46 protein-coding genes and 1 pseudogene (1 of these 47 running past the window's edge) are annotated in these 57,671 nt (G+C 72.6%); 22 read left to right on the forward strand and 25 right to left on the reverse strand.

Features of this window, described 5'->3' with window-relative positions; all coding sequences use genetic code 11:
- From AB0J72_RS21955 to AB0J72_RS21985, 7 genes are all read right to left on the reverse strand, one after another.
- Positions 1-835 (reverse strand): family 16 glycoside hydrolase (locus AB0J72_RS21955; RefSeq protein ID WP_363401445.1); only part of this gene is annotated, 835 nt, incomplete at its 3' end.
- A gap of 142 nt (positions 836-977) precedes the next feature.
- Positions 978-1,322, reverse strand: coding sequence for a cupin domain-containing protein (locus tag AB0J72_RS21960; protein ID WP_360571814.1), 345 nt, complete (start codon positions 1,320-1,322; stop codon positions 978-980).
- A complete protein-coding gene (locus tag AB0J72_RS21965) occupies positions 1,310-2,326 on the reverse strand; it encodes a Gfo/Idh/MocA family oxidoreductase (RefSeq protein WP_363401447.1) in 1,017 nt (338 codons plus the stop codon). The genes AB0J72_RS21960 and AB0J72_RS21965 overlap by 13 nt, the downstream gene beginning before the upstream one ends.
- A complete protein-coding gene (locus AB0J72_RS21970) occupies positions 2,323-3,627 on the reverse strand; it encodes a mannitol dehydrogenase family protein (protein ID WP_363401449.1) in 1,305 nt (434 codons plus the stop codon). Before AB0J72_RS21970 ends, AB0J72_RS21965 begins: the two co-directional genes overlap by 4 nt.
- A complete protein-coding gene (locus tag AB0J72_RS21975; RefSeq protein ID WP_363401451.1) occupies positions 3,615-4,907 on the reverse strand; it encodes an enolase C-terminal domain-like protein in 1,293 nt (430 codons plus the stop codon). The genes AB0J72_RS21970 and AB0J72_RS21975 overlap by 13 nt, the downstream gene beginning before the upstream one ends.
- Complete coding sequence (gene uxaC / locus AB0J72_RS21980; RefSeq protein ID WP_363401453.1) at positions 4,904-6,340, reverse strand: glucuronate isomerase; 1,437 nt, start codon at positions 6,338-6,340, stop codon at positions 4,904-4,906. Before uxaC ends, AB0J72_RS21975 begins: the two co-directional genes overlap by 4 nt.
- Positions 6,333-7,538 carry a Gfo/Idh/MocA family oxidoreductase gene (locus tag AB0J72_RS21985; protein ID WP_363401455.1) on the reverse strand — a complete coding sequence of 402 codons (1,206 nt, stop codon included), beginning with the start codon at positions 7,536-7,538 and terminating at the stop codon, positions 6,333-6,335. The genes uxaC and AB0J72_RS21985 overlap by 8 nt, the downstream gene beginning before the upstream one ends.
- A 146-nt stretch (positions 7,539-7,684) precedes the next feature.
- Here AB0J72_RS21985 and AB0J72_RS21990 point away from each other — a divergent pair, with 146 nt between their 5' ends.
- The 5 genes from AB0J72_RS21990 to AB0J72_RS22010 are packed head-to-tail and all read left to right on the forward strand — an operon-like array spanning position 7,685 to position 12,429.
- Positions 7,685-8,665 (forward strand): LacI family DNA-binding transcriptional regulator, encoded by a 981-nt coding sequence (locus AB0J72_RS21990; RefSeq protein ID WP_360571802.1) that lies wholly within the window; start codon positions 7,685-7,687, stop codon positions 8,663-8,665.
- A gap of 24 nt (positions 8,666-8,689) precedes the next feature.
- Positions 8,690-9,985: an extracellular solute-binding protein gene (locus tag AB0J72_RS21995; protein WP_363401457.1), complete on the forward strand. Its 1,296-nt coding sequence runs from the start codon at positions 8,690-8,692 to the stop codon at positions 9,983-9,985.
- Between the two features lie 37 nt (positions 9,986-10,022).
- Positions 10,023-10,955: a sugar ABC transporter permease gene (locus AB0J72_RS22000; protein WP_344504809.1), complete on the forward strand. Its 933-nt coding sequence runs from the start codon at positions 10,023-10,025 to the stop codon at positions 10,953-10,955.
- Positions 10,952-11,782 (forward strand): carbohydrate ABC transporter permease, encoded by an 831-nt coding sequence (locus tag AB0J72_RS22005; protein ID WP_344504632.1) that lies wholly within the window; start codon positions 10,952-10,954, stop codon positions 11,780-11,782. The genes AB0J72_RS22000 and AB0J72_RS22005 overlap by 4 nt, the downstream gene beginning before the upstream one ends.
- A 5-nt stretch (positions 11,783-11,787) precedes the next feature.
- A complete protein-coding gene (locus tag AB0J72_RS22010) occupies positions 11,788-12,429 on the forward strand; it encodes a hypothetical protein (RefSeq protein WP_363401459.1) in 642 nt (213 codons plus the stop codon).
- Positions 12,430-12,577: 148 nt separating this feature from the next.
- Here AB0J72_RS22010 and AB0J72_RS22015 read toward each other — a convergent pair whose 3' ends face one another.
- The 5 genes from AB0J72_RS22015 to AB0J72_RS22035 all read right to left on the reverse strand — a co-directional run bounded on the left by AB0J72_RS22015 (position 12,578) and on the right by AB0J72_RS22035 (position 15,994).
- Complete coding sequence (locus AB0J72_RS22015; protein WP_344504630.1) at positions 12,578-13,156, reverse strand: TerD family protein; 579 nt, start codon at positions 13,154-13,156, stop codon at positions 12,578-12,580.
- A 34-nt stretch (positions 13,157-13,190) separates the two neighbouring features.
- On the reverse strand, positions 13,191-13,826 hold the full coding sequence (locus AB0J72_RS22020) for a hypothetical protein (protein ID WP_363401461.1): 636 nt from the start codon (positions 13,824-13,826) through the stop codon (positions 13,191-13,193).
- Between the two features lie 49 nt (positions 13,827-13,875).
- The gene (locus AB0J72_RS22025; RefSeq protein WP_363401463.1) at positions 13,876-15,036 is read right to left on the reverse strand and encodes a DUF475 domain-containing protein; all 1,161 of its coding nucleotides are present in this window, start codon (positions 15,034-15,036) and stop codon (positions 13,876-13,878) included.
- Positions 15,037-15,086: 50 nt separating this feature from the next.
- The gene (locus AB0J72_RS22030; RefSeq protein WP_360571793.1) at positions 15,087-15,671 is read right to left on the reverse strand and encodes a TerD family protein; all 585 of its coding nucleotides are present in this window, start codon (positions 15,669-15,671) and stop codon (positions 15,087-15,089) included.
- A gap of 188 nt (positions 15,672-15,859) precedes the next feature.
- Positions 15,860-15,994, reverse strand: a complete 135-nt coding sequence (locus AB0J72_RS22035; RefSeq protein WP_344504626.1) for a hypothetical protein — start codon at positions 15,992-15,994, stop codon at positions 15,860-15,862.
- Here AB0J72_RS22035 and AB0J72_RS22040 point away from each other — a divergent pair.
- The 5 genes from AB0J72_RS22040 (at position 15,993) to AB0J72_RS22060 (ending at position 20,158) form a co-directional block, all read left to right on the forward strand.
- Positions 15,993-16,571 (forward strand): TerD family protein, encoded by a 579-nt coding sequence (locus AB0J72_RS22040; protein ID WP_344504625.1) that lies wholly within the window; start codon positions 15,993-15,995, stop codon positions 16,569-16,571. The two genes, AB0J72_RS22035 and AB0J72_RS22040, sit on opposite strands and share 2 nt — an antisense overlap.
- Before the next feature lie 37 nt (positions 16,572-16,608).
- Positions 16,609-17,811, forward strand: coding sequence for a toxic anion resistance protein (locus AB0J72_RS22045; protein ID WP_363401466.1), 1,203 nt, complete (start codon positions 16,609-16,611; stop codon positions 17,809-17,811).
- Positions 17,812-17,818: 7 nt separating this feature from the next.
- Positions 17,819-18,316, forward strand: a complete 498-nt coding sequence (locus AB0J72_RS22050; RefSeq protein ID WP_363401468.1) for a hypothetical protein — start codon at positions 17,819-17,821, stop codon at positions 18,314-18,316.
- Positions 18,317-18,401: 85 nt separating this feature from the next.
- On the forward strand, positions 18,402-18,968 hold the full coding sequence (locus AB0J72_RS22055) for a TerD family protein (protein ID WP_363401471.1): 567 nt from the start codon (positions 18,402-18,404) through the stop codon (positions 18,966-18,968).
- Positions 18,965-20,158, forward strand: a complete 1,194-nt coding sequence (locus AB0J72_RS22060) for a hypothetical protein (RefSeq protein ID WP_363401473.1) — start codon at positions 18,965-18,967, stop codon at positions 20,156-20,158. Before AB0J72_RS22055 ends, AB0J72_RS22060 begins: the two co-directional genes overlap by 4 nt.
- On the opposite strand, the gene AB0J72_RS22065 is transcribed toward AB0J72_RS22060, so the two are convergent.
- Positions 20,104-20,871: a CGNR zinc finger domain-containing protein gene (locus tag AB0J72_RS22065; protein ID WP_363401475.1), complete on the reverse strand. Its 768-nt coding sequence runs from the start codon at positions 20,869-20,871 to the stop codon at positions 20,104-20,106. The two genes, AB0J72_RS22060 and AB0J72_RS22065, sit on opposite strands and share 55 nt — an antisense overlap.
- Before the next feature lie 79 nt (positions 20,872-20,950).
- Here AB0J72_RS22065 and AB0J72_RS22070 point away from each other — a divergent pair, with 79 nt between their 5' ends.
- Together AB0J72_RS22070 and AB0J72_RS22075 are read left to right on the forward strand one after the other, a co-directional pair.
- Entirely contained in the window at positions 20,951-22,558 is a 1,608-nt protein-coding gene (locus AB0J72_RS22070) for an aminotransferase class I/II-fold pyridoxal phosphate-dependent enzyme (RefSeq protein ID WP_363401477.1), read from the forward strand.
- Entirely contained in the window at positions 22,530-23,387 is an 858-nt protein-coding gene (locus AB0J72_RS22075; RefSeq protein WP_363401479.1) for an oxygenase MpaB family protein, read from the forward strand. Before AB0J72_RS22070 ends, AB0J72_RS22075 begins: the two co-directional genes overlap by 29 nt.
- Here the strand turns inward: AB0J72_RS22075 and AB0J72_RS22080 are convergent.
- The 3 genes from AB0J72_RS22080 to AB0J72_RS22090 all read right to left on the reverse strand — a co-directional run bounded on the left by AB0J72_RS22080 (position 23,329) and on the right by AB0J72_RS22090 (position 26,592).
- A complete protein-coding gene (locus AB0J72_RS22080) occupies positions 23,329-23,976 on the reverse strand; it encodes a hypothetical protein (protein ID WP_363401481.1) in 648 nt (215 codons plus the stop codon). The two genes, AB0J72_RS22075 and AB0J72_RS22080, sit on opposite strands and share 59 nt — an antisense overlap.
- A 16-nt stretch (positions 23,977-23,992) precedes the next feature.
- Positions 23,993-25,225 (reverse strand): sugar efflux transporter, encoded by a 1,233-nt coding sequence (locus tag AB0J72_RS22085; protein WP_363401483.1) that lies wholly within the window; start codon positions 25,223-25,225, stop codon positions 23,993-23,995.
- Between the two features lie 158 nt (positions 25,226-25,383).
- Positions 25,384-26,592 (reverse strand): ROK family protein, encoded by a 1,209-nt coding sequence (locus AB0J72_RS22090; protein ID WP_344504613.1) that lies wholly within the window; start codon positions 26,590-26,592, stop codon positions 25,384-25,386.
- A 314-nt stretch (positions 26,593-26,906) separates the two neighbouring features.
- Here AB0J72_RS22090 and AB0J72_RS22095 point away from each other — a divergent pair, with 314 nt between their 5' ends.
- From AB0J72_RS22095 to AB0J72_RS22115, 5 genes are all read left to right on the forward strand, one after another.
- Positions 26,907-27,803 (forward strand): DUF4132 domain-containing protein, encoded by an 897-nt coding sequence (locus AB0J72_RS22095; RefSeq protein ID WP_363401485.1) that lies wholly within the window; start codon positions 26,907-26,909, stop codon positions 27,801-27,803.
- Between the two features lie 85 nt (positions 27,804-27,888).
- Positions 27,889-32,685 (forward strand): hypothetical protein, encoded by a 4,797-nt coding sequence (locus tag AB0J72_RS22100; RefSeq protein ID WP_363401487.1) that lies wholly within the window; start codon positions 27,889-27,891, stop codon positions 32,683-32,685.
- On the forward strand, positions 32,682-33,872 hold the full coding sequence (locus tag AB0J72_RS22105; RefSeq protein WP_363401489.1) for an AAA family ATPase: 1,191 nt from the start codon (positions 32,682-32,684) through the stop codon (positions 33,870-33,872). The genes AB0J72_RS22100 and AB0J72_RS22105 overlap by 4 nt, the downstream gene beginning before the upstream one ends.
- A complete protein-coding gene (locus tag AB0J72_RS22110; protein ID WP_363401491.1) occupies positions 33,856-37,950 on the forward strand; it encodes a DUF5682 family protein in 4,095 nt (1,364 codons plus the stop codon). The genes AB0J72_RS22105 and AB0J72_RS22110 overlap by 17 nt, the downstream gene beginning before the upstream one ends.
- Positions 37,947-40,034 carry a hypothetical protein gene (locus tag AB0J72_RS22115; RefSeq protein ID WP_363401493.1) on the forward strand — a complete coding sequence of 696 codons (2,088 nt, stop codon included), beginning with the start codon at positions 37,947-37,949 and terminating at the stop codon, positions 40,032-40,034. The genes AB0J72_RS22110 and AB0J72_RS22115 overlap by 4 nt, the downstream gene beginning before the upstream one ends.
- A 65-nt stretch (positions 40,035-40,099) precedes the next feature.
- Here AB0J72_RS22115 and AB0J72_RS22120 read toward each other — a convergent pair whose 3' ends face one another.
- Positions 40,100-40,351: a hypothetical protein gene (locus tag AB0J72_RS22120; RefSeq protein ID WP_363401495.1), complete on the reverse strand. Its 252-nt coding sequence runs from the start codon at positions 40,349-40,351 to the stop codon at positions 40,100-40,102.
- Between the two features lie 113 nt (positions 40,352-40,464).
- Here AB0J72_RS22120 and AB0J72_RS22125 point away from each other — a divergent pair.
- Both AB0J72_RS22125 and AB0J72_RS22130 read left to right on the forward strand, forming a co-directional pair.
- Positions 40,465-40,575 (forward strand): annotated as a pseudogene (locus tag AB0J72_RS22125) (sigma factor); the annotation flags it as partial.
- A gap of 253 nt (positions 40,576-40,828) precedes the next feature.
- The gene (locus tag AB0J72_RS22130; RefSeq protein ID WP_363401687.1) at positions 40,829-41,203 is read left to right on the forward strand and encodes a hypothetical protein; all 375 of its coding nucleotides are present in this window, start codon (positions 40,829-40,831) and stop codon (positions 41,201-41,203) included.
- A gap of 48 nt (positions 41,204-41,251) precedes the next feature.
- Here the strand turns inward: AB0J72_RS22130 and AB0J72_RS22135 are convergent, their stop codons facing one another.
- Entirely contained in the window at positions 41,252-44,818 is a 3,567-nt protein-coding gene (locus tag AB0J72_RS22135; RefSeq protein WP_363401497.1) for a choice-of-anchor D domain-containing protein, read from the reverse strand.
- Between the two features lie 410 nt (positions 44,819-45,228).
- Between AB0J72_RS22135 and AB0J72_RS22140 the strand changes: the two genes are divergently transcribed.
- Positions 45,229-46,332, forward strand: coding sequence for a ricin-type beta-trefoil lectin domain protein (locus tag AB0J72_RS22140; RefSeq protein WP_363401499.1), 1,104 nt, complete (start codon positions 45,229-45,231; stop codon positions 46,330-46,332).
- Positions 46,333-46,449: 117 nt separating this feature from the next.
- On the opposite strand, the gene AB0J72_RS22145 is transcribed toward AB0J72_RS22140, so the two are convergent.
- The 4 genes from AB0J72_RS22145 to AB0J72_RS22160 are packed head-to-tail and all read right to left on the reverse strand — an operon-like array spanning position 46,450 to position 52,071.
- Complete coding sequence (locus tag AB0J72_RS22145; protein WP_360572830.1) at positions 46,450-47,121, reverse strand: response regulator transcription factor; 672 nt, start codon at positions 47,119-47,121, stop codon at positions 46,450-46,452.
- Positions 47,118-48,818 (reverse strand): sensor histidine kinase, encoded by a 1,701-nt coding sequence (locus tag AB0J72_RS22150; protein ID WP_363401502.1) that lies wholly within the window; start codon positions 48,816-48,818, stop codon positions 47,118-47,120. Before AB0J72_RS22150 ends, AB0J72_RS22145 begins: the two co-directional genes overlap by 4 nt.
- 9 nt (positions 48,819-48,827) lie before the next feature.
- On the reverse strand, positions 48,828-51,338 hold the full coding sequence (locus AB0J72_RS22155; protein WP_363401504.1) for an ABC transporter permease: 2,511 nt from the start codon (positions 51,336-51,338) through the stop codon (positions 48,828-48,830).
- A gap of 1 nt (position 51,339) precedes the next feature.
- On the reverse strand, positions 51,340-52,071 hold the full coding sequence (locus tag AB0J72_RS22160) for an ABC transporter ATP-binding protein (RefSeq protein WP_363401506.1): 732 nt from the start codon (positions 52,069-52,071) through the stop codon (positions 51,340-51,342).
- Positions 52,072-52,235: 164 nt separating this feature from the next.
- Between AB0J72_RS22160 and AB0J72_RS22165 the strand changes: the two genes are divergently transcribed.
- Positions 52,236-53,480 (forward strand): hydrolase, encoded by a 1,245-nt coding sequence (locus AB0J72_RS22165; protein ID WP_363401508.1) that lies wholly within the window; start codon positions 52,236-52,238, stop codon positions 53,478-53,480.
- Positions 53,477-54,367 (forward strand): hypothetical protein, encoded by an 891-nt coding sequence (locus AB0J72_RS22170; RefSeq protein ID WP_363401510.1) that lies wholly within the window; start codon positions 53,477-53,479, stop codon positions 54,365-54,367. Before AB0J72_RS22165 ends, AB0J72_RS22170 begins: the two co-directional genes overlap by 4 nt.
- Positions 54,368-54,928: 561 nt before the next feature.
- Here AB0J72_RS22170 and AB0J72_RS22175 read toward each other — a convergent pair.
- From AB0J72_RS22175 to AB0J72_RS22185, 3 genes are all read right to left on the reverse strand, one after another.
- The gene (locus tag AB0J72_RS22175; protein ID WP_344504595.1) at positions 54,929-55,834 is read right to left on the reverse strand and encodes a carbohydrate ABC transporter permease; all 906 of its coding nucleotides are present in this window, start codon (positions 55,832-55,834) and stop codon (positions 54,929-54,931) included.
- Positions 55,835-56,160: 326 nt separating this feature from the next.
- A complete protein-coding gene (locus AB0J72_RS22180) occupies positions 56,161-57,129 on the reverse strand; it encodes a sugar ABC transporter permease (RefSeq protein WP_360572842.1) in 969 nt (322 codons plus the stop codon).
- On the reverse strand, positions 57,126-57,671 hold the 3' portion of the coding sequence (locus AB0J72_RS22185; protein ID WP_363401513.1) for an ABC transporter substrate-binding protein. Its footprint extends 717 nt past the window's final position; 546 of the gene's 1,263 nt are visible here — the last part of the coding sequence; the start codon falls outside the window, past its right edge; it ends in the stop codon at positions 57,126-57,128. The genes AB0J72_RS22180 and AB0J72_RS22185 overlap by 4 nt, the downstream gene beginning before the upstream one ends.

The raw sequence follows: 57,671 nt of genomic DNA on the forward strand, positions 1-57,671 counted from the left end.
TGGCCAGCTCGAACATCGGGTCCTGGCTCTCGCTCTGCCCACCGTCGCCGATGCAGCAGTACCGCTTCATCCCGCCGTCGAGCGTGCCCGACACCGAGATGGTGCCGCTGACGCTCGCGTCGCCGGTTTTCGTCGGCCAGCCGCTGGTGGGCGGCGGCGACGACGACGTCGGCGGGGTGTCGGAGACCGTCGGAACGGGGGTGGTGGGTCCGGGTCCGGCGGCGTCGGTCACCGTCACGTCGTCGAAGGACGCCGACGCGTAGCCGGTCTGCACACCGATCCGGCCGGTTGCCGCCACCGAGCTGGTGCCGGTGCCGACGGTGGCGCCGTCGACCTTGCCGGTGATGCTGCTGCCGGAGACGGTGATGCCGAGGGTGTACCAGCTACCGGTGCTGACCGTGCGGCTGGCGGAGCCGAGGACCGTGACCGAGCCGCTGTTGACGGCCTGCAGCTGCACCGAGTTGCCGGGCAGGAGCGCCAGCCGGTAGAAGGTCGTCGAGCCCTTCGCGCGGGCGAGCAGCCCGACGAACCCGTTCGACGGCAGGGACTGCGGCTTCACCCGGGCGGTGACCGTGTAGTTGGTCCACGACGCGCTGCCGGCGAAGTTGCGGGCGTTCTCGCTGCCCGCGTTGCTCTGCTGCATCGCGCCGTCGACGACGGACCAGGTGCCGCCGGACTTCGACCAGTCGTTGGTGTTCCCGTCGGCGAACGTGTCGCTGAACAGTGTCGCGGCGAACGCGACCTGGGTGCTGATCGCGGCGACGGCGGTGAAGGCGGCGACACCGGCGGCCAGGATCGGCCACCGGCGGCGCCGGTGCTTGCGGGGTGGTTCCATGCGATGCCTCCGGAAGGAGATCGGTGGGGGCGTCGCGTGCACGGGGTGTACGGCTCTGTGGGCGGACTGGGCGGGTCAGCCGATGCGCGCTGTACGGAACGGCTCAGGAAAGCGCATTCCTAGTAGCAACGTAGACCGGCACCTATGCCTGGTCAAGCTTCCCGAGGTGCATCCACGTGAAAACCAGGGGGACGTCGCCGTCGCTGACGAGGTGGTGGTCCTCGCCGGGCGGGATGATGAGCAGGTCACCGGCGCGGAACGTGTCCGCCCGCGCGCCGTCGATCTCGACGTGGCCGCTGCCCTGCACGATGGTGAAGATCTCGGGGACGTCGTGGGTGTGCCGGTCGGACTCGGCGTGGGTGCGGTGGCCGGCATCGTCGTAGCGGCTGATGCCGCCGCGGATGACGGGCCCCCAGCCGGCGCCGATCGCGGCGAGGGTGGCGGGGGTCCCGCCGTCGGGCAGGTCGGCGACGGTCAGCTTGCGCATGGCAGGTCTCCTACTTCACTGAGCAGCGCGTGCCGCGCGGCGGCGGCGCGCACGAGGTCGGCGATGCCGGGGAGGGCGACGCCGTCGTCGTGGGCCACGCCGGTGAGCGGCACGGGGTCGGGTGCGGCCATGATCTGTTCGGCGAGGGTCGTGAAGGGCAGGGTCCGCGACAGCGGCGCCAGCAAGGGGTCGCCGGAGAGCAGGTTCTCCAGCAGCGACACCCTGCCCGGCAGGACGACGCCGTCGAGGCGGTCCTCCGGGTACACCACGTGGGCGGCGCCCCGGGTGCCGGTGACGGTGATGTCGCCGGCGATGAACTCGGTCGAGGCGAGGGTGACCGCGACCGTGACGACAGGCCCTTCCGCGGGGGTGAGCCGCAGCGCGGCGGTGTCCTCCACCTCGATGTCCCTGCTGCGGAAGCGTTCCAGCTCCAGGGTCCACGGTGGACGGACGCCGCCGATGGCGAGGGCCTGCATGAGCGCGTGCGCGAACGGGTTCACGAGGGCCCCGTCGACGGCGCGCCGGCCGGACCACGGTGCCCGCGTCCAGTACGACAGCGGCCGCCACCACGCGCCGGCGACCGCGATGTGCGTCAGCTCGCCGAGGTCCAGCGCCGCGAGCGCGGGCAGGGTCGGCGAGCCGAGCGCCTGGAAGCCGACCTGGCAGCGCCGCCCGGTCGCGGCGAGCGCCGCGGACAGCCGCTCGTGCGCGGCGACGTCGAGGACCGGCGGCTTCTCCAGCAGCAGGTCCGCGCCGGCGTGCACGGCGTCCAGCGCGATCCCCAGGTGGGTGTGCGGCGGGGTGCAGATGACGACGTAGTCCGGCTTGTGCTCGGCGAGGAGCAGCCGGTGGTCGTCGTACACGGGAAGCTCCTCGCCGAACATCGGCTGGACCTCGCCGAGGGCGACGAGGCGGACCCGGTCGCCGAGCGCCGCGATGTTCTGCCGGTGCCGCCGCCCGTGGCCGGACGCCCCGATGAGCGCGATCGTCGGGGTGGCGCTCACAGCGCCGCCAGGGTGGCCGCGGCGCCGTGCCGCTCCAGGTCCCGCAGCCATCGGTCGATCTCGGCGCGCAGCGGCGCGTCGTCGGCGAGCCCCGGGGACAGCATGGTGAGCCGCTGTTCCGTGGACGCGCCCCGCAGCCGGTCGGCCAGGGGGTCGTTGAGGGGCAGCTCGGTGCCGTCGTCGGCGCGGCCGCCCACGAACCGGATCCAGGCGGCGAGGACGAGCGCGGCGTACACCGGCACCTCCCCCGCGGCGCGCCGGTCGGCGACGGTGCCGAGCAGGCGTTGCGGGAGCTTCTGGCTGCCGTCCCCGGCGACCTGCAGCGTGCGGTACCGCAGCGCGCTGTTCGCGAAGCGGGCGAGGACCTGCTGCCCGTACTCGTGAACGGGCAGCGACAGCGTCGGCGCGATGTCGGACTCGATGAACGCCTCCATCGCCGCGCGGTAGCCGGGCAGCGCGAGGGCGGCGTCGATGGTCTGCGCGCCGGCAAGGACGCCCAGGTATGCCAGGGCGGAGTGCACGCTGTTGAGCGCCCGGAGCTTGCGCAGCTCGTAGGGTGCGGTGTCGGTGGTGAGGGTGACGCCGGCGAGCTCCAGCGCGGGCCGCCCGCCCGGGAAGTCGTCCTGCACGACCCATTCCCGGAAGGGTTCGGCGGCGATGGCGGCCTCGTCCCTGGCGCCGATGAGGGACTCCACCGTCGCCAGGGTCTCCGGTGTACTGGCCGGCACGATGCGGTCGACCATGGTGCCCGGGAAGCTCAGCAACGCCATGACGTCCGGGTCCTGCAGCGCGTCGCCGACGAGGCCGCGCAGCAGCTCGCCGTTGCCGTTGAGGTTGTCGCAGCTGACCAGCGCGAGCGGAGTCTCGCGCAGCCGCAGGCCCCGCACCAGCAGGTCGAGCACGGCGGAGCCGGGCGCGTATGCCTTCTCGGTGACGGTGAACGTGACGATCTTGATCGCCGGGTCGGCGATGCGGCCGAGGACGGCACCCGGCTCGGACCCGGCGTGCAGCACGTTGTCGAACGCGCCGACGACCCGGGCGCTCGCATCCGGCCCGTCGACGGTGAGCACGCTGTACAGCATGTCCTGCGCGCGCAGCGCCTCCAGGACGTTCCGGGAGCTGGGCGCGACGCCGACGATCCCCCAGTCGCCGCCGCCCTTGGCGATCGCGTCCTCGATGTACACGGCCTGGTGCGCCCGGTGGAACGCGCCGAGCCCGAAGTGGAGGATGCCGGCGCCCACGTCGCCGGGCCGCACGAGCGGCTCGACCTTCAGGGGCGTCGAGAGGCTCAGGCGCGCCATGCCGGGCCGTCCGGGAAGGAGAACTCGGCGATCGACTCGGGGCGCAGCTCGACGCTGTACCCGGGGTTGACCGGCAGCCGGTAGCGGCCGTCGACCACGGTGACCGGATCGGTGAAGTGCTCGTGCAGGTGGTCGACGTACTCCACCATCCGGCCCTCCATGCTGCCGGTGATCCGCAGGTAGTCGAAGAACGCGAGGTGCTGCACGTATTCGCACAGTCCGACGCCGCCGGCGTGCGGGCAGACCGGCACGCCGAACTTCGCCGCCATGAGCAGCTCGGCGAGGACCTCGCCGACGCCGGCGACCCGGCACGCGTCGATCTGCATGACGCGGATCGCGTCGGCCTGCAGCAGCTGCTTGAAGATGACCCGGTTGGCGGCGACCTCGCCGGTCGCGACGCGGCACCGGCCGCCGGTGATCCCGTCGAGGGCCCGCTGGATGCGGGCGTGGCCGAGGACGTCGTCGGCGTGGGTCGGCTCCTCCATCCAGTACGGGTCGACCTCGGCGAGCCGGCCGAGGTTGGCGATCGCCTCGTCGACGTCCCACACCTGGTTGGCGTCGAGCATGAGCAGCGCGTCGGGGCCGATCTCGGACCGGATGATCCGGGCGCGGCGCACGTCGTCGTCGATGGCGCCGCCGACCTTCATCTTCACCGCGGTCCAGCCGTCGGCGACGGCCTGCCGGGTCAGCGCGCGGACCTTGTCGTCCGGGTAGCCGAGCCAGCCGACCGACGTCGTGTAGGAGGGCAGGCCGGCGGCGCGCGCGTGGGCGAGGCGCTCCTCGTACTCCGGCAGCCCCTTGTCGAGGATGGCGGCGGCCTCGTCGCGGGTGAGGGCGTCGGTGATGTGCTGGAAGTCCACGGCGGCGAGGAGGTCCGCGGTCGGCAGCTCGGCCAGCAGCTGCCACAGGGGCTTGCCGGCGAGCCGGGCCCGCAGGTCCCACACGGCGTTGAGGACGGCGCCGGCGGCGAGGGCGATGACGCCCTTCTCCGGGCCGAGCCAGCGCAGCTGCACGTCGGCGGTGAGGGTGCGGGACCCTTCGGCGGTGCACAGCTCCTCGACGGTGTGGCCGACGACGTGGTGCTCGAGGGCCTCGACGGCGGCGCAGGTGATCTCGTTGCCGCGGCCGTTGGTGAACGTGAGGCCGGTGCCGGTGACGCCTTCGGCGGTGGTGAGCTCGACGTAGGTGGCGGAGTAGTCGCCCCGGTTGATCGCGTCGGACCCGTCGCCCGCCGCGGCGGTGGGGAACCTGACGTCGTGGACGGTCAACCCGGTGATCATTGTGCTCCTTCAGCGACACGGGCGCCGACGGTGCGCGCGTAGACGCGCTTCGGCAGGTGGTAGGCGAGGTCGGCGATGGTCTCGGCGGCCTCGTCCAGGGGCAGGCGGTGCTCGGCGACGAGCCGGGCGAGGAACCCGGCGTCGACGCGGCGGGCGACGTCGTGCCGGACGGGGATGGAGCAGAACGCGCGGGTGTCGTCGACGAACCCGGCGGTGTTGGCGAAGCCGGCCGTCTCGGTGACCGTCTCCCGGAAGCGGCGCAGCCCCTCGGGGCTGTCCAGGAACCACCAGGGCGCGCCGAGGAACACCGCGGGGTAGCCGCCGGCGAGCGGCGCCAGCTCCCGGGTGAACGTGGTCTCGTCGAGCGTGTAGAGCACGACGCGGAAGCGCGGGTCGGTGCCGAACGCGTCGAGCAGCGGCTTCAGCGAGCGCACGTACTCCGTCGGCGAGGGGATGTCGCCGCCGACGTCGCGGCCGTGCCGGGCGAAGAGCGCGGTGTTGTGGTTGCGGGCCGCGCCCGGGTGCAGCTGCATGACCAGGCCGTCCTCGACCGACATGCGGGCGAACTCGACCAGCATGTGCGCGCGGAAGCGCTCGGCGTCGCGGCTGTCGGCCTTGCCGGTGAGTGCCTTGTTGAACAGCGCGGCGGCGTGCGCGGCCGGCAGCGCGAGGGTCGCCGCGGTCGGGTGGCCGTGGTCGCTGGAGGTGGCGCCGGCCGCGATGAACGCCTGCCGCCGCTCCCGCAGCCGCTCCAGGAACTGCGGGAACGTGGTCACGCCGAGCTGCTCGATCCGGCCGGCCCAGCCGGGCCACTCGAAGTCGACGACGTCGTCGGGGCGGAACGTGGTGATGACCCGCCCGCCCTGCCCGCCCCAGCCGTCGGCCTCGAGCTTGGCGTGCGCGGTGAGGTCCGACAGCGGCGACTCGGTGGTGGCGAGGACCTCGAGGTTGAACCGCTCGAACAGCGCCCGCGGCCGGAACGCGGGGTCGGCGAGGCGCTCGGACAGCAGGTCGTAGACGAGGTCGGCGGTGTCGACGCGCAGCGGCACGGTGACGCCGAAGACGTCGCAGAGGACCCGTTCGGTCCACAGCCGCGACGGGGTGCCGCGGAACAGGTGCCAGTTGGCGGCGAGGAGCCGCCAGATGGTGCGCCCGTCGGTCTGGGTGGGGCTGCCGTCGACGGTCGGCACGCCGAGCTCGTGCGGGGCGATGCCCTGGCTGGCGAGCATCCGGGTCACGTAGTGGTCGGGCACGACGATGAGCCTGGCCGGGTCGGGGAACGGCCGGTCGTCGGCGATGATCGCCGGGTCGACGTGGCCGTGCGGGCTGATGAGCGGGAGGTCCTTCGCGTGCCGGTACAGCTCCCGCGCGATCGACCGGAGGCCGGGCTCGGCGGGCAGCAGCTGGTCGTCGTGCAGCAGCGTCTTAGTCATTGCGAATCCTGACGGGCAGTCCGAGGGCGATGGACTCGTTGGCGGCCAGGCCGATGCGCAGCGCGCGGGCGCCGTCCTCGGCCTCGGCGGCGGCGACGCCGCTCGGTGGGCCCGCACCGAGCAGGTCGGCGAGCATGCGGGCGTCGCCGCCGCCGTGGCCCTCCCGCTCGTAAGGGATCGGGATCTCGCGCGGCTCGCTCCAATGTGGATGGACGCGCAGCGTGGCCCGGCCCGGCTCGGCGCCCTTGATGAGCCCGGTGGCCCCGGCCGCGACGTGGTCGCTCTCGACCACCTCCAGCTCGAGGCGGCCCTTGCTGCCGTTGAACATCACCCGGTAGCCCTCCCAGGGGGCGTAGGCGGTCAGGTGATAGGTCATCGTGGCGCCGCGCGCGTAGCGGACGAGGACGGCGAGGTCGTCCTCGATGGTGACGCCCGGCGCGAAGACGTCCTGGTCGCGCTGGTACCCGTCGCTGGTGCCGGTGTAGAGCTCGTCGCGGCGCGGGTCGCTGCCGAGCGCGAACCGGTCCCGGGGCGCCACGGCGCCGGCGCCGGCCTCGCCGTAGAAGAACAGCCGGCCCTGCGCGTAGACCTCGGCGGGCTCGTCGTCGAGCCACCAGTTGACCAGGTCGAAGTGGTGCCCGGACTTGTGCACGAGCAGACCGCCGGAGTTGGCCTTGTCGCGGTGCCAGCGGCGGAAGTAGTCGGCGCCGTGCCGCACGTCGAGCAGCCACTCGAAGTGCACGGATCCGACCTCGCCGATCTCGCCCGACGCGATCAGTCGCTTGAAAGTTTCATGGAGTGGGTTGTACCGGTAGTTGAAGGTCACCCGGACGCGGCGGCCCGTTCGCCGCACCGCGTCGAGGATTCTGGCGCAGCGCTGCGCGTCGACCGTCATCGGCTTCTCGGTGAGCACGTCGCAGCCGGACTCGAGAGCGGCCACGATGTACTCGTCGTGGACCCGGTCCACGGTGGTGACGATCGCGACGTCGACATTCTCCTCGTGCAGCATGCGGCGGAACTCGGTGGCTGGGTAGGTGGGGACCGGCGCCGGCAGCCGCGCGTTGTGCACGGCGAGGCGGTGCGGCTCCGGATCGGCGAGCGCGACGAGCGCGCAGGTGTCGCGATGCGGCCCGGTGAGTGCGCGCGTGAACATCTCAGCGCGCGATCCGGTGCCGACGATCGCGTAGCGGGTGTGCATCGGTTGTCGCTCCCTGGAACTGCTGCAGGCGACTGCAAAGGGTTGCAGCGATACTGTGCTCCACCGCCACACGTCGGGTCAATACCCCTGGATTTTCTGCATTCACAGGCGTTGACATGGCAGCAACCGTTTGCATTAATGACTCCGTGCCCGCCACTATTCGAGATGTAGCCCGCGCCTCCGGCGTCCATGTCTCCACCGTGTCGCGCACGTTCTCAGCACCGCATCTGGTCAACCCCGACACCCGGAGCAGGGTGCTGTCCACCGCGGAGAGCCTCGGCTACCGGCCCAACCGTGCGGCCCGCGCGCTCATCACCGGGCGGACGCACAACATCGGCCTGATCGTCGCCGACATCGCCAACCCGTTCTTCCCACCACTGATCAAGGCGGCGGAGTCGCAGGCCCGGCAGCGGGACTACCACCTCTTCGTCGCCGACACCAACGAGGACCCGGTCATGGAGGAGCAGCTCGTCCAGGCCCTCGCCAAGCAGGTCGACGGCGTGCTGCTGTGCAGCCCGCGCATGAGCAACGACCTGATCGAGAAGCTGCGCCGCGAGGTGCCGCTGGTCGTGGTGAACCGGGCCGTCGAGGGGCTCCCCGCGGTGGTGATGGACGTGTCGAACGGCGCGAAGGCCGCGATCGAGCACCTCGTCGGTCTCGGCCACACCGACCTCGCCCTGCTCGGCGGGCCGCGTGGCTCATGGACCAACCGGGAGATCCGGCGCTCTGCGACGGCCGCGGCGAAGGCCGCCGGGGCCAACCTGAACGTGCTCGGACCGCACCAACCGACCGAGGCCGCCGGCGCCGCCGCGTGCGACGCCGTGCTGGCCACCGGAGCGACCGCCGTGCTGGCCTACAACGACCTCATGGCGATCGGACTGCTCGAAGCCCTCCACGACCGGGGCGTCAGCGTCCCGGGTGAGCTCAGCGTCGTCGGCATCGACGACATCTCGCTCAGCCGTCTGATCCGCCCCAAGCTGACCACGGTCTCCACCCCGACCGCGGCCGCCGGGCGGGCGGCCGTCGACATGCTCCTGCAGCACGACGACGAACGCCGCACGAACGCGCTGGTGACGCTCCAGACGGAGCTCATCGTGCGCGACTCGACCGGGCCCAACCCACATTGATCCCCTGCCAGGGAGTGACACGCCATGTCCGGAACACCCCGCCGTAGACTTCTGGCAACCGCCGTCGCAGCAGTGTTGCTCGCTCCGCTCGCCGCCTGCGGCGACGACGGCGGCGAGGCACCAGCGGTCGACTCGACCAAGCCCGTCGAGCTGAGCATCTTCTGGTGGGGCGGCGACGCCCGTGCCAAGCTCACCGAAGAGGCGCTCGCGCTCTACACGAAGAAGCACCCCAACGTCACGTTCAAGAAGACGTGGCAGGCCAACCAGGGGTACTTCGACAAGCTCGCCACCCTCACCGCGGGCAACGACGCACCCGACATCTTCCAGATCGACGACAACTTCCTCACCGAGTACGCGTCGCGCAACGTCACGCTGGACCTGACGTCGTACCAGAAGTCGAACAAGCTCGACACGTCGAAGTTCCCCGAGAGCCTGTGGAAGTACGGCGTCGTGGACGGCAAGCTCGCCGGCGTCGCGTTCGGCGAGAACACGCAGGGCCTGGTGTTCAACAAGACCAAGCTCGCCGCGGCGAACCAGCCGCTGCCGACCACGGGCATGACGTGGGAGGCGTTCGTCGACTGGGCCGCGACGGCGACCACGGCCACGAAGGTCCCCGGCACGCAGGACCCGAGCGCGGACTACAAGGCGTTCTGGATCTGGCTGCGCCAGCAGAACAAGGACCTGTACAAGGACAAGGAGCTCGGCTTCACGGCGCAGGACGTGACCGCCTGGTTCGACCTGTGGAAGGGCGCCCGGGACCGCAAGGCCACCCCGACCGCCGACGTGATCCGCGAGGGCAACGCCACAGACATCACCAAGCAACTCGTCGTGACCGGGAAAGCGCTTACCTCGTGGGTCTGGGTGAACCAGCTGCCCGAGCTGCAGAAGAACACGAAGGACGAGCTCGGCGTCGTGGCGTACCCGGGCGACCCCAAGGCACAGTGGGCCCGCGCGGCGCTCTACTTCTCCGTCTACCGGGGCAGTGACAAGAAGGACGTGGCGGTCGACGTCATCAACTTCCTCGCCAACGACCCGGAGGTCGGCAAGGTCCTCGGCACCGACCGCGGCCTGCCGCCGAACCTCGACATCCGCGCCTCGGTGCTGGGCACCGTCACCGACGCGGCGATGAAGACCTCCATCGAGGTGGAGAACACGCTCGGCAAGACGTTCGGGCCCTCGCCGCAGGTCCCGCTGAAGGGGCACAGCACGCTGCGCTCCGAGCTGATCAAGGCCGCCGAGTCGGTGCAGGCCGGCAAGGCCACCCCCGCGCAGGCCGCCGAGGCCTTCATCACGGCCGCGAAGTCCGCAATCTCGAAGTGAGGCTCTTCCAGTGGCGCTGACCACCGCGCCGGCACCTTTGCACCGAGCGGCGAAGGGGCCCCGCATCGAACCGCGGGGCCCCCGTCGTGAAGGGCTCGCCGGCTATCTCTTCCTGACACCGTGGCTCGTCGGGCTGGCCACCATCACGGCCATCCCGATGCTGATGTCGCTGGTGCTGAGCTTCACCGACTACGACATCCTGTCGGACTGGTCCGAGCTCAACTGGGTCGGGTTCGACAACTACCAGCGGATGTTCACCGAGGATCCGACGTTCTGGCACGCCGTGCAGGTCACGGTGCTGTTCGCGGTCATCGCGACACCGCTGAAGCTCGGCGCCGCGCTCGGCGTCGCGCTGCTGCTCAACAAGGCGGTCCGCGGCGTCGGGCTGTACCGCAGCCTGTTCTACCTGCCGTCGCTGCTCGGCGGCAGCGTCGCCCTCGCGATCGTCTGGGTCTCGATGTTCAGCCGGGACGGCTCGTTCAACGAGCTGCTGTCCGTGTTCGGCATCGCCGGCCCCGGCTGGGTCAACGACCCCGACTACGCGCTCGGCACGCTGATCCTGCTGGCGATCTGGCAGTTCGGCGCGCCGATGGTCATCTTCCTGGCCGGCCTGAAGCAGGTCCCGGTGGAGCTGTACGAGGCGGCGTCGGTCGACGGCGCGGGCGCGTTCCGCAAGTTCCGGTCGATCACGCTGCCGATCCTGTCGCCGGTCATCTTCTTCAACCTCGTGCTGGAGACGATCCACGGCTTCCAGGGCTTCACGTCCGCGTTCGTCATCAGCGGCGGCACCGGTGGGCCCGTCGACTCGACCCTGATGTACACGCTCTACCTGTACATCAAGGGCTTCACCGACTACGAGATGGGCTACGCCTCCGCGCTCGCGTGGGTGTTCCTGCTCGCCGTCGGCCTGCTCACCGTCGTGCTGTTCAGCACGGGCCGGTTCTGGGTGCACTACGGGGATGAGCGATGAAGTCGATCCTGCGTACGGTGGTGATCCTCGCGCTGCTCGGGGTCATCCTCTACCCGCTGTTCTGGGTGCTCGGCAGCTCGCTCAAGAGCCAGCCGGAGATGCTGAGCAACGCCGGGGTCATCCCGGAGTCGTTCACCCCCGGCAACTACCCGAAGGGCTGGTCGCACCTCGACACCAGCTTCGGCCGGTTCTTCCTCAACAGCACGATCGTGTCGCTGCTGGTGGTGGTCGGCAACGCGCTGTCCTGCCTGCTCGCCGCCTTCGCCTTCGCCCGGCTGCGCTTCCGCGGGCGGGCCACCTGGTTCGCGGTCATGGTCGGCACGCTGCTGCTGCCCGGCCACGTGCTGATCGTCCCGCAGTTCATCGTGTTCCGGCAGCTCGACCTGGTCGGCGGCGAGTTCCCGTACCTGCCGCTGATCCTGCCGCACTTCCTGGCCACCGAGGCGTTCTTCGTCTTCCTGATGGTCCAGTTCATGCGCGGCATCCCCCGCGAGCTCGACGAGGCCGCGAAGATCGACGGCTGCACCACGTTCGGGGTGTTCCGCAACGTGATCCTGCCGCTGAGCCGCCCGGCCCTCGTGACCACGGCGATCTTCTCGTTCATCTGGACCTGGAACGACTTCTTCCGCCAGCTGGTGTACGTGTCGGACCTGCCGAAGTACACGGTGCCGGTCGCGCTGCGGCTCTTCATCGACTCGCAGGGCCAGTCGGAGATCGGGCCGATGTTCGCGATGTCGGTCCTGTCGCTGCTGCCGGTCTTCCTGTTCTTCCTCGCCTTCCAGAAGATGCTCGTCGAGGGCATCAACACCTCCGGCCTGAAGGGGTGAGCGCCGTGGCGCGTCGCGGGTTCACGGAGACGGTCACGGTGGCGGCCGACCTCGCCCTGGTCGGCATCGCCGTCACGGTGTGCAGCCTGCCGGTGCTCACCGCCGGCGCGGCCGTGCACGCGGGCTCGGTCGCCGTGCGCGACGTCATCGAGGGCTCCGCCGTGCGGCCGTCGCGGCTGTGGCGGGTGTTCGTGCGCTCGCTGCTGCCCGGCGCCGTCTGCACGGTCGCGGCCGCCACCCTCGCGTGGCTCCTGCTGTTCAATCTCGGCGCCGTCGCCTCAGGCCGGGTCCCGGGCGGGTTGCCCGTGCTCGTGGCGACCGGCGCCGTCGCCGCCGCACTGCTCGCCGCCGGCGCTCTCGGCGTCGTGCACCTGGCCCACCACGGTTCGTGGTCAGGTGCGCTGCGTTGGGCGGCGGGCACCGTGTGGCGGCAACCGCTCACGGCGGCGATGGTGGCCGGGGTGTCATCCATCGCCGCCGTGATCGGCGCGATGATCCCCGTGACGGCCCCGCTGCTCGTCGGGTACCTGTTGTTCGCGGTGCACGTGATCGCCGCCCGCCGCCTTTCCGAGCCGGCCCCGGATTCCGAGCCGGCTCCGGATTCCGCGGCGGTGACGGTTTCCGGGCCGTCTCCGGTGCGGGGCTGAATCGCTTTCCCTATCGCATTTCCGCCGCCGCCCGTGTACGGATTCCGCCGTGCACGGGCGGCGCCGTTTCCGGGCTCCGGCGGGGTATCCAGAAAATGCACGACGCCCGCCCCGCGGTCTCGCGGGACGGGCGTCGTGACGGTTTCGATCAGAGGTGGCCGGCGACCGCGGGGAGCAGGTCGCGGAACGTGCGCCCCGAGGCCTGGGTGCCGAGGGCGGTCATCGTCCAGCCCTGCTGGTCGCGGGTGACCTTGGCCATGACCTGCGCGGTGTGCGGGCCCGAGCCGCTGAGGTCGAAGCGGGCCAGCTCGGCGCCGTTCGTCTCGTCGACCAGCCGGCAGTACGCGTTCTCGATCTGGGCGAAGCTCTGCCCGGTGAACGAGTTGACCACGAACACCAGCGTGCGGACGTTCAGCGACAGCGCGACCAGGTCGACGATGATGCTCTCGTCGTCGCCCTCGCCCGCGCCGGTGACGTTGTCGCCGGTGTGCTGGACGGCGCCGTCGTTGCTGCGCAGCTGGCGGAACCACACCTGGTCGACGAGCTGGTTGGCGCTGTCGAACAGCAGGCAGGACGCGTCCAGGTCGATCGACTGGGTCTTCAACCCGCCGAACAGGCCCTTCTTCTTCATCGCGTCCCAGCCCAGGCCCATGCGGACCTTGGTGAGCGTGCCGCCGCCACCCTTCACGAGGGAGACGGACTGGCCCTTGCTCAGACTCACACCCATACGTATGCCTTCCCGATTGCTGTCGGCGAAGCTGTCATTTCCGTCCGGCCGCCCAGCGCATGCCCCAGCCGTAGGTCTCGTCGAGCAGGCGCTGGCCGCCGCGGACGTAGCGGACCTCACGGCGCACCGACACGTCGGCGCCGTTGCCCTCGATCATGGCGATCGCGCACATCATGGCGGCCGGGTCCGGCTCGTCGAGGTGGATCTCCAGCTGGGGGCCGGCGACCGGGAACAAGGTCACCACGGCCTGGGCCGCGGCCCAGTTGGGGGTGCCCTCGTAGATGAACGCGAACACCAGGATGCGGCGGATGTTCGCCGCATACCGCAGGTCGACGAAGAGGTTCTCCCCGCCGGTGCTGGTGCCGCTCCGGTCGTCGCCGTCGAGGCGGCAGATCGGGTCGCGGCCCAGGGTGTGCACGTCACGCAGCGAGTCGCCGAGGGCCTGGACCACGCCCTTGGAGCCGTCGCTGTACTCGTAGAGGCAGCCGAGGTCGAGGTCGACGCCCTTCGGCTTGCGGCTGAACAGCCCGCCCTTGGCGGCGGGCTGCGCCCAGTTGAGGTTGACCCGGAGGATGCCCGCTGCCCCGCCCTGCTTGGCAAGCGAGACAGCCGGCGCGGCCTTGGTCAGCGTGACCTTGGACAGCGAGACCGGGTTGTTCGGATTCGTCACGGCGTTGCCTGCCTTCCCGGACGGGGTACGCGGGTTTGAGTTGCGGGGGTTACGAACGGCCGGCGAGGCTCTCGGTCCGCTCCTCGGCCGCCTCGGCGGCGCTGTTGCGCCGGTTGAGGACCACCGAGGACAGGAACGCGGCGAGGATGAAGCCGACACCGATCAGGCCGGTGACGACCTCGGGCACCTCGAACTTGATCCCGACCAGCAGGATCGCGGCGAGGGCACCGATCGCCCAGTGCGCGCCGTGCTCGAGGAACACGTACTCGCTCAGGGTGCCCTTGCGGACCAGGTAGACCGTCAGCGACCGGATGTACATCGCACCGACGCCGAGGCCGGCGGCGATGACGAAGATGTTCTGGCTGATGGCGAAGGCGCCGATGACACCGTCGAACGAGAACGACGCGTCGAGCACCTCGAGGTAGAGGAACAGGAAGAACGCGGCCTTGCCGGCCACCTGCACGACGGCGTTCGGGCCGCCGGACTTACCCTTGTCGATGTCGCCGGCGTCGCCGTGGATCCCGGCGGCGGACTTCTCGTCCTCGTCCTCTTCCTCGTCGTCACCGAGGCCACCGGCGTTCTCGAAGAGCTCACCGAGGCTGTTGACGAGGATGTACACCGCGATGCCGAGCACACCGGAGACCATGACGGTGCCGACGTCCTTGGCGAGGGTCTCCGCCGCGATGACGAGGACGGCCAGGGAGATGACCACGGACAGCTGGTCGAGCTTGCCGATCTTCGCGAGCGGCTTCTCCAGCCAGGTCAGCCAGGTGTGCTCGCGGGTCTCGAAGATGAAGTCGAGGAAGAGCACGAGCAGGAACATGCCGCCGAAGGCGGCGATGCTCGGGTGCGCCTCGTGCAGCAGCGCGGCATAGGTGCCGGGCTCGTCGACCGACCCGCCCTCGAGGGCGAGCCGGACGACGTCGACCGGGTTGAGCTGGGCGGTGATGCCGACCAGCAGCAGCGGGAAGACCAGGCGCATGCCGAACACGGCGATGAGCACACCCACGGTGAGGAACAGCCGTTGCCACCAGGCGTTCATCCGCCCGAGCACGGTCGCGTTGACCACGGCGTTGTCGAACGACACCGAGATCTCCAGCACGCACAGGATTGCGACGATCAGGAACGCGGAGGGCCCGCCGAGGAAGAAGGCGGCTATGAGTGTCGCCACGGTGACCGCCAGCGACCAGCCGAATGTCTTCAGGAACATCTGTCACACCGTTTCGGGCTCATCAGGGAAGTTGCGGTGCGCCGACCTTACTATCCGACGTTGACGCCGAAGTCCCCGGCGATGCCCCGCAGGCCGGATGCGTATCCCTGACCGACGGCGCGGAACTTCCATTCGGCGCCATTCCGGTACAATTCGCCGAACACCATGGCGGTCTCGGTGGAAGCGTCCTCGCTGAGATCGTACCGCGCGAGCTCGACGCCGTCGGCGCTGTTGAACACGCGGATGAAGGCGTTGCGGACCTGGCCGAAGGACTGCGAGCGGGTGTCGGCGTCGTAGATGGACACCGGGAAGACGATCTTGTCGACATCGGCGGGCAGGCCGGCCAGGTTGACCTTGATCTGCTCGTCGTCGCCGCTGCCCTCACCGGTCAGGCTGTCGCCGGTGTGCTGGATGTGACCGTCCGGGGTGGCGAGGTTGCCGTAGAAGACGAAGTGCTTGTCGGAGTAGACCCGGCCCTCGGCGTTCGTGGCGATCGCGGAGGCGTCGAGGTCGAACTCGGTGCCGGTCGTCGTGCGGACATCCCAACCGAGGCCGACGGTCACCGCCGTCAGACCGGCGGGACCCGCCTGCTTGGTCAGTGAGACGTTGCCACCTTTGGTCAGGCTGATGCCCATACCGATCTCCCAGTCATTCAGTGTTGACTACAGGTTTGCCTGCGGTTCCCCCGGCGTCAGGCGGCGCCAGGGGCTGCTCATGATGTTGCCCGCCCGACAGTATCGTCCGCCCGCCAGCAAGGGCCGGCGTTCACCGTTCCTACGGGCGCGTCCGCTTGAAGGGTTGGGGTAGGCTCCGGCTTGTTCGATCAATGTTCGACAGTAGCCGGAAGCGCGTTAGCTTTGAAGGCGGCTCCGGTGTCGTCGATCAGCCGGATGAATATATCCGACAGGCCGATCGGACATGGTTGACGACCATAACGAGAGCGCGAGGAGAGTTCCATGTCCGTCACCCTCACCAAGGGCGGCAATGTCTCGCTCACCAAGCAGGCGCCGAATCTCCGCGCGGTGATGATCGGCCTCGGCTGGGACGAGCGGGCCACCACCGGCGCCGAGTTCGACCTGGATGCCAGCGCCCTGATGCTCGGTGAGAACGGCAAGATCCTGTCCGACCAGCACTTCGTCTTCTTCAACAACCTGAAGAGCCCCGAGGGTTCGGTCGAGCACACCGGCGACAACCTCACCGGCGGTGGCGACGGCGACGACGAGAAGATCCTCGTGGACCTCGCGGCGGTGCCCGCCCAGTGCCACAAGATCGTGTTCCCGGTCTCCATCTACGAGGCCCCGCAGCGCGGCCAGTCGTTCGGCCAGGTCCGCAACGCCTTCATCCGGGTGGTCAACCAGGACGGCGGCGCCGAGCTGACCCGCTACGACCTGACCGAGGACGCCTCCTCCGAGACCGCGATGATCTTCGGCGAGCTGTACCGGCACGGCGGCGAGTGGAAGTTCCGGGCCGTCGGCCAGGGGTATGCCTCGGGCCTCGCGGGGATCGCCCGCGACTTCGGCGTCAACGTCGGCTGAGCTGCTCCAACGCGAGTTGATGGGAAGGGTTCCTGCGATGTCCGAACTCGATCTCGGTGGCGCCCCGCAACAGGGCGCGCTGGTGCTGACGCCCCCCGCGCCCGTCGTGGTGGTGGAGCCGCAGCAGGCGGCCGGTGCCGTGCCCGTCCAGACGGAGAAGCAGCTCGAGCTTCGGCAGAAGGCGGCCGCCTTCGTCGAGGAGCTCGCCGCGATCGACACCAACTCGCCCGCCTTCCAGCAGAAGGTGGCCTCGATCACCTCGATGGGCGAGCAGGACATGCGCGCGGCGGCCGGGATGTCCAACCGCATGTTGGAGCGTCCCGCCGCCGCGATGGGCCGCGGCCGCGGCCGCGCCGCCACCGACGACGCCCAGGTCAGGGTCGCCAACACCCTCGTCGACCTGCGCACCACGATCACCGAGCTGGACCCCAACCGGGCCGACCTGACCGGGGTGCAGAAGGTCCTGAAGTGGCTGCCGGGTGGCGACAAGATCGACCGGTACTTCGCCAAGTACAAGTCGGCCCAGTCGCACCTCAACGCGATCATCGTCGCGCTGGAGTCCGGTCAGAACGACCTTCGCAAGGACAACGCGGCCATCGAGACCGAAAAGGTCAACATGTGGACCACGATGGGCCGCCTCGCGGAGTACAACGAGCTCGCCGCGGCCCTCGACGAGGCGATCGCGGCGAAGGTGTCGGCCCTGGAGTCCTCGGGTCAGACCGAGGCCGCGGCGACGCTGCGCTCCGACGCGCTGTTCCCGGTCCGGCAGCGCCGGCAGGACATCATGACCCAGATGGCGGTCAACGTGCAGGGCTACATGGCCCTCGACCTGGTCCGGCGCAACAACCTGGAGCTCATCCGGGGCGTCGACCGGGCGCAGACGACCACCGTCGCGGCGCTGCGCATCGCGGTGATCGTGTCGCAGGCCCTGGCCCGGCAGAAGCTCGTGCTGGACCAGATCACCCAGCTCAACACGGTGACCTCGAACCTCATCGAGGCGACGTCCCAGCAGCTCAAGACGCAGGGTGCGGCGATCAACCAGCAGGCCGCGTCGGCCACCATCGACATCAACAAGCTCCAGGCGGCGTTCGACAACGTCTTCGCCACCATGGACGCGGTCGACACCTTCCGCGCGCAGGCGGTCGACTCGATGGCGCAGACGGTCCACGCCCTGGAGGGCCAGATCGAGCGGGCCAAGCCGTATCTCGAGCGCACGCTGCGCGGCCAGCAGACCGGCTGAGCCCACCGTGCGCTGGCTACGTTGGTGGGGGGACGACGACGAGACGCCGCCCCCTGCCGCCGCCCCGACCGCGGACTCCTCCGGGGACCCGGTCGGCGACACCACCCAGATCCTCAAGCGGATCACCGACGCCGAGCACTTCGTCAACCAGCAGGCGGCCAGGCTGCCGGCGGCCGCCGTGGTGAGGTCGCGCTGGCTCACCGACACGCTCCGGGAGATCCTGGACACGTCGGCGACCCGGCCGCTCGACATCCACGCGGTGCTGCTGGTCCGCAACACCGTCGAGGACTTCCTGCCGACCACCCTTCGCAGCTACCTGACCCTGGAGGCGTCGATGCGCGACCGGCCCGCCCCGGTCCCCGAGCTGCTCGCGCAGCTCGACCTGCTGCAGGAGGCCACGTCCAACATCCTGGTCGCCGTGCGCGCCCAGGACCGCGACGCGCTCACCACCCAGGGCAACTTCCTGCGCACCAAGTTCTCCGGCTCCGACCTGGACCTGCCGTGAGCGGGCCGGAGCGCAGCGGAGCGACCGCTCACCATGGGCGCAGTGTTGGGTCAGGCCGGCGCCGGAGCGCAGCGGAGGTGACGGCATGACCAAGGAGATGAAGCGGGGGGCGAACGTCACGCTCACCCGGGAGATCCCCGACCTGCGCGGGGTGGTGCTGGGCGTGCAGTTCTCCGCGGGCCTCGAGCACGTCCTCACGGACAACATCGTGGTTGCGGCGATCCTGTGCCGGGGTGACGGGGACGCCGTCTCCGAGCGGCACTTCGTGTACTTCAACCAGCTCTCCTCGCCGGACCTGTCGGTGCAGCAGCTGCGCGAGGTCGTCGGCGAGGACCACGACCAGATCGAGGTCGACCTCATGGCCGCGCCGGCCGAGGTCACGCGGATCGTCATCGTCATGTACGTCAACGAGGGCACCGCGGTCCGCCGCACCCTCGGCCGGCTGAAGACCTGCGTCATCAGGGTCCTCAACCTCGACGGCAACGCGGAGCTGATCCGGTCGGAGAACCTCGCCCCCGCGCTGGACCTGGAGATGGGCCTGGCGCTCGGCGAGCTGTACCGGCACAGCGGCGGCTGGAAGTTCAAGGTCCTCGGCGACGGCTACGCCAACGGCGTCACCGCGCTCGCGGCCGACTACGGGATCCGGTTGTGACCGGCGCGGACGACCTGTCCTGGATCCGCCACCGCGCCGTTCCCGCCCGGACCGGCGCCACCGAAGACCTGTCCTGGATCCGCCACCGCCGCCTCCCCGCGACCGCCGCCTCGTCCGCGGACCTGGCCGCTCCCGCCCCGTCGGGCGACACGCCCCTGGACCTCTCCGGCCCGGCGGGCAGCACCTCCCTGGACCTCTCCGCCCCGGCCACGCCTCCCCCGGCGCCCGCCCGGGCCGGCGGCAGCACCTCGCTGGACCTGTCCGGTCCCGCCGCGCCGCCGCAGTCCGGCAGCACGTCGCTGGACCTCTCCGGGCCGGCCGCCCCGCCCGCGCGGCCCGGGAACACGTCGCTGGACCTGTCCGCTCCCGCCGCGCCGCCGCCCCCGCCGTCCGGCAGCACGTCGCTGGACCTGTCCGGGCCGACGCCGCCCCCGGCCGCGCAGTCCGGCGGCACGTCGCTGGACCTGTCCGGACCCACGCCACCCCCGGCCGCGCGCTCCGGTGGCACCTCCCTCGACCTGTCCGGTGGCGGCCCGCCGCCGCCGGCCGTCCAGCACGGCGGGACGTCGCTGGACCTGTCCGGCCCCGCCGCGCCGCGGACGCCCGTGCCGGCCGCTCCCCCGCCCGCGACGGCGTTCACCCCGCCGCGGACGAACCCGTCGGCGCCGACGGTGCTGGGGCCGCGGCACCCGTCGGTCATGCTGAGCCGGCTCCAGTCCGGGATCGGCGCGCTGACCTTCGAGGCAGCGTGGTCGCCGGACGAGGGGTTCGCGCTGGGCTGCGCGTTTCAGCTGGACTCCGGCACGTCGTCGGTCCTCAGGCCGGGCGAGACCTTCGGCCCGCTCACCATGGACCGCCGGGCCGGGCACCAGCGGCTCCGCTTGGACCTGCTGCACGGCCGGCAGCTGCGGCGGCTCATCATCTTCGGCATCCCCACCGCCGACCCCGGCCCCTACTGGGCCGGCACCCTGCTGATCAGCACCCACGGCCACGCCCGCGTCGAGGTGCCGGTCCAGCCCCCGCCGCCGGGCCCGACGGTCCTGCTGTCCCTCTACAACGTCGACGGCGAGATCGTCCTCCGCGCCGAAGCCCAGACGGTGCCGGGCCGCACCCGGGACGCCTGCCTCGCCTTCGGCTACGACCGCATCGCCTGGCGCGACGCCGACACCGCCATCCCACCGGCCGCCTGACCCCCACCGGCGCCATCACGGACGCCACCACCAACGCCACCACGGGCGCCACCCGCGCCACCGCCGACGCCACCTGCAACGCCATCAGCGGCACCACGGGCCCCACCCCGGCCCCGGCCACCGCCACCGCCACCGCCACCGCCACCGCCAGCAGTGTCGGCGCCGGCGGTCCGGCGGGCGCGGTACGAGGCCGCCTTGACCCTGTTGCCGCACTCCTCCATGCCGCACCAGGTGCGGTTGCCGGCCCTGGACCGGTCCACGAACAACCTCGTGCACTCGTCGAGGGCGCACTCCCGGACGGTGAGGGACCCGAGGGAGCCGAGCAGCTCGACCGCGGCGACCGCGACGGCGGCCCCGATCGACGCGCCCGCCGCCGACGGCGGCCCCGCCCGCCGGACCCCGCCCGCGGTGAGCGTCACCCTCGGCGCCGGCGCCACGGCCGCGGCATTCAGCGCGCGCAGGTCCGCCGGCGGCCACGGCTGCCCCGCCAGCCCCGCCACGGCGAGCCGGTAGACCGCTTCCCGCAGCTCCAGCAGTCCCGTGAACTCCACAGTGGACAGTCGGGGCGCGGTGGACAGTACACCGGCCGCCACCGCCCATCGAGCCGCCTCGGCCGGCCCGGTGAGGAGCTCCTCCGGGGCGGCCGAACGGCGCCACTTCAGCGTGCCGGCGAAGTCGAGCGCGAGGTCACCGCTGACGAACACGAACGTCACGTCACCACCTTGACAGGTGACGCGCCCCCGGCGCAAGGTTGGCGTCACCGGTCAAGCAGGTGACGCGAGAGGGACGGGCATGATCAGCGCCGAGGAGTACCTGTACTACACCGACCGCGCGCTGGACGGCATGGTCCGCATCGTCACCGAGCTCGGCGACGAGCGGGCCGGCCGCCGGCCGCTGCCCGGGGCCAACTCGCCGTTCGCGCTGCTGACGCACTGCCTGGGCGTGGCCGAGTTCTGGGCCGGGACGCTCGTCGCGGGCCGCCCCTCGGATCGCGACAGGGACGCCGAGTTCACCGCCGAGGGCCGCGTCGAGGACCTCCTCCAGAGGGTCGAGGCGGTCCGCGGACAGTTCGCCGAGGACGTGCGCGCCGCCGCGCCGGACGAGCCGATCCGCGGCACGCCGCCCGCCGGGTTCCAGGGGCCGGACCGGGTCGGCACCCAGGGCGCCGCGCTCCAGCACGTCTTCGAGGAGCTCGCCCAGCACCACGGCCAGATGGAGATCCTGCGCGACTGCATCGCGCCGCGACGCCCGGACGCCATCAGGGGCAGCGGCGTGAAGTGGGGCTCCACCGCGCCGGACACGATCGCCGCGTGGGTCGCCGACATGGACCTCGGCGTCGCCCCCGCGATCCGCGACGGCCTGCTGGACCTCGTGCACCGCGAGGACTTCGGCTACCCGTTCTGGCGCGGCGAGGACCCGGTCGTCGCCGCGTTCGAGGACTGGATGCGGCAGCGGCACGGCTGGAGCCCGCGCCCCGGCCGGACCCGGGTCTTCACCGACGTGCTGCAGATCCTGCAGGTGATGGTCGAGCACACGACCGCGCCCGGCGACGGGGTGGCGATCCACGTCCCGGCGTACCCGCCGTTCCTCGCCAGCATCCAGCGGGCCGGGCGGCGGATCGTGCCGCTGCCGATGCTCGACGACGGCGCGCGGTGGACGTTCGACACCGGGCGGCTCGCCGAACGGCTCGCCGGCTGCCGGCTGCTGGTGCTCGTCAACCCGCACAACCCGACCGGCCGGGTGTTCGACCGGGCCGAGCTGGCGGCCGTCGCGGCGGTCGCGGAGCGCCTGGATCTCGTCGTGCTCACCGACGAGATCCACGCCGACCTGGCGTACGAGCCGCACCGCCACACCCCGTTCGCGTCGCTGAGCGAGGAGACCGCCGCCCGCACGGTGACCGCGACGTCGGCGACGAAGGCGTTCAACCTGGCCGCGCTGCGGCTCGCCGTCGCGCACGTCGGCCCGCCGGCGGTGTGGCGGTCGCTCGACGCGCAGCCGATCGACCTCTACGGCACGCCCAGCATCGCGGGGAGGGTCGCGACGGTCGCGGCGTGGCGGGAGTCGTACACCTGGCTGAACCGCACCAGGGAGCTGCTGCGGCGCAACCGTGACGCCGTCGCCGCCCGCCTCCCGCACCGCGCGCCCGAGGCCACCTACCTGAGCTGGATCCCCTGGGGCGGCACGGATCCGGCCGGGCACCTGGAGCGGGCCGCGAAGGTCAGGCTGAGCCCGGGCGCCGACTTCTCCGCGGGCACGGCCGTGGACACCGCCGGGTTCGTCCGGCTCAACTTCGCCACCGGTCCCGGCGTGCTCGCCGAGATGCTGGACCGGCTCGAACCCGCGGCGGCGGAGTCTCCTAGACTGCTCGACCATGCGGGGGATCAGGAGAGGTCGATATGACAACCTGCGGCGCATCGAAGGCAGCGATCCGGAGGCCGACTACCTGCTGATCCACCAGCTCACGCTCCGCGAGGAGTTCCCCTGGGACATGCGGATGGCGTTCAACCTGGCCTTCAACCGGTCGTTCGCCCTCCCCCGCGTCGCCGCGGAGCTGGTGCGGACCGGGCGGGTCCTGACCGAGCCGCGCCGGCGCGCCGACGACACCGGCATCATCATGTACGAGATCCTCATGCACGGCTTCGAGCACCCCCGCGGCCGGCTGGCGCTGCGGCTGCTCAACGAGGCGCACCGGCAGGTCCCCGCCAGCAACGACGACAGCGTCTACGTCCTGGCCGCGCTGGTGGTCGTCCCGATGCGGTGGCTGCGGCGGTACGGCTGGCGCGCCCCCGCCGGGCAGGAGCGCGAGGCGGCCGCCCGGTACTACCGCGAGGTCGGCCTGCGGATGGGGATCCGCGACATCCCGGCCGGCTACGCGGCGTTCGAGGCGTGGTTCGACGCGTACGAGGCGGCCCACCTGCGGCACACCCCGGAGGCGGAGCGGATCGAGCGCGTCACCCGGGAGCTGCTGCGCGGCCGCATCCCGAAGCCGTTGCGGGGGGTGGCGGACGCGCTGATCGCGAGCCTCTACGATCCGCCGTTGCGCCGCGCGTACGCGGTGCCGGACCCGCCGGCGTGGGCGCGGATCGGGCTGCACGCGGTGCTGCGGTCGCGGGCGCTGCTGCTGCGGCTGGCGGGGCCGCGCACGACGCCGCTCTTCGCGGACGGGATCGTCACGAAGTCCTACCCCGACGGCTACGACCTGGCGAAGCTGGGCCGACCGTCGTCGTGACCGTCGTCGTCACTCTGGCCAGCGACGGGGTCCTGGGTGTGGAGCCGAAGCCGAAGCGCACCGGCGGGTCGACGGCCGTCAGGGGGCCCAGGTCGGCGCCGTCCCAGGTGGCGGTGGCGGCGACGATGCGGTGGAGGTCCTGGACGCCGTACCACTCGTGCCGGTTGTTGCCGGCGCTGCCGTGGGTCCGCACGCCCGGCTGGAGCAGGCGCGCGGGGCGGTCGATCGCGGCGATCCAGCGCGGGTGCCGGGCGAGGGCCGGCGGGACGCAGCGCAGGAGCGTGCCGAGCCACCCGCGTGCGCCGGTCGTGAACCGGAGGCTGAGCGGTCCGGCGTCGGCGGCCCAGGTCGTACCGACGCGGAGAACGGCGACGCGAACGACCTGGACGTCGTCGAACCGGTAGGTTCCGGCGACGAACTCGGCGAGGTCCGCGGTGCCGGCCAGCAGGACCCGTTGACCGTCGGGGCGCTCTACCATGACGTCGCTGACCGGGCCGAACGGGGAGCGGGGCCAGTGCCCCAGGACGAGCCGGGTGCCACCGCCGGTGCCGACGCCGGCGATCCAGCCGTCGAACCGCATGGTGGTCATCACGTCCAGTGTGCCGTCAGGCTTGTCCGGGTGTCGGCAGTGGTTCGGCGGGTTTCGGTCTGCGGTCGGCGTGCGGCTTGCGGTGGGCCGTCAGGAGCAGCACGGCGCCGGTGAGGCAGAGGGTCGCGGCGGCGGCGTAGGCGTAGCGGTAGCCGAAGTGCTGGGCGAGGCCGAACAGGGGGCCGACGAGGATCGCGGCGACCGGGTAGGCGTTGCCGGCGAGGGTCGCGGCGCGGCCGGGCTCGCCGGGCAGCATCTCCTGCACGTACGAGATGCCGAGGCCCTGCACGGCGGCGATGAAGCTGGCGTTGACCAGCTGGGCGGCGGCGACCTGCCAGGTGTGCACGGACGCCGTGACGAGCACGTAGTAGAGCACGCCGAGGCCGGCGCCGATGACGACCAGGCGGCGCAGCGGCCACCTCGTCGACAGCGCGCCGAACCCGAGCATCAGCGGGATCTCCAGCGCCGCGCACAGCCCGAGGACGAGGCCGGCGTCGCGCACCGAGCCGCGCAGGTCGTGGCTGAGGAACAGCGGCAGCGCCTGGACCCCGAGCACGCCGGCGGCCTGCACCAGGGTGAGCGCGGCGACGACCTGCAGCACCCTGGACGGCGCGTGCTCCGGCGCCTCGCGTTGCGGTTTCGGCGTCGGCGCGACGTCGCCCAGCACGAACACGGCGACGAGGACGGCGGCGGCGTACATGGTGGCCGCGCTCAGGTACAGGACGCGGAAGCCGCCGAGCTCGACGAGGAACGCGGCGGCGGGCGGGCCGGCGACCCACGCGATCGAGAACAGCATCCGCAGCGTGCTGATCGTCATCGCGGCACGGGTGGAGCCGCGCTGCTCCAGGGCCTCCCGGGCGTAGGCGAACGCCTGCGGGAAGAGCGAGCCGCTGATCGCGGTCACCGTCAACGTCAGCGCGAGCAGCACCCAGTAGTCGCGGACGAACGCGGTGGCGGTGGCGCTGACCCCGCCGGCGGCGGCCGCGACGGCGAGGACCTGCCGCCGCACGGCCTTCCTGTCCGAGAGGCGGCCGATGACCGTCGAGGACACGACCATCGACACCGGGCCGGCGACGAGGAAGGCTGCGACGTGCACCGGGTCGGCCTTGACGGCGGTGCTGAGGAACAGCGACACGAACGGGCCGACGATCGACGTGGACAGGCCCACGAACAGGAACATCACGCCGAGCGGCACCAGGACCTTGGGGGCCTTGCTGACAGGGGCGTCGGCCAGTGTGCTCGTTACCACGAGCTTGGACGTTACCGCTAAAGAAGGTTTCCGGAGGCGGCTTCGTGCTTTGGATCACTTGCCTTCGGCTGCGACGGTTTCCTGCTTGACGGCGCGGCGTTGTCGGCTTTCGTCAGCCGCGTCGGGCTTGTCGGACTTTTCAGAGGGCGTCGGACTTTTCAGAGGGCGGGGGCTGCCGCGGCGAAGGGGACGGTGTCGACGCCCAGGGCGAGCGCGACCCCGCCGAGGGCGGCGGCCCGCAACGACAGCGCACTCTGGGCGACCTCGACCGACGCCGCGGCGGCCGTGAACGCGGTCTCGGCCAGGCCGCGCTGGAGCGGCTCGCGCAGGATGTCGGTCGCCGCGCCGAGCTCGTCGCCGAGCAGGACCCGCTGCGGGTTGATGAGGTTGACGAGGTTGCCCAGCGCGTACCCGAGCTGGGTGCCGGCGTCGGCGAGGAGCCTGCGGCAACCGGGGTCGCCGGCCTGTGCGAGCGCGATGAGCCCGGCGAGGTCGGTCAGCTCGGGGTGCGACAGCCGGGCGTGGCTGAGCAGCGCCCGCCCGCCGACGGACAGCTCGACGCAGCCGCGGTTGCCGCACCGGCAGACCGGCCCGCGGGCGTCGAGGGTCACGTGGCCGAGCTCCCCGGCGGTCCCGGCGGCGCCCCGGTAGAGCCGGCCGTCCAGCACGATGCCCGCGCCGATGCCGGTGGCGAGCTTGACGTAGACGAGGTCGGCGCAGCCACGGCCGGCGCCCCAGACGTATTCGCCGAGCGCGGCGAGATTGGCGTCGTTGTCCACCCGTACCGGCAGCGAAAGGCGATCGGTGAGCTCGTCGGCGGGCAGCACGTCCGCCCATCCCGGCAGCATGCCGGGGGACCCTATACGCCAGTCGCGGGTGATCGGCGCCGGCACCCCGAGCCCGACGCCCACCACGTCGGCCCGGGTGGCGCCGATGCCGTCGAGGGCCGCGTCGACGAGCGTGGTGCCGAGGTCGAGCGCCTCGCGGGGCCGGTCGTCGATGTCGAAGTCGGTGCGGGACTGCCGCTCGGTGAGCACGGCGTGGCCGAGGTCGGCGAGCGCGACCCGGACGTGCCGGCGGCCGACGTCGACGCCGACCGCGATCCCGGCCCGGCGGGTCAGCCGCACCACGGAGGCCGGCCGGCCGCCGACGGGCTTGGCCGCGGCACCCACCTGCTCGCTGACGAGGTCGGCGCCGCCGAGGTCGGCGAGGGCCGAGGAGACCGTCGGGCGGGACAGGCCGCTGAGGTGGACGAGCTCCGCGCGGGTGCGTGGCCCGTACAGGCGCAGCGTCTCGGCCACCCTCCGGCCGGCGCCGCCGGTGTCGGGGTGCCAGAGGGTGTGAGGGTCGATGCGCTGGGCCACCACGGCGGAATCCTCATAGGACTCGCGTGTTCTGTCAAGGACTTACTGAAACTATCGCCCCAAACCGGTATGCAGCTTCGGTATTTGTCAGCTCTTGACAGAACTTGTTCGGCCGGTGGCTCCCGGCGAAATCTACACGCTTTTCGTTCGTCCACTGTGGACCTTTGGGAGGAACTTTCAGGTATCTATCCGGACGTCCCGGTCATTCCCGGTCACCGGCCGGTCCCACGGACGCAAAAAATGTCGCACCCGGTGACTAACGTGCCGGGGGTCAAGATGACGCAGGGACATTCGGACCCCGATGAGGCAGGGATCGCATGACGTGGCTGACCGCCGGCGGTGGCTATGAGGTCACCCTCGATGGCGGGCGCATAGCGTGCCGCAATGCCAAGGGCAAGCTGCTCAAATCCGTTCCGCCGGCGCTGAAGGACGACGCCGTCGTGTTCGGGCTCAAGCAGCTGCAGGAGTGGCTCGGCCGGCACGAGGCGCAGGTGCGCGAGCAGGTCGACCGGTGGATGGTCCGGTCACTGCCTGTGCCCGCCGAGGTGCTGGCGCGGGTCTGGGCCGACGAGGTGTGGCGGGCCGCGCTGACCGACCTCGTCGTCGCCGTCCTCGACGACGACGGCGCCTTCGACCCCGATGAGGTCGGCTTCCTGCGCGACGCGTCCGGCGGCGCGTCAGGTGGCGACGGCACGATCGGCATCGTCAACCTCGACGGTGAGACGGTGCGCCTGCCCGCGACGCGGGTCGCGATCCCCCACCCGGTGACCCTCGCCGACCTCGACGACCTGCGCGAGTTCGCCGCCGACCTGGGCGTGAAGCAGTCGGTCGACCAGCTGTTCCGCCAGACGTGGCAGCGCGGCGCCGACGTCGAGCCGACCGCGACCCGGGTCTCCGACTATGCCGGCGGGAAGTTCGCCGAGCTGCGGCACCTGACGGCGCGGTCCTCCTCGCTGGGCTATCCGGTGAAGGGCGGCTCCGCGATCTGCCGCGTGTTCGAGGGCGGGCGCACGGTGGAGGCGCGCAGCTGGGTCGGCTCCGACGACCCCTACTACGAGACCGAGACCGGCGACCTGGTGTTCGTCCGGGAGGACGGCACGTCGGTGCCGCTCGGTGAGGTCGGGCCGGTCGCCTGGTCCGAGGGCATGCGCATGGCCGCGGCGCTGTACGCGGGCCGGGTCGTCGAGGAGACCAAGGAAGAGGAGCAGGCATGAGCGGGCCGGAGCGCAGCGGAGGAGCCGCGAATCATGGACGCAGTGTTGGGTCAGGCCGGCGCCGGAGCGAAGCGGAGGTGACGGCATGACCGACGAGGCTCTGCTGGACGCCGGCGCGGTGCTGCCCTCCGCGGCGGGCGCGGCGCAGGACACGATCGACACGCTCACCACCCGGGCCTACCGGCACCCCGTGCTCGGCGACCGGACCGTGGTGCGGCTGGTCCCGGGCACGCTCGGCGCGGCCGAGGACCTGACCATGGAGTTCCTCGGGTTCGCCGCGCCCGAGTCCGTCGCCGAGGTCGGCGTCGTGCGCCAGCAGGCGCTCGGGTTCCCCGCGTGGGCGCTCGTCAACGACCCCGCCAACGGGCACCACGCCCTGGCCCTCGTGAAGGACATCGAGCGGCTCGTGCGGATCGCGAAGTCGCGGATCGGCCCGGCCCGCGACGGCTTCGTCGAGCTCGGCGACCGTCTCGCCCGCTCGGTGCCGCACTTCCTGCCGACGTTCTACGAGGAGGCCGCGCGGGCGTTCCTCGCCGCCGACAGCCCCACCTATGCGGCGTCGATGTTCGGCAAGGCCCGCGACGCCGAGCGGGCGTTCGCGCTGAAGATCGACGAGGACCGGCAGCACACGGTCTTCCTGGAGTTCGCGCTCGCCGGCGCGCTGACCGCGAAGGCCCTGTCGGCCTATGCCCGCGACCTCGCGGCGCGCGCCGACGCGGCGACGGCGTATGAGCGCTTCCGCCGCCTGTGCGTGGAGCGGACCCTCGGCGGCATGCCGCCCTACGCGTCGATGCACACCGACCTGCGGCGCCTCGCGAAGGCGGCGAAGCTCGGCCAGGACGAGGAGGAGGCGCTGCTACGGATCCTGCTCACCGCCACGTCGATCGTCCGCGCGCCCGGCGGCTTCTGGACGGCGTACCGCGCGACGCTCGTCTCCATCGCCCGGCAGGACCCCGCGGTCCGCGGCCAGCTGCTGACGATGTTCCCCGGCAACTGCCCCGACGAGACCTGGCTGGAGATCCTCGACGAGTCCGGCGCGACCGAGGCGCTCACCGGCCCCGCCGGCAGCGCGCCGGCCGAGGCCGAGCCCGCCGACGGTCCGGCCGGCTGGCTGACCCGGCTCGACCGGCACCGCTCCGGCTGGCGGCGCAAGCGGCTGGCGGCGCAGGCCGCGCTCGTGACCCGGATGGCGGAGCGGCTCAAGGCCGACGGCGCGCCGGTCGACCTGCTCTCCTCGCACTATGTCGACCTCGACGTCGCCGACCTGTGCCTGGAGCTCGGGGTGCCGCTCGGCGAGGTCACCGCCAACGCCCGCTGCGCCGTCGAGCAGTGGCTCAAGGACGACGCCGCGGGCCGCCGCGACCTCACCCACGTCGTCGCGCACCCCGACCTGCTGCCGAAGGTCGCGGCCAGCATCGAGGACCACCTGCGCCCGAGCTGGCGCAGCAGCGCCACGCAGCCCGAGGAGGTCGCGGCGGTCGTGGCGGTGCCGGGGCTGCGCACCGCGCTGCACTGGTGGATGGACGGGCTCGCCGACAGCGTCGTCGAGCAGGGCCTGCCCGGCATCGACGACCAGCTCAAGCGGCTCTCGCTCGTCGCCTGCCCGGAAGGTCTCGCGGTCAACCCGGAGGCGGTGCGCCGCATCACCGAGCACGACCTCGGCCCCGTCCTCGCCGCCACGCTGCGCGCCGGGGTCTTCGACGAGTACGGCTGGCCCGCCCTGGAGGCCGCCGTCGAGTCGCTGATCGGCGACAGCGCGATCGAGTCCGACGACGACACGTACGACGCGAAGGTGCGCCTGCTGCGCCAGTGGCCGCAGCTGGTGGTCCGCGCCGGTGACCAGGTCGCCGTCGTCGGCCCCGACGGCGTCGAGCTGGAGCACACGCTGCGCATCCCCACCGACCAGCGGCACTACGACTGGAGCACGGTCCTGCGCTTCGTCGACGGTCAGCTGCTGGTCAGCTGGGACAAGGGCGAGGAGCGCGCCGGCTACTGGAGCGGCACCGCCGACGACGTGTTCACCACGCCCGACGAGGCGTTCAACGCCAACACGTACCTGTCGCTCGCCCTGCCCGGCGGCGGCCGCACCGCCGGTGGCCGGCCGTTGCGCGTCGGCGACCGGTCCGCGCAGGAGCGGTCGGGTATCTGCGGCGACGGCCAGCACTACTGGACGCTCGCCCAGGTCGCCGACGAGAGCTGGCGCTGGCACGAGTTCGACCCGGCCACCGGCGCCGTCGGCCGGCCGTCGCTGCCGGCGTTCTTCGAGGCCGGCGCCGTCGACGGCCAGTCGCTCCAGCACGGCCGGTCCCGGCTGATGCCGGCGCCGCCGCAGGCCGCGTCCAGCCCGCTCGGGCAGCGCGACGGCCTCGTCGGCTGGCGCGTGCGCACCACCGATTCCGGCACGGAGGTCGGCACGGGCGTCGACGGCCGCACGTTCACGCTGCCCGAGAAGTTCGAGCGGGGCAACCGGCGGCACGGCCGGCAGATCGGCGCGATCCGGTTCCCGGGCTCCGACACCGTCTACGGCATGGTGTACCAGGAGTCGTGGCGGGACAACAGGATCGTGCTCTGCACCCAGGACGGCGCGGAGATCGCCACCCTGAAGACCAACCTGAAGCAGGACCCGTTCCGGGAGGGCACCCGCCTGATGCCCCCGCCGACCTACTGGCACTACCTGCGGGTCCGCGACGAGGCCGGCTCGGCGGCGCTGCGTGCCGTCACCGACGAGCAGGCGGCGCGGCTCCTCGCCGCCGTCGTAGACCTCGTCGGTCCCGACGCGAAGGTCGACGCCGACGCGGCGCGCAAGCTCGTCGGTGAGGCCTTCCCCGAGGTGGGCGCGGCGCAGCTCGTCGCCGGGATCGCCGGGATCGTCAAGCAGGCGGCCCGCTCCACGGCACGGCTCGTCGAGCTGACGACCGCGACCGCGGCGATCGCCGGCCAGGTGGTGCAGGAGGACCCCGACGCCCACCTGCCCGACGACCGCACGCTCAACTCGGCGCTGCATGGCCTGATCCCCAGCTGCTACGACTACAGCCACGTCGCGGCCAACCTGTACAGCAACGTCGGCGCCGTGCTCGTCGGCCGGGAGCCGCAGCGGCCGATCGCACCGATCGCGCAGCAGGCCGACCTCGACTGGTTCTACGTCGTCGGGGCACTGCCGGCCGTGCTGTACCGTGCCGTGGCGCCGCTGATCTCCGCCGAGCGCCACACCCACCTGCTCGGCCTGCTCGACGTGATCGCCGAGTCGGGGCTGCTCGCACCCGGCGGGCGGCTGCGACGGCTCTGGCTGAAGGCCGACGACCGGGCCGCGATGCCGAAGGTCGGCGACGTCATCGACGCCGGCGACCGGCGGCTGGTCGTGCTGCGCACCGACACCTCCGACGGCGAGGTCCAGGCGGTCGAGTACTCCCCCGGCGGCCGGTTCGGCGCGGTCGCCGGCCACGCCATCACCGCCGAGCACGTGCTCGACCCGGGCGGCTGGGACACCGAGCGGCTCACCGCGTTCGTCGCGACGGCCCGGGAGCGCGGCCGGCTGCCGTGGCGTCCCGAGCTCGTCCCGGCGGTGTCCGCGGCGGCCGGCATCACCCTCGCCGACGCGGCGGTCCTGCTCGCCGACCCGATCTCGGCCAAGTACTGGCAGGAGGACCAGCCGGCCGAGTGGGAGATCGACCCGGCCCTGACCGACGACGCGATGGAGGGTGCCGTCAGCGACCGCGACGCCCTCTCCCGCGCCGAGCGCCGCACGCTCGCCATGGCGATGCTGCCCTCGGACCCGTCCCTGCTGTGGACCGACGGGCCGTCGGTCGAGTCGATCGGCGCATGGCACGTGGCCCGGCACGGCACCCGGACCCCGCTCGACGACGCGCTCATCGTCGAGGTGCGCAAGGCCCGGATCACCTCCGGCGTCCGCGCGTCGGCGTTCGTGCACGGGCTCGCCAACCCCGAGACGTGCCGCTGGCTGCAGGGCACCGCCGACGAGGTCAGCCTCGACGACCTGCTCAAGGCCGTCACCCGCAGCATCCCGTGGCTGGTGCGGCGGCTCCCCGCCGGGCACGCCCTGCGCGTCAACCTGCCCCGGGTGCTCGACCTCGTCAAGCAACGCCTCGCCGACCCGGCCCTGGAGGTGCCGCTCGGCACCGTCTACGAGGACGACCTGACCGAGTTCATCGCCAAGATCGGACTGCCGGTCACCACCGACGGCACGGTCCGCGACGCCGGCCTCTACACGATCGTCCAGGACCGGCACTGGCCGCGGATCCTGCTGCGGCCGGCCCGGCTCGCCGGCCCCGACGACCCGCGGCTCGCCGCCCTGCTCGCCGAGCTCGGCAGCTCGCCGCGCTTCATCGTCGCGATGCGCGCGATCCTCAAGGGGCAGCTCGACGCGTGGGCCACGGCGGCGGCGTCGACCGTCACCGAAGGCGCCGAGGCGGACCACGACCCGTCCCGCTCCGCGCCCGACCTGGTCGCCGAGGTCGCCGCGAAGCACGGGCTCGGCGCCGACGCGGCCACGCTCTACCTGCAGCTGCTCGCCCTGCCCGACCCGACCGACCGCAACGCCGCGGCCTGGACGGGCTGGAAGCCGGCCCGCCTGAAGAAGGCCCGCGCCGAGCTCGCCGCGACCGACCTGGTCGTGGAGGCCAAGCGGGCGCGGGCCGGGCGGTCGCTGTTCCTGCCGGGCGGCTGGGTCGCGTTGTCCAGCCCGCACCTGCCGTTCGAGCTGTGGAAGCTGCCGCTCTTCATCCGCGACGGCGACGACGTCACCGGCCTGGGCGCCATCATCCCCGTCGCCCCGGCGCCGGACCTGTTCACCGTCGCCTGGTCCAGGGTCACCGGCGGCGACCACCCCCGCTTCGAAGAACTCACCACGAGAGGGCGTCGATGAGCACCACGTTGGAGACCGGGGCCCCCGCGGGGCTCGGTGCAGGTCCCGTCCGGCAGGTCGACCCGGCCGAGCACGCGCACGCGGGCGAGCTGGCGTTCCTGGCGGCACACGACGACGGCGCCCGGCCGCCCGGCTGGCGGCTGACGCCGCGGGCCGTGGTCACGTTCATCGTCGGCAGCGACGGCAAAGAGCTCACGCTGCCCAAGGGCGCCCGCGGCGACGGGCTGCCCGCGAAGCTGGCGATCACCCGGAAGTTCGTCGGCGACCGGGCGCTCGTCGAGCGCTGCGTCGTCACCCTCGCCGGCGAGCGCGGGCTGCTGCTCGTCGGCGAGCCCGGCACGGCCAAGTCGATGCTGTCGGAGCTGCTGTCCGCGGCGGTCTGCGGCACCAGCGAGCTGGTCGTGCAGGGCACCGCGGGCACCACCGAGGACCAGCTCCGCTACGGATGGAACTACGCGCTGCTCCTCGCCGGCGGCCCCACCCCCGAGGCGCTCGTGCCGTCGCCGATCCTCACCGCGATGCGGGCCGGCGCCGTCGCCCGCGTCGAGGAGATCACCCGCTGCCTGCCCGAGGTCCAGGACGCGATGGTGTCGATCCTGTCGGACCGGCGGATCGCGGTGCCCGAGCTGTCCGGCACCGCGGGGGCCACCATCCACGCCGCGCCCGGCTTCACCCTCATCGCGACCGCGAACCTCCGCGACCGCGGCGTGTCGGAGATGTCCGCCGCGCTCAAGCGCCGCTTCAACTTCGAGACGGTCGGCCCGATCCCCGACCTGGCCGCGGAGACCGCGCTCGTCGGCCGCCAGGCGAGGGCCGCCCTCGACCGGGTGCGCACGCCGTTCGCCGTCGACGAGGCGGTCCTCGAGGCGCTGGTCACCGCGTTCCGCGACCTGCGGGCCGGGCGGTCGGTGGAGGGCTGGGAGGTCGAGCGCCCCTCCACCGTCATGAGCACCGCCGAGGCGGTCGCCGTCGCCACGTCCCTGGGCCTCGCCGCCGCCTACTTCCCGGGCGACCGCGACGTCCTGTCCCTGCTCCCCGCCCACCTGCAGGGCGTCGTGTGCAAGGACGACCCGGCCGACGGCGCGAAGCTCCTCGGGTACTGGGACGGCGCCGTCCGCCGCCGCGCCGAGGAGGGGTCCCGGCTGTGGACCCAGCTCTGGGAGCTCCGCGATGTCCTCCAGTCCTGACCTTCATCCCGACGACGCTGACCTTCCGAGCAGCGGCGGGCTTCCGGGCGAGGGCGGGCTTCCGGGCGAGGGCGGGCTTCCGGTCGAGGGCGGGCTTCCGGTCGAGGGCGGGCTTCCGGTCGAGGGCGTCGCGGCCGGGATTCCGGAGCACGGGCTTTCGGACGGTGACGCTCCGGACGGGGCGTTGCGGGCGCTTGCCGAGTCGACGGCGCCGTACCTCATCGGGGTGCGGCACCACTCGCCGGCACTGTCCGCCGTGATGGACGACCTCCTGGACGCGGCCCGGCCGGAGGTGCTGCTGCTGGAGCTGCCGGCGGAGTTCGCGGACTGGCTGCCGTGGCTGGCCGACCCGGCCACCACGGCGCCGGTCGCCCTGGCCGGGGTCGCGGGCCCGAGCGGGTCGGCGGCGTTCTACCCGTTCGCGGACTTCTCGCCGGAGCTGGTCGCGGTGCGCTGGGCGGCCCGCAACGGCGTCGAGGTCATCCCCTGCGACCTGCCCCTCGCCGACCGCGCCTGGCACGAGGACCTCCCGGGCGACGACCCTGCCCCCGAGGTCCCCGGCCTGGACGCTCCCGCCTCGGACGGCCCACCTTCGCCCGGGTCCGCTCCACCTGCGACTGCTCCGAGCGGGACGGCTCCTGACGGGGCGGCGCTCGACGGGGCGGCGCTCGACGAGGCCGCTCCAGGCGGGGCGGCGCTCGACGGAGCCGCTTCAGGCGGGGCGCCCCTCGGCGGGGCTGCTCCGGACGGAACGACCGCCGACGGGTCGACCGTCGATGGGGTGGCTCCGAGCGGGGCGGCCGCTGGTGGACGGCCGGTGGTCGCCGCTGTCGCGCCCGAAGGGATGCGGTTCCTCGGTGATGCCCTTCGGCGGGCCGCGACGGGGCGGCCCGACGAGGACATGTGGGACCGGGTCGTCGAGGCCCGGTCCCCCGGCGCGGCGCCCGAGGCGGTGCGGCGGGCCGCGCTGCTCGTCGGGTGGGCGATGCGGCACGACACCGGCAACGACGTCACGGCACTCGACCTGCGGCGCGAAGCGTGGATGCGCCGGCACCTCGTGGCGCTCGAAGGACGCCGGGTCGCCGCGGTGGTCGGGTCGTTCCACGCGTGGGCGCTGCTCGACGTCGACAAGGCGGTCGACGATCCGGCGCCGCACCGGGCCGCCGCGAGCGCCCGCGTCGCCGCCGCCGGCACCGGCGTGTCCCGGGCGGCGAAGCGGGGTGACGTGGTCACGTCGCTGGTGCCGTACGCGTTCTCGTTGCTGGACGCCAGATCCGGCTACCCGGCCGGGATCCGGGACCCCCGGTGGCAGCAGGCGGTCGTCGCGGCGGGCGGGCGGCCCGAGGCGGTGGAGCACGCGGCGTTGAGCGCGATCGTCGAGGTCTGCGCCAGGGTACGGGCGGCGGGGCACCCGAGCGGGCCGGCGGAGGCGCGGGAGGCGTTCCGGCTCGCGACGGACCTCGCGCGGCTGCGGGCGCTGCCGGCGCCGGGCCGGGGCGAGATCGTCGAGGCGCTGCAGAGCGTCATCGCGCACGGGGAGGTGCTCGGGCGGGGACGGGTCGTCGCGACGGCGATGGAGCAGGTGCTCGTCGGCGACGACCAGGGGGTGCTCGCGCCCGGAACGCCGCGGTCGGGGCTGCGGCCGGCGGTGGAGGCGCTCGTCAAGGAGCTGCGGCTGCCGGTCGCGGGTGAGAAGGCGCGGGACATGCGGCTCGACTCGCTGCGGTCCGACCTCGACCGGCGGCGGGAGGTGACGCTGCGGCAGCTCGAGGTGTGCCGGGTGCCGTACGGGGAACGGGTCGCCGTCGAAGGGGCCGGCGGCGCCGACGCGCTGACGACCCGGTGGACGGTGCAGTGGGTGCCCGGGACCGAGGCGATGCTGGAGCTCGCCGGCATGCGGGGCGTCACCCTCGCGCAGGCGGCCGAGGGCACGCTGCGGCACCGGCGCCGCACCGAGCAGGACGACAACGGGCCCACGTCGGCGCAGCTGATCGACGGGCTGGCGGTCGCGGCCGGGTGCGGGCTGGTCGCGCTCGCGCGGGAGCGGGTGGCCGAGGTCGCGGCGGAGGTCCCGGCCGCGGCGAGCCTGGACGAGCTGATGGCGGCGCTCGCGCTCGTCGACCGGCTCGACCGGGGGCACGTCCCGGGCCTGCCCGCCGGCGTGCTCGACGGGCTCGGGCAGGTGATCGAGTCGCTGGAGTCCGCCGCGGTACGCCAGGTCGACGGCCTCACCGGCTCGGAGTCCGTCGACGACGTGCGGGCACTCGTGGCACTGGCCCAGCGGGCCGACGCGGCCGGGGTCGGGCTGCGGCTCGCCGGCGCGGTCGAGCGCCTCGTCGCTGACGGCAGCCCGGTCATGTCGGCCGCGGCGGGTGCGGTACAGGTGATGCTCGGCCTCGAGGAGCCATCGGCGCTGGGGGTCCGGCTGGCCTCGTGGGTCGACGCCGCTCGTGCCGACGAAGGACGCCGCAAGCTGCTCGGCCACCTCCGCGGGCTGCTCACCGCGGCCGAGCCGCTGCTGCAAGCGGGTGAGGAGATCCTCGGCGGGCTGCTCGACCGGGTGGAGACCCTGCCCGACGACGACTTCCTGTCCCGGCTGCCGGCGTTGCGCGGCGGTTTCCAGGCGGTCAGCCCCGCGGGGCGGGACCGGCTCCTGGCCGTCGTCGAGCAGCGCCTCGGCGACGCCGGGACGGCCCGCGACATCGGCGACGCGTCGGCCGAGGATCTGCTGGTACGGCTGCTCGCCGACCGGGCCGGAGCGGCAGCGCTCGCCGCGTACGGGCTGACGGTCCCCACCGCGGCACCGGCCACGGAGCCCGCGAAGTCCGGCAGCGCCGAACTGGGGCAGCCCGCGGAGACCGGCGGCCTCGAAACGGGGCAGCCCGGGGAGACCGGCAGCGCCGAAACGGGGCAGGGCACGGAGTCCGCGGACTCGGGCAGCACCGAGACGGGGCAGGCCGCGGAGCACAGCGGGCGCACGTTGTCCACAGTGGACCGGTGGCGGTTGTTGCTGGGACGGCGGTCGGAGGCGCTCGGGCCCGGGGCCGCGCGGTACGCCACCGCGCTCGACGAGCTCTACGGTGCCGGTACCGGCGAAGGGGCGCGGGCCGATGCCGCCGGGCGGGCGGGGCGGGAGGCGCCGTTCCCCGGTGTGCGGGAGTGGGCGGAGGAGCTGACAGCGTTGTTCGGGCCGGGCATCCGTGAGGAGGTCCTCGCCCGTGCCGCGGAGTCAGGGCGGCGGGAGGCGGCGATGCTGCTCGACCCCGATGCGGTGACGCCGTCGGTCGAGCTGCTGCAGACCGTGCTGTCGCTGGTCGGCGCGATGCCCGAGGCGTCGGTGGCGCGGCTGCGGCCGCTGGTCGCGCGGATCGTCGAGGAGCTCACGCGCCAGCTGGCGACGCGGCTGCGGCCGGCGCTGGCGGGGATCACGACGCCGCGGCCGACCCGCCGGCCGGGCGGGCCGCTCGACCTGCCGCGGACCCTGCGGGCCAACCTGGCCACGACCCGCCGGGACGAAGACGGCCGGGTGCAGGTCATCCCGGAGCGGCCGGTGTTCCGCACCAAGGCGCGCCGCGGCGTCGACTGGCGGCTCGTCCTCGTCGTCGACGTGTCCGGGTCGATGGAGGCGTCGGTCATCTGGTCGGCGCTGACCGGGGCGATCCTCGCCGGGGTGCCGGCGTTGACGACGCACTTCGTGGCGTTCTCGACCGAGGTCGTCGACCTCACGGACCGGGTCACCGACCCGCTGGGGCTGCTGCTCGAGGTCCAGGTCGGCGGCGGGACCCACATCGCGGCCGGGCTGCGGCACGCGCGGTCCCTGGTGACCGTGCCGTCGCGCACGCTGGTCGTGGTCGTCAGCGACTTCGAGGAGGGGTACCCGCTCGGCGGGCTGCTCGCGGAGACGCGTTCGCTGGTCGAGTCGGGGGCGACCGTGCTGGGCTGCGCGAGCCTCGACGACGCGGGCCGGCCCCGGTACTCGGTGTCGGTGACGTCGCAGCTGGTCGCGTGCGGCATGCCGGTCGCCGCGTTGAGCCCCCTGGAGCTGGCCCGCTGGGTCGGGGAGAAGGTGCGCGCATGACCACGGCGAGCGGCGGACTGCCGCCGGTGGCGGAGGCGGTGCTGGTGGCGGCGGTCGACGCGCTGCCGGCCAGGCTGCGCAAGAAGGTCGACGAGGCGGTGACCCGCTTCGCGGCGCTGCCGGTGACCGAGGCGGACGGGACGTTCACCGTCGCCGTCGACGACTCGACCGCCGTCACCCTGGTCACCGACGGCGGGGTCGTCCGGTCGGCGGACGGGGCGACGTGCAGCTGCCTGCTCGCCCCCAACTGCCTGCACCGGGCGGCCGTGCTGGCGCTGGCTCCCGCCCACGTGGAAGGAGATCCGGCCCCGGCCGGCGTATCACCGCCCGACGCCGATGCGGAACAGCCCGTCACGGCGCAGGCTGCCGGGGAACAGCCCGTCACGGAGCGGGCGGTCGCGGAGCAGACTGATCCGGAACAGCCCGTCGCGGCGCAGACGGTCGCGGGGCAGGCAGTCTCGGCGCAGGCAGTCTCGGCGCAGGTGGTCTCGGCGCAGGCAGTCTCGGCGCAGGTGGTCTCGGCGCAGGCGGCCGTCGTGCCGGAGGTGGAGGAGCCGGGTGAGGCGTTGACGGTGCAGCAGCGGGCGGCGGTCGAGCACCTGTGGCGGGCCGCCGTCGACGTGCTCGCCGCCGGGCTCACCGGGTCGGGGACGGTCGCGCGGACCGCGTTGCTGCGGGCGGCGCACGAGGGGCAGGCGTGCAAGGTGTACCGGCCGGCGGCCGCCGCGCGGGTCGTCGCCACGCTGCTCCAGGCGGCGCGGACCGGCGACCCCGACTTCCGGCTGGGTGACCTGACGGCCGCGTTGCAGGAGCTGATCGGGGTCCTGCAACGCCTGCGGTCGGAGGGCGCACCGTCGGGAGGGCTGCTCGGGGCGGCGCGGCGCGCGTACGACCTGCAGGGCAGCCTCAGGTTGCACGGGCTGTGCACGACGGCGGTGCTCGCCGACTCGGGGTATGCGGGGGTCGTGACGTACGTCGTGGACCGCGACGGCGGGCTCTGGATGATCGCCGACCTGATGCCCGGTGACGCCAAACGGGCCGCGAAGGCGGGCAACGCGACCGTCGCGCTCGGGGAGACCGCGCTGAGCCACCGGGCGCTGACCCGGGCGGGTCTCGTGGTGTCGGGGGCGACGGCGTCGGCGACCAGGCAGCTGGGTGCGGGCAGGTCGGTGCGGGCGGTGACGGCGACCGGGTGCGGCTGGCACGAGGAGCCCCTCGCGGGGCTGTGGGCGGTGCCGCTCGCCGAGCAGGTGCACCGCGCGTTCGCGGCGCTCGGACAGCCGGTGACGGACCGCCGGGCCGGTGACGACCTGGTGTTCCTGACGGTCCGCATCGAGGGCACCGACGGCGACGCCGTGCACGCCACGACCACGGCCGGCACGGCGGCCTCCGGCGGCACGACGACCTCCGGCGCAGCGGCCTCCGACGGCGCAGCGGCCTCCGACGGCGCGGCGGCATCCGGCGGCACGGCGTTGACGTTGCGGGTCGCGGACGACTCGCCTGCGCTCGGGTACCGCGACAACCTGCGGCTGCTCGGCCGCGCCGCCGGTCTCGAGCTGCTCGTGGTGGCGCGGCCCGACCCGTCGCGGCCGGGGACGGTGCTGCCGCTCGCGGTCGCCCCGGTCGACGGCACCGGCTGGAACCTGCCCGCGGGCCAGGGCGGGCACGTGGACCTGGCGTTCGACCGGCTCCACAGCAGTCACCTTCCCCAGTCCCACCCGCTGCTGCCGGAGGCGGGCGCCGGTCGTACACCTGCCGCGAACACCAACAGTGATCCGGTGCTCCGGCTGTTGGCCGCGCAGGTGGAGCGGACGGTGTCGGGCGGGCGGACCGTGCACACGTTCGCGGCGGGGCGGGGACCGTCCGACGCGACGAGGCTGCGGCGGGCCAGGTTCGACGCCGGGGCGGTGCTGCTCGACCGGTTGACGGAGGCGGCGTGCACCCGGCCCCGGGACGCGTTCGGCCGGCTGTCGGGCGACGACGGCAGCGCGTTCGCCCAGGCGTGGCTGGCGACGGCGGTCTACACCGACGCCGCGACCCGCGCCGTCGCCGAGGCGACCTGGTTACCGGCCGGCACCGGGTAGCGGCGTTGCCGGGCGGCGCCGGTTAGCTGCGGTGCCGCCCGGCAACCGGTGGCCGCGGCGCCGGCTCAGCGCACGACATCGGTCACGGCGGCGATCCACGCGAGCGCGTCCTGTTCGGCAGCGAACGAACGGCGCGTCGCGTAGACCGTCGCCGTGTCTCCGATCGTGACCACGAAGGTGACCGCCCAGGTCTCCTGGTCGCGGCGGAGCATGCGGGCCTTCGTGTCGAGGTGCACGGGCGCGACCAGGGTCGCGTGGTCCAGGTTGAGATACGTGGCCTGCGACGTCGCCATCTCCACGACCGGGACGAGCCTCATCACCGCACTGTAGGCGATGCAACCTTCCCGCAGGCCCGGCCGTGTTCACTGGCATGAGCAGCGACGCCCGGCAGGCGTACGACGACTTCTACCGCGGGACCTCGCGCCGCACGATGCGCTACGCGTTCGGCCTGACGGGCGACCTCGGCGACGCCCAGGACCTGACCCAGGAGGCGTACGTGCGCGCCTGGCAGCGGTGGCACCGCCTGCGCGAGTACGACTCGGCGGAGGCCTGGCTGCGCTCGGTGATCTACCGGCTGGCCACGGACCGGTGGCGGCGGCTGGCGGTGCGGCGGCTGTTCGCGGCGAAGGTGCCGCCGGCCGGGGTGGCGCCGGCGCCGAGCGAGGACACGCTGCTCGTCGTCGCGATGCTGCGGGAGCTGCCGCCGGCCCAGCGGCGGACGGCTGCCCGCGCCGTGCCCCGAGACGCGGCACCCCAGCGAGGCGAAGCTGATCGGCCGCAGCAGCGGGCTGCAGGTGTTCACGTTGTACGTCCCGCCGCCGCCCACGACCACCCGGGCCGGCATGACGGAGTCGGCGTACCGCCCCGGCGGGGCAAGCGAGTACCTCGCCGAGGTCCGGGCGATGCTGGCCCGCTGCCCGTCGGTCGAGCGCGCCGGTCCGGGCTCCGCGCCGCTGACGCTGCGGTACCGGCTGGTCTCGACCGGCGAGCTCGGCGGCGACGAGTCGGTGCTGCTGAGCCGCACGTACCAAACGGACCTCGGCGAGCAGACGTTCCTCATAGCGCTGGTCCGGCGTGGCGACACGGTCCTGGCGGTCATGGACTACGGCTGGCAGGGCGCTCCGGCGTCGCGTTCCGACCTCGACCGTTTCCTGAGCGAGCGCAAATAGCAGGGGGTGCCGCCGGACCGGCGGCACCCCCCTTGAACTACTGGCGGATCAGATGTTCCAGACCTGGAAGGTCGAGATCTGCCCCGCCGGCCAGCCGGAGTTGGCGGTGATGTTCAGCCGGACGTAGCGCTGGGTCTGCGCCGGGAACGTGATCGTGACGGTGTTGCCCGCGCCGCCGGTGAAGGCGTAGGACGCGGTGTCCTTCAGCGTCGAGAAGCTCGAGCCGTTGGTGCTGCCGACGACCTGGATGGTCTGGTTGCGGGCGCCCCACGAGGTGGGCAGCTGCAGGACCACCTTGCTGATGCTCTGCGCGGAGCCGAGGTCGACCTGGACCCACTGCGGGAAGGCGTTGTTGGCGCTCTCCCAGTAGGAGTTCTGGTCGCCGTCGGTGACGTTGCCGGAGCCGTACACCTGGACGTGGCTGGACTCGCTGGTCGGCTTGCCCGCGGCGAGGTTGGTCGGGGTGGTGCCCCCGGCGCCGGTGCCGGTCAGCGAGACCGTGGTCGGGCTGTTCTGCGCGTTGCTGGTGACCGTGAGCGTGCCGGTCCGGGTGCCGGACGCGGTGGGCCGGAAGGTCACGTTGACGACGCAGGACGCGCCGACCGCGATCGAGCTGCAGTTGTTCGTCTGCTGGTAATCACCTGTGGCGGTCACGCCCGAAACGGTGGCCGCCGCGGTGCCCGTATTGCTGATCGTGACCGCCTGCGAGCCGCTGGTGGTGTTCAGCGCCTGCGACGCGAAGGTCAGGCCGGTCGGGTTGGCGCTGAGGACCGGCGCGGTCGGCGTGGTGCCCCCGCTCGGGTAGACCTCGAGCTCCGCGACCTGGCCGGCGGGCCAGCCGGTGTTCGCGCTGATGTTGACGCGGACGTACCGGGTGTTCGTCGCCCCGAAGGTCAGGTTGACCGTGTTGCCGCTGGCCGGGTTGAACGTCTGCGCGGCGGAACCGACGATCGTGCTGAAGCTGGAGCCGTCGGTGCTGCCCTGGACCGACAGCGTCTGCTGGCGGGTCGCCCACGCGGCGTCCGGCGGGAGCTTCAGCGTGACCTTGCCGATGCTGGTGGTCGCGCCCAGGTCCACCTGGACCCACTGCGGGAACGCGTTGTTGGTGCTCTCCCAGTAGGTGGCGGCGTTGCCGTCGGTGACCGTGGTCGCCGCCTGCGTGCCGTTGACCTGGCTGCTGGCGGTGGCGGGCCGGTTGAGGGCGATGTTCGTGTTGGTGCCGATGCCCGTGCCGGACAGGCCGACCGTCGCCGGGCTGTTGTTGGCGTTGCTGTTGACCGTCAGCGCGCCGGAGCGGGCACCCGAAGCGGTCGGGGTGAACGTCACGGTGGCCGTGCAGGAGGCGCCGACCGCGAGGGAGCCGCAGTTGTTGGTCTGGCTGTAGTCACCGCTGGTGGTGACCCCGGAGACGGTGGCCGCCGTGGTACCGGAGTTGGTGAAGGTCACCGTCTGCGTCGGGGCGGACGCGCCCACCACCGTACCGGCGAAGGACAGCGAGGCCGGGTTGGCGTTGATGACCGGTCCTGGTGCAACACCCGTGCCGGACAGCGGGACGGTGCTGGTGACGCCTGCGGCGGTCACGCTCAGGTTGCCGGTGCGGGTGCCCGCCGCCGACGGCCGGAACGTCACGCTCACGGTGCAGGACGAGCCGGCGGCGATGCTGGTGCCGCAGGTGTTCGTCTGGGTGAAGTCGCCGCTGACGGCGATCGTGCCGACCGGGGCCGACGCGGTGCCGCTGTTGGTGACCGTGACGGCCTGGGCCGCGCTGGCACCGCCGGTCGCGACCGAGCCGAAGCCGAGCGCGTTCGGGCTGACGGTGATGTTGGAGCCGTTGTCGGGCAGGTACGGCGGGAACGTCGGCGTCGGCATCGTGCAGGCGGTCGAGCCGAAGATGCCGGAGTTGCCGCCGCCGTCGGTGAGGTTGAACCCGACGCCGCAGCTGTAGATCGGCGCGGGGCCCTGCGTGCCGGTGGCGGTGCTGTTCGTGATCGTCGCCGCGCCGGCGACCTGGAGCTGCGCCACGAACGTGCCGGTGTTCTGGATCGTCGCGTTGTTGATCTTCACGTTGTTGATCTGTGAGCCCGAGACGAACTGGATCGCCTCGTACGGGCTCTGCTGGATCAGGATGTTGTCGACGTTGGTCAGGCCGTTCATCACGCCGTCGCGGGCGTCGAACCACAGCGCGCCGACGCCGAACTGCCAGTTCGGGTCGAGGTTGCCGGACCGGATGATGGTGTTGCGCAGCACGTCGGTGCGGCCGATCGGGGTGGACGCGAAGCGCTGCCCGACGTGGATGCCGCCGCCCTGGCTGAGGCCGGCGTCGATGACCCTGTTGTCGGTCACGAAGTTGTCGTGGCCGCCGTAGATCGCGATGCCGTTGGCGAGGATGGGCAGCTCGACCGTGTTGTGGTCGAACGAGTTGTTCACGTCGGCGTTCTGCTCGGCCCACATGGCCAGGCCGTCGTCGCCGGGGTTGCGGACGTGGCTGTTGGTGACCTTCGAGTTCGTCACGCCGTTGTGGAAGTTGATCGCGTCGGCGTTGTAGTTGCGCAGCCGCATCTGGTCGAACACCAGGTTGGTGAACGGCCCGTCCATCCAGGCGCCGACCTTGGTGTGCTCGATCCACACCCGGGTGACGGTGGAGTTGCTCAGCGAACCGCCGATGCCGTTGACCTGGTCGGCGTCGTTGCGCTCCTGCACGTTGCCGAAGATCGAGAAGTCCGACAGGTGCACGTTGGAGCTGGGCGTCGGCGCGTAGTTGCCGTAGAACCCGATCCGGTCACCGGTCGTCTTCGAGTGCCACATGCCGGCACCCTTGATCGTGATGTTGTTGACCGCGATGTGGCCCTGGATCTTGAACGTGCCCGGCGGGATCCACACCGTGCCGCCCGCACCAGCGGACGCGATCGCCTGGTTCATCGCGGACGTGGAGTCGTTGACGCCGTTCGGGTCGGCACCCTTGCTCGTGATCGACACCGAGCCGGCCGGCTGCGACAGCGGACCGGCGACGTTCTCGAAGTCCGCGAGGTCGATGGTGTACGACGAGGCGGTCGAGTCGGCGTCGACCTGCAGGCGGAACTTCGTCCCCTGCGGGTAGACCTGCGGGAAGAGGCGGTTGACCTCGTCGTAGTAGTGGTGGTGGTTGCTGCCCGGCTGGTTGCTGAACGGGTAGCTGCTGTAGTAGTGGCTGTACGCGTTGGTCAGCGTGAAGTTGTTGGACCGGACCCCGTTGATGTACAGCGAGATCGGCGCCGTGTACACCGAGCCGTTGCTGCTGTCCGGGATGCTGTAGCGGAACACCATCGAGTTCGTCGCGACCGGCGTGGTGAACTCGACGTACTTGCCGCTGCCCTGCAGCGTGACGGCTTTGCGGTAGGACGCCTCACCGGCGAGGGTGTTGTAGGCGGCGCTCGGGCCGATGACGGTGCCGTTGGTGGTGGCGTTCTCCGCCTGCACCTCGACAAAGGGCAGCGTCGCACCGACGCCGCCGGTCGCGGCCGCCGCGGCCGGCGACATCGTCAGACCGACGACGACGCCCGCGGCAGCGAGGGTGGTGCCCGCGGTCAGGGCGACGAGACGCCCCTTCCGCCTGGCACCTCGAGTGGACCGGAACATGTGTTGCTCGCTTTCGACGGGGCCGTGCCGCGCAAGCATCAGCCGGCCGGCCGCGAGTTGGCGGTGTCGGGCTGGTCGGCGCTGGTGGTGACGATCGAACGGCGGGGTGGGTTTTTGTACACCGGCTGGCGGGGCGTTGCAAGAGGGACCGTAACTCCACCGACACCGCTGCGCAATATCCAGACACATCTTTGCTGTTTTCGAACGTGTTCTTGCAAGGCTTGAGCACCCATCCGCTCACGTTCCGCTTGGCTTTGCCGCGCGACCGCTCGGCGCTCCACCGCGCCACTGGGCTCCCCTGACCGTCACCACATCGCCAACACTCGATGCGACCGTCCGCTGCCGCAGCTCGGCCCGGTTCATCCCGTGCTGTGGACCGCCCTCGGACGGCAGACGAGAGGAACCAGTACATGCGACGCAAACTCGCTCTTGCCGCCGGCCTCGCGCTCGGCCTGTTCGCGAGCCTCGTCCTGTCCCCCGCGGCCCCGGCCCAGGCCGAGTCGAACGGCGGCGTCCGCGTCATGCCGCTCGGCGACTCGATCACCGACGGGTTCAACGTGCCCGGCGGCTACCGGATCAACCTGTGGCAGCGGCTCGCCGCCGGCGGGTACACCGTCGACTTCGTCGGGTCAGGCTTCAACGGCCCGGCGTCCCTCGGCGACCACGACCACGAGGGCCACTCAGGCTGGCGGATCGACCAGCTCGACGCCAACATCGTCGGCTGGCTGCAGGCGACCTCGCCGCGCACCATCCTCCTGCACATCGGCACCAACGACATGAACCAGAACTACGACGTCGCCAACGCCCCGGCCCGGCTTTCCGCGCTCATCGACAAGATCCGTGCGAACGCGCCGTCGGTCGAGCTCTTCGTCGCCCAGATCACCCCCGAGACCAACGCGACGCAGGAGGCCCGCGTCCAGGCCTACAACGCCGCGATCCCCGGCATCGTCGCCGGCAAGGGTCCGATGACGCACCTGGTCGACATGCACTCCGCCATCACCACCGCCGACCTCGCCGATGGCGTGCACCCGAACGCCACCGGTTACGACAAGATGGGGGCGCGCTGGTTCTCCGCCCTCCAGTCCGTCCCCGGCAGCCTCACCCCGACCATCCCACCGGTCGGCACCGCCGTCTCCCTGGTCAACCCGCAGTCGAACCGCTGCATGGACGTCGCCGGCGCCAGCACCACCGCCGGCGCCCAGATCCACATCTGGGACTGCCACGGCGGCACCAACCAGAAGTGGACCCGCACCGCCGCCGGCGAGATCCGCGTGTACGGCAACCGCTGCCTCGACGTCAACGGCAACGGCACCGCCGACGGGACGAAGATCCAGATCTGGGACTGCAACGGCACCACCGCCCAGAAGTTCACCTTCAACGCCAACGGCTCCATCACCGGCACAGGCTCCGGCAAGTGCGTCGACGTGAACGCCTCAGGCACCGCCAACGGCACCAAGGTCCAGCTCTGGACCTGCAACGGCACCGGCGCCCAACGCTGGGCCGCCCGCCCCTAGCCTGCCGGCCTGCTCCCCGCTCCGACCGGGTGCGTCCACCTCGGACGCACCCGGCCCTTCCCTGCTCGGTCAGGGCGGCGGGGCCGACCTCGGACGCACCCGGCCCTGCCCGCCCGATCAGGGTGGCCGGACCAACCCGACCTCGTACGCGAACACGACCGCCTGCACCCGGTCACGCACCTCCAGTTTCAGCAGGACCCGGCCCACGTGCGTCTTCACGGTCGTCTCCGCCACGTTGAGCCGCTCCCCGATCTCCGGGTTGGACAGCCCTTCGGCCACGAGCAGCAGCACCTGCCGCTCCCGGTCCGTCAGGCTCGCCAGCCGCCGCAACGCCTCGGGGTCCTCAACCGCCGGCGGCGCCGTCACGAACTTCCCCGCGAACCGGTCCAGCAGGCTCCGCGTCGCCCTGGGCGCCACCATCGCCTCACCACCCGCGACGGCCCTGATCGCCGCCAGCAGATCCCCCGGCGGCGCGTTCTTCAGCTGAAACCCGCTCGCCCCCGCCTGCAACGCCGCGAACGCGTCCTCATCCGTGTCGAACGTCGTCAAAATCAGCACCCGCGGCCCACCCGGCCGCGCACACAGCGCCTCGGTCGCCGCGATCCCGTCCATCACCGGCATGCGGATGTCCATCACCACGACATCCGCCTCCACCCGCCGCAGCAACCGCAACGCCTCGGCCCCGTCACCCGCCTCCCCCACCACCACCATGTCGTCCTGCGCCGACAGCACCATCCTGAACCCGGCAACGATCAGCTCCTGATCGTCGACGATCACCACCCGGATCACCGGCCCCACCCGCCCCCTGCCACCATCCCGGCCCTGTCCGCGCGCACCGCGCCCGGCCCGGCTCCATCCGCACGCCCTGCGTTTGCCGCAACGCCACCCGCTCGCACCACATCCGCCCCGACCCCGCCCGCGCGCCCCGCACCAGCTCCGTCCACGCGGGCCACGTCCACCGCAACGCCTTCCGCCCGCACTACGTCCATCCCGGCCTCATCCGCGCGGGCAGCGTCCACTACAACGCCATCCGCACGCGCTACGTCCATCCCGGCCTCATCCGCGCGGGCAGCGTCCACTACAACGCCATCCGCACGCGCTACGTCCATCCCGGCCTCATCCGCGCGGGCCACGTCCACCGCAACGCCTTCCGCCCGCACTACGTCCATCCCGGCCTCATCCGCGCGCGCCGCATCCGCCTGACGTCCATCGGCGCCGGCCGTGTCCCTCGCGGCTCCGGCCGCTCGTCCTGCGGTCGCTGGGGCGTCGGCTGCCAAAGTGCTGTCGCCGTCGGCCGCCGGAGGTGTTGGCGGCTCGCCCAGCGGAACAACCGGCGGCGGTGTCCTGGGAATCGTGGCGGTGACGGTCCACCCTCCGTCGAACCGCGGACCGGCGCTCACCGTCCCGCCGTGCAGAGCGACCCGCTCCCGCATGCCGATCAGGCCGTGCCCACCCGAGCTCTTCGTGGTGGCGGGCAGCCGGCCGCCGCCGTTGTCGGTGGCCTCGATCACGATGTGCTCGGGCGCGTACTCCAGTCGCAGCGTCACCTTCGCGTCCGGGCCCGCGTGCCGGAGGGTGTTGGTCAGGGACTCCTGCACGATGCGGTACGCGGTCAGCTCCTCCGCCACGCTCAACCCCGCCGGGGTGCCCACCGTCTCCAGATCGACCCTCAGGCCGGCCCGCTCGACGAGCCGGTCGAGCTCCGCCAGCCCGACGCGCCGTCTGGACACGTCCCCCGCGCCGGGGGTCGCGCCCCGCAGGACGCTCACCACCCGGCGCATGTCCTCGAGGGCGTCGCGGCCGGTGGCGGCGATCGTGTCGAGGGCGTGACGGGCCCGCGACGCGGACGGGTCGAGGGTGTACCCGGCGCCGTCCGCCTGGACGATCATCACGCTCAGGCTGTGGGCGACGACGTCGTGCAGCTCGCGGGCGATCGCGGCGCGCTCGTCGGCGGCGGCGAGGCGGGCGAGGTGGTCACGCTCGCGTTCGAGGGTGGCGGCCCGCTCCTCGAGGCTCGCCACGTACAGCAGCCGGGTCCTCACCCCGTACGCGGAGAACCACACGGCGACGGTCAGCGTGCCGATGATCCACGTGATGGTGCCGAAGTTGTCCGTCTTGCGGGCCTCGACGGCGGCGCCGATGATGACGCCGATGCCCGCGCCGACGCCGGCGAGGATGCCCCAGAACAGCTGGGGCCGGTACTTGACGACGGCGAACATGGACATCAGCACCGCCATGTCATAGAGGCGCATCGCGTCGTCGAACAGCAGGTGCAGCGGCGCCGCCGTGTAGACGATGCAGGCGACGATCAACGGATAACGGCGGCGGGCCAGCATGGCGACCGCCATGACGAGCCCGATCGCGACGACGGGCGGCTCCAGCCCGCGCTCCATCACCGTCACGTACAGCACAGATCCTGCGAGGCCCCCGTCGAACAGCCAGGTCCTGATGCGCCGGAGGTGTTCGCCGTTCCACACGTCGTCCACGATAGGTCTTCAATCTGCCAGTGCTACGACGACTGCGACGTTTGCCGCTCTGCGTGACGGGAGGACTGCGGCGAGTACGCCCGCGAGCGCCGCGAGTCCGACGAACGCCCCCAGCTGCCCGACCGGGACCGCGATCAGGGTGTCGACCTCCCCGAACCCCGCATCCGCGGTGAGCAGCCCGTAGACGAGGCCGAACGCCACCCCGACGACGGCGCCGGCCGCGGCCATCAGCACCGCCTCGGCGAGCAGCGTCACACGGAGCTGCCCGCGGGTGAGGCCGAGCGCCCGCAGCAGCGCGGACTCGCGGGTCCGCTCCAGTACCGACAGCGACAGCGTGTTGGCGATGCCGACGAGCGCGATGATCAGCGCCAGCGCGAGGAGGACGGCGATCACGACGACGATCTGGTCGATCGCGTTGTTGCGTTCGTCGCGGAACTCCTTGAGGTCGCCGACCTGGACCAGCGGGTGCGCCGCGAGGGCGGCGTCGATCTGGTGGCGTGCGGTCGTCGCCGGTACGCCACCCGCGGTGCGGAGCATGACGAGCGAGTCCCCGACGGCCGCCGGGAACAGCGCCCTGTAGTCGGTGTCGGTGACCATGACGTCGCCGACGAGCGTCGCGCTCTGGACCGTCGCGGCGACCGTCACCGTGATCGAGTGGCCGCCGGGACCGGTCAGCCGGAGCTGGTCGCCGACCCGCCGCCCGGCGAGGGCGTCGGAGGCGCTGGCCACGACGGCGGTCCCGGGCCGCAGGTCCGTCAGCCGCCCGGCGGAGACGACGGGCCGGAACGCCGTGCCGATCGCCGCCTCGTCGATGGTCCCGACGCGCAGCCCGCCGCCGGTGGTCTTCGCATCGTCCTGCCTGACCGCGACGACGAGGTCGAAGGCGGGGTCGGCGCGCAGTCCCGCGGTCACCGCCGCCGGGACCGTCGCCGGCCGGTCGCCGCCGGTGACCGCGGGCGTGAGCAGGTAGTCGACGGGGAACGCCTTGTCGAGCTGGGCTTCGGCGGTGCGGTTGACGGTCGCGGCGATGGTGCTGCCGCCGGCCATCAACGCGACGCCCACGAGCAGCGCGGCCGTGGTCGCCGCCGTGCGGCCCGGGTTGCGCCTGGCGTTGGCGACGGCCAGGCGGACCGGCGCGCCGGCGAGGCGGCCCGGCAGCCATCCGACCGCGGACACCAGCGGCCCGATGAACAGCGGCAGGAGCAGCAGCACCGCGAGGAACACGCTCGTGCCACCCACCATGACGATCACCATCGCGGTCAGCGGATCGCCGGTGCGCATCCCGGCCAGGGTCAGCGCGGCCCCCGCGACGACGAGCAGCGCCGCGGACACGACCAGCACGACCCGCCCGCGCCGACTGCCACCGCGCCCGAACGGCGTGATCCGCAGCGCCGCGATCGGCGGCACCCGGGTCGCCCGGATCGCGGGCACCAGCGCCGACACGATCGTCAGGACCACGCCGAGGAGCAGCGCCACCAGTACCGGCGAAACACCGACAACGAGTCGGCCGGTGGGCAGCCCGATGCCTGGCAGCGCCCCACCGCGGGACAGTCCGAAGCCGATCGCGAGGCCGACACCGATCCCGAGCGCCGCGCCCGTGAACCCGACCGCGGCGGCCTCGGCGATGACCCGCCGGAACACCTGCGCACGGGTGGCGCCGACGCACCGCAGCAGCGCCGTCTCCCGCATGCGCTGGGCGAGCAGGATGTTGAACGTGTTGGCGATGACGAGCGCGGCGACGAGCACCGCGACGACCGCGAAGAGCTGCAGCCCGACGAGCAGGCCGTCGATCTGGCCGAACGCCTCCCGGGCCAGATCGCGCCGCAGCTGGTCGCCGGTGCGCACCTTCCCCGGCGCCGTGACATGCGAGCGGACGGCGGCGGGTGCGGTGCCGTCGGCGACGGTCGCGACGACCTCGCGGAAGCCGGTGGCGCCGGTGAGCCGCACGAGCGCCGGCCGGGTGAGCACGACCGTGGACGCGTTGCCGCCGTCGACGCCGGTGATGTCGACGATGCCGACGAGCCGGAACTCGTGCCGCTGCTCGTCGGCGCCCACCAGCGCGATGGTGTCGCCGACCTGGTAGCCGGTGCGCCGGGCGCTGCGGGCGTCGAGCGCCGCGTCGCCGTCGCCCTGTGGCAGCCCGCCCGTGCGCAGGTCGAAGGGGCGCAGCTCGGCGCGGTCGCCGACGTCGACGGCGTGGCCGGGGACGCCGAACTCGGTGACGAGACGGCCGTCGCGGTCGATGAGCGGTGCCTGCTCCACCATGCGGCCTTCGGCGGCGGTGACGCCGTCCAGCCGGCCGATCTCCTCCACTGTGGACAGTGGCAGGCGGGTGCGGTCGGCGGCGGTGACGGCGAGGTCGACGTTGCGGGCGGAGCGGGCGTATTCGTCGAGCAACGCGGCGCGGGTCGTGTCGCCGAAGATCATGATGCCGGCGACGAACCCGACGGCGAGCACGATGGCCAGCGCGGTGGGCACGAGGCGGCGCGGCCGCAGCCCGGACAGTGCGGTGCGTCGCATGTCAGGCCCCCAGCCGCTTGAGCAGGTCCAGCACGGCCTCGGGCGTGGGGCCGCGCAGCTCGTCGACGATGCGGCCGTCGGCGAGCATGACGACCCGGTCGGCGTAGGAGGCGGCGACAGGGTCGTGGGTCACCATGACCACCGTCTGACCCAGCTCCCGGACGCTGCGGCGCATGACGGACAGGACGTCGGCCCCGGTGCGGGAGTCGAGGTTGCCGGTCGGCTCGTCGGCGAAGATCACGTCGGGCCGGCCGAGCAGCGCCCGGGCGCACGCCACCCGCTGCTGCTGACCGCCGGACAGCTGACTGGGCGTGTGCCGCAGCCGCTCGCCGAGGCCGAGCACCGACACCACCTGCGCGAACCGCCGCTGGTCGGGCCTGCGGCCGGCGAGGTCGAACGGCAGCAGGATGTTCTGCTCGGCGGTCAGCGTCGGCAGCAGGTTGAAGGACTGGAAGATGAACCCGACCCGCTCCCGGCGCAGCAGCGTCAGTGCCTTGTCGGACAGGCCCGTCAGCTCCGTGCCGCCCAGCCGGACCGAGCCGGACGTCGCGGTGTCCAGCCCCGCGAGGCAGTGCATCAGCGTGGACTTGCCGGACCCGGACGGGCCCATGATCGCGGTGAACTCGCCGGCGGGAAACGCGACGCCGACGCCGTCCAGGGCGCGCACCGTGGTGTCGCCTGTTCCATACACCTTCACGAGGTCGGTCACTTCGACCGCGAGCGTCGTTGTCATGGAAGGCAAGGTAGGCGCGGCGCGGGTGCCGCGTCGTCGTCGTCAAGCACACCATGGCTGTCCTACTCAGGTCGGACACGGGCAGTTTCGGGTCGGTCCGCGGGAGGACGACACGGCCGCGCGGGCGGGGCTAACTTCGGCGGCACCGAGCGAGAGGATTCGCCATGCGCCACCTGTACTTGTCCCGCCGTCGACTGCTGGGCGCCGCCGCCGCGGGCGCCGGCCTGACCGTGTTGCCCGCGATGCCCGCCAGCGCCGCGCCGCGAGGCGCCAGGCCCGCGTTCCGGCTGCCCGCGCCGACCGGCCCGCACCCGATCGGGACGGTGCCGCTGCATCTCGTCGACCCCGCGAGGACCGACCCCTGGATGGCGCCCGCCCGGCCCAGGGAGCTCATGGTGCAGCTGTGGTATCCGGCCGCATATCCGGCGGGCCCACCGGCACCGTGGCTGACCGCGGGCGAGGCAGGGCCCGTCGGGCGGGACCTCGCCGAGACGGTCAGCGGCGTCCAGCGGGACCTGCCCGGCCTGGCGGAGGTCCGCACCCACGCGCACACGGGCGCACCGATCGCCGCGCGGCGTGGCGGCTGGCCCGTGGTGCTGTTCTCACCCGGGTACGGCGCCGGGCGCAACTCCAGCGCGGCACTGGTGGAGGACCTCGCCAGCCGCGGCCACGTCGTGGTGACCGTCGACCACACCCACGACCCGATCGCCGTCGAGTTCCCCGGCGGCCGCGTCGAGCCCAACACGATCACGGCGTTGATCGCGCAGATCGAGGACCCGGCCCAGTTCGACGCGTTCGCGGCGAAGATGGTCGCGGTCCGCTCCGCGGACCTGCGGTTCGTGCTGGACCGTATGGCGACCCTCAACGACGGCGGCAACCCCGACGTCGAGCGGCGCCGCCTCCCGGCCGGGACCTGCGGCTCGTTGCGCCTGACGCACGTCGGTGCCCTCGGCCACTCGCTCGGCGGCGCCACCGCCGCCCAGGCGATGCACGACGACCGTCGGATCCGCGCGGGAGTCAACCTCGACGGCGCCTTCTACGGTACAGCCGCCGCAGCCGGACTCGACCGGCCGTTTCTGCTGTTCGCGGCAGGTGACACCGACCGCGACAACACGCCGGGCTGGGGCGTGTTCGCCGACCACCTGCGCGGCTGGCACCGCGAGCTGAGGATGCCCGGCGCGCGGCACCTGTCGTTCCACGACTCGGTGCTGATGGTCCCGACGCTCGCGGCGCTGCCAGGCGCGCAGACCGGCGACGCCTACGGCACGGTCGACGGGCCGCGGGTGGCCGCGGTCGTCAGGGCGTACGTGGGCGCGTTCTTCGACCTGCACCTGCGCGGCTCCGGCGCTGACTCCGGGCTGCTCGACGCGGCGTCGCCGCGGTATCCGGAGATCGGGTTCGTGGCATGAGCGGGCGTTACCGCGGCGCGGTGCTGGAGGACTTCACCGATGCGGCCGTCGCCCGGCTCGTCGCCGCCGACCCGGCCGGGTTCTGGCGGACCTCGGAGCACGCCCCCGACGAGCTCGTGGACCGGCTCGCCGACAGGGTCGCCGAGTCGCCGCCGGCGGAGCCGTGGCGGCACCGGCCGCGCGCCGACCTCGACGCGGCCCGCGTGGAGCTGCTGCTCGGGGCCGACACGGACCGGTCGCTGGCGCGTCTGGGCCAGCTGGCGCGGTCGTCCGGCGCGGTTCGCCAGATGTGCGGGACGCGGGGCGTGTGGGTGCCGGCGGACGGCCCGGCGAGGCGGCGCTACCTGCCGCAGGCACGGACGATCGTGACGGCCCGCACGGCGGATCCGCGGTTGGAGACGTTCGTCGATCCGGGAGTGGTGTTCGGAGATCCGCGCGGGTTGGGCTGCGCGCTGCCGCTCTCGGTGCCGCTGCTGGTGAGCGACGCGCTGTTGCCGGCCGCCGTGCGGGGCGGCGGGCATGCGTTCGTGATGAGCCTCTGCTCGGAGTGCGACGCCGACGAGGACGTGCGGGCCGGCTACGGCTGGGCGTCCGGGAGGTTCGACGAGGAGCGCGTCGAGTCGTGCCCCGGCTATCCGCCCGACCGCTGTCCGCAGCCGCCGCGGTTGCGGCTCGCCCCGGCCGGCGAGCGCCGTTGGGACGACGTGGGGCGGCTCGGCGGGCGGCCCGCGTGGTCGCAGGCGGGTCCGCAGTGGCCGGACTGCTGCGGCCGGCCGATGTGGTTCGTCGGGCAGCTGCAGACCGGCGAGTTCGGAGGTGTGGGAGGCGCGATCTACGGGTTCCGTTGCGAGTGCGGTCATGCGGCCCAATCCCGCCAGATCACCTGAGCACCGCGGACGACGGCGCCCGGCCGGCCGTGAACCTGCGACCGCGGCCGGGGCGCCGTGCCGACCGGGCCGCGAAGGGAGACGACTGCGCCCACGGCCAGGGTGTCATGCCGACCGGGCTGCGACGGCATGGGCCCGCCACCGCAGCCGGAACAGGGATGGCCCGCCACCGCAGCCGGCGAGGGACGAGCCTGCCACCGCACTTGAGATGGGTAAGCCTGCCACCGCCGGTCGGGACGCCAACCCTGGGCGCGACCGTGGTCCGGCCAGGCCGCGGCACGAGTCGGCCTGGCGCCGTGGTCCTAGCGCCGCACCGGTCAGGCCGCGGCACGGAGATGGCCTGGCGTCGCGGGGGCGAGGGGCGTGCTACCGGGTCGCGGCCGGGGGTGAAGCGTGGTCATCCAGGGGCGGTGGTGAGGCTTGGGCCTGCCCAGCCGCGTGTGGTGGCGTTCATGTCGGGACCTCCTTGGGTCGGAAACCGGTCAGAGGCAAGCATCGCGGCTGGGCGGGGGTGGCGCATCGGGAATTCTGCCTAGGGAACTGCAGTGGGGGCACCCATGTTCAGTCCTGCAGGGTGCCGGCGAGCAGGCCCCGCATGAAGAAGCGGCCGAGCATGACGTAGAGGGCGAGTGTGGGCAGGCTCACGAGCAGGGCGCCGGCCATCGCCTGGCCGAAGGGGACGGACTGGCCGCCGGCGATGTTGTTGAGGGCGATCGTCACCGGCCAGGAGTCGCGGCTGGTCATCATGGCGCCGAACATGAAGTCGTTCCAGGAGGAGGTGAACTGCCAGATGATCGCCACGGCGAAGGCGGGTTTGGCGAGGGGTACGCCGATGTCGACGAAGCTGCGCAGGATGCCGGCGCCGTCGAGGCGGGCGGACTCGAGGAGCGTGTTGGACATGGCGACGAAGTGGTTGCGGAAGATGAGGGTGGTGATCGGCAGGCCGTAGATGATGTGGATGAGCATGAGGCCGGCGAGGCCGCCGGTCGGGTCGTTGCCGCCGCGGAGGCCGACCGCCGTCATGGTCTGCGACACCGGGATGATCACGGCCTGGTAGGGCACGAAGATCCCGAACAGGATCAGCGGGAAGACGACGTTGGCGAAGGGGAAGCGGATCTTCGACAGGACGAACCCGTTGGCGCAGCCGAGGAGGGCGGAGAGCAGGCTGGCGGGGATGGCGAGGGAGAGGCTGTTGCGGAAGCCGGACGCGAGCTTGGGCCAGACGAGGCCGAAGTTGTCGAGCGACAGGCTGGTCGGCAGCTCCCAGATCCGCGTCGCCGACACGTCGACGGGGTCCTTGAAGGACGTGACCACCAGGACGTAGACGGGGAGCAGGAAGAAGCAGGCGAGGGCCCACAGCACGACGTACCGCACGACGCTGCGGCTGCCGGCGGCGGCCTTCGACGTGGCGGGCGGGATCGGGTCGGAGACCACGTGCCGGGGCACCGTGGCGGTGGCGCGGACCATGTGGGCTACCCCCGTTCCAGAAGCGGGACGTGAAGCGGGACAAGAAGCGGGGCGAGAAGCGAGACGTGAAGCGGGACGTCAGGCGGGGCAAGACGCGGGACGCGAGGCGGGGCAAGTAGCGGGGCAAGAGGCGGGACGTGCGGCGGGGCAAGCAGCGGGGCAAGAGGCGGGACGTGCGGCGGGGCAAGCAGCGGGGCAAGAGGCGGGACCTGAGGCGGGGCAAGCAGCGGGGCAAGAGGCGGGACGTGCGGCGGGGCAAGCAGCGGGGCAAGAGGCAGGACGTAAGGCGGGGCGACGTGCCCCAGCGCAGTGGTTGGCATGGGGGGTCACCGCCGTTCCGTGCGGAGGGCGTACCAGACGTAGGGGCCGACCACGAGGGTGACGCCGACGAGGAGGACGGTGGCGATGGTGGCGCCGCGGTCGTAGAAGCCGCCGTCGAAGGTGGTGAACCACATGTAGAGCGACGGCGTGTCGATGCGGAGGTTGCCCTGGTCGAGGGCGTACAGCAGGTCGAAGGTCTTCAGCGAGATGTGGACCATGATGAGCAGGGCGCTGAAGGTGACGGGGCGCAGCGCGGGACGGACGACGTGCCAGAAGACCTGGGTCTCGCTGGCGCCGTCGAGGCGGGCGGACTCGCGGAGGGCCTCGGGGACGCCGCGCATGCCGGCCAGGAAGAGCGCCATGACGTAGCCGGAGAGGGCCCAGCCGGCGGGCAGGGCGACGGCCGCGATGGCCCAGACGGAGTCCGACTTGTGCCAGTCGCTGCGCAGGAAGTCGAGGCCGATGACGGTGAAGAGCTTGTTGAGGCCGGCCGTGTCGCCGCCGGAGCCGTTGTCGAGCAGCCAGCGCCAGACGATGGCGGTGGCGATGAAGGAGATGGCCATCGGGAAGAGGAAGACGCCGCGGAGGAAGCCTTCGCCGCGCACGCCCTTGTCCAGGAGCATGGCCATCAGGAAGCCGAGCAGGAGGGAACCGCCGACGAAGACCACCGTGAAGACGACCAGGTTGCGCACGTCGGCGTGCCAGCGCTCGTCGCGGAGCAACCGTGAGTAGTTGGACAGGCCGACGAAGTGGTAGGAGGGCGAGAGGCCGCGCCAGTTGGTGAAGGAGACGCGGACGTTCCAGCCCAGGAAGCCGTAGACGAAGACGCCGATGAGGATCAGGGACGGCGAGACGAGGAGCAGCCCGGCCAGCCACGCGGGGCCGCGGTGCTTGCGGCGGCGGATCGGCGGCGGGACGAAGGGGACGTGCGGCGGGGCGTTGGAGTGCCGCGGCACGTGGACGGGGGCGGTCATCGCGTCTCCTGGAACTGCTGCTGCACGGTGCTGGCGAACTTGCCGAGGTCGCCGTGCTGGACGAACAGGCCGAGCGCCGAGTCGATCTCCGCGTTGTAGGCGTTGTTGGCCACGACGCCGTGGGCGAGGGAGCCGACGATGCGGGTCTTCGGGTCGCGCCACTGTTGCAGGGTCCAGCCGAGGTAGCCCTTGTAGAGATCGGCCGAGGCGTCGGTGCGGGCGGGGATGGAGCCCTTGAGGGGGTTGAACAGGTTCTGCCCGTCGGCGGAGCCGCACTCGATGAGCCACCTGCGTGACAACGAAGGGCTGCGCACGCCGGTGGGGAGGGTGAAGGAGTCGGAGAGGAAGTCGTAGACGCCCTCGGTGCCGGGCGAGGTGGCCACGTCGTAGCCGTCGCGCCACTGCAGCTTCTTCGACTGCTCCAGGTAGGAGGAGCTCCAGTCCCCCATGACGGCGTAGACGGCGGAGCCCTCGATGACCCTGTCGAGCTGCGGCTGCCACTCGCCGGCCGCGGAGCGGACGTCGGAGTTGGCGAGGACCTT

The sequence above is a fragment of the Dactylosporangium sp. NPDC049742 genome, from assembly GCF_040674675.1.
In the GTDB taxonomy this organism is placed as follows: Bacteria; Actinomycetota; Actinomycetes; order Mycobacteriales; family Micromonosporaceae; genus Dactylosporangium; species Dactylosporangium maewongense.

Excerpts from the sequence above, each read along its gene's own strand:
- AB0J72_RS22165 (WP_363401508.1), top strand. The coding sequence starts at position 52,236 with ATGCGCCACCTGTACTTGTCCCGCCGTCGACTGCTGGGCGCCGCCGCC.
- AB0J72_RS22120 (WP_363401495.1), bottom strand. The coding sequence starts at position 40,351 with ATGAGGCTCGTCCCGGTCGTGGAGATGGCGACGTCGCAGGCCACGTAT.
- AB0J72_RS22015 (WP_344504630.1), bottom strand. The coding sequence starts at position 13,156 with ATGGGTGTGAGTCTGAGCAAGGGCCAGTCCGTCTCCCTCGTGAAGGGT.
- AB0J72_RS21995 (WP_363401457.1), top strand. The coding sequence starts at position 8,690 with ATGTCCGGAACACCCCGCCGTAGACTTCTGGCAACCGCCGTCGCAGCA.
- AB0J72_RS22080 (WP_363401481.1), bottom strand. The coding sequence starts at position 23,976 with ATGACCACCATGCGGTTCGACGGCTGGATCGCCGGCGTCGGCACCGGC.
- AB0J72_RS21970 (WP_363401449.1), bottom strand. The coding sequence starts at position 3,627 with ATGGCGCGCCTGAGCCTCTCGACGCCCCTGAAGGTCGAGCCGCTCGTG.
- AB0J72_RS22160 (WP_363401506.1), bottom strand. The coding sequence starts at position 52,071 with ATGACAACGACGCTCGCGGTCGAAGTGACCGACCTCGTGAAGGTGTAT.
- AB0J72_RS21975 (WP_363401451.1), bottom strand. The coding sequence starts at position 4,907 with ATGATCACCGGGTTGACCGTCCACGACGTCAGGTTCCCCACCGCCGCG.
- AB0J72_RS22025 (WP_363401463.1), bottom strand. The coding sequence starts at position 15,036 with ATGTTCCTGAAGACATTCGGCTGGTCGCTGGCGGTCACCGTGGCGACA.
- AB0J72_RS22045 (WP_363401466.1), top strand. The coding sequence starts at position 16,609 with ATGTCCGAACTCGATCTCGGTGGCGCCCCGCAACAGGGCGCGCTGGTG.
- AB0J72_RS22135 (WP_363401497.1), bottom strand. The coding sequence starts at position 44,818 with ATGTTCCGGTCCACTCGAGGTGCCAGGCGGAAGGGGCGTCTCGTCGCC.
- AB0J72_RS22035 (WP_344504626.1), bottom strand. The coding sequence starts at position 15,994 with ATGGAACTCTCCTCGCGCTCTCGTTATGGTCGTCAACCATGTCCGATC.
- AB0J72_RS22140 (WP_363401499.1), top strand. The coding sequence starts at position 45,229 with ATGCGACGCAAACTCGCTCTTGCCGCCGGCCTCGCGCTCGGCCTGTTC.
- AB0J72_RS22055 (WP_363401471.1), top strand. The coding sequence starts at position 18,402 with ATGACCAAGGAGATGAAGCGGGGGGCGAACGTCACGCTCACCCGGGAG.
- AB0J72_RS22070 (WP_363401477.1), top strand. The coding sequence starts at position 20,951 with ATGATCAGCGCCGAGGAGTACCTGTACTACACCGACCGCGCGCTGGAC.
- AB0J72_RS22075 (WP_363401479.1), top strand. The coding sequence starts at position 22,530 with ATGCGGGGGATCAGGAGAGGTCGATATGACAACCTGCGGCGCATCGAA.
- AB0J72_RS22180 (WP_360572842.1), bottom strand. The coding sequence starts at position 57,129 with ATGACCGCCCCCGTCCACGTGCCGCGGCACTCCAACGCCCCGCCGCAC.
- uxaC (WP_363401453.1), bottom strand. The coding sequence starts at position 6,340 with ATGACTAAGACGCTGCTGCACGACGACCAGCTGCTGCCCGCCGAGCCC.
- AB0J72_RS22030 (WP_360571793.1), bottom strand. The coding sequence starts at position 15,671 with ATGGGCATCAGCCTGACCAAAGGTGGCAACGTCTCACTGACCAAGCAG.
- AB0J72_RS22005 (WP_344504632.1), top strand. The coding sequence starts at position 10,952 with ATGAAGTCGATCCTGCGTACGGTGGTGATCCTCGCGCTGCTCGGGGTC.
- AB0J72_RS22175 (WP_344504595.1), bottom strand. The coding sequence starts at position 55,834 with ATGGTCCGCGCCACCGCCACGGTGCCCCGGCACGTGGTCTCCGACCCG.
- AB0J72_RS22170 (WP_363401510.1), top strand. The coding sequence starts at position 53,477 with ATGAGCGGGCGTTACCGCGGCGCGGTGCTGGAGGACTTCACCGATGCG.
- AB0J72_RS21985 (WP_363401455.1), bottom strand. The coding sequence starts at position 7,538 with ATGCACACCCGCTACGCGATCGTCGGCACCGGATCGCGCGCTGAGATG.
- AB0J72_RS22155 (WP_363401504.1), bottom strand. The coding sequence starts at position 51,338 with ATGCGACGCACCGCACTGTCCGGGCTGCGGCCGCGCCGCCTCGTGCCC.
- AB0J72_RS22115 (WP_363401493.1), top strand. The coding sequence starts at position 37,947 with ATGACCACGGCGAGCGGCGGACTGCCGCCGGTGGCGGAGGCGGTGCTG.
- AB0J72_RS22100 (WP_363401487.1), top strand. The coding sequence starts at position 27,889 with ATGACCGACGAGGCTCTGCTGGACGCCGGCGCGGTGCTGCCCTCCGCG.
- AB0J72_RS22105 (WP_363401489.1), top strand. The coding sequence starts at position 32,682 with ATGAGCACCACGTTGGAGACCGGGGCCCCCGCGGGGCTCGGTGCAGGT.
- AB0J72_RS22040 (WP_344504625.1), top strand. The coding sequence starts at position 15,993 with ATGTCCGTCACCCTCACCAAGGGCGGCAATGTCTCGCTCACCAAGCAG.
- AB0J72_RS22110 (WP_363401491.1), top strand. The coding sequence starts at position 33,856 with ATGTCCTCCAGTCCTGACCTTCATCCCGACGACGCTGACCTTCCGAGC.
- AB0J72_RS21960 (WP_360571814.1), bottom strand. The coding sequence starts at position 1,322 with ATGCGCAAGCTGACCGTCGCCGACCTGCCCGACGGCGGGACCCCCGCC.
- AB0J72_RS22095 (WP_363401485.1), top strand. The coding sequence starts at position 26,907 with ATGACGTGGCTGACCGCCGGCGGTGGCTATGAGGTCACCCTCGATGGC.